The sequence below is a fragment of the Variovorax guangxiensis genome, from assembly GCF_003952165.1.
Classification (GTDB): domain Bacteria; phylum Pseudomonadota; class Gammaproteobacteria; order Burkholderiales; family Burkholderiaceae_C; genus Variovorax; species Variovorax guangxiensis.
On the sequence record NZ_RXFT01000011.1, the window covers coordinates 55,143 to 108,499 of the forward strand.

Annotated in this window: 57 protein-coding genes (2 of these 57 cut by a window edge); 19 read left to right on the plus strand and 38 right to left on the minus strand. The window is 68.1% G+C overall.

Annotation, left to right across the window (positions count from 1 at the left end; all coding sequences use genetic code 11):
- The 3 genes in view from EJP67_RS23400 to EJP67_RS23410 are tightly spaced (at most 43 nt apart) and all read left to right on the plus strand, a layout consistent with a single transcriptional unit that may run on beyond the window.
- A protein-coding gene (locus tag EJP67_RS23400; RefSeq protein ID WP_126024115.1) for an MFS transporter crosses the window boundary here: on the plus strand, positions 1 to 846 show its 3' portion. Its footprint begins 468 nt before the window's first position; only the last 846 of its 1,314 coding nucleotides appear in the window; the start codon falls outside the window, past its left edge; the stop codon is at positions 844 to 846.
- 19 nt (positions 847 to 865) lie between these two features.
- Positions 866 to 2,287 carry an MATE family efflux transporter gene (locus EJP67_RS23405; protein ID WP_126024116.1) on the plus strand — a complete coding sequence of 474 codons (1,422 nt, stop codon included), beginning with the start codon at positions 866 to 868 and terminating at the stop codon, positions 2,285 to 2,287.
- 43 nt (positions 2,288 to 2,330) lie between these two features.
- Positions 2,331 to 3,047: an SDR family oxidoreductase gene (locus EJP67_RS23410; protein ID WP_126024117.1), complete on the plus strand. Its 717-nt coding sequence runs from the start codon at positions 2,331 to 2,333 to the stop codon at positions 3,045 to 3,047.
- A 42-nt stretch (positions 3,048 to 3,089) separates the two neighbouring features.
- Here EJP67_RS23410 and EJP67_RS23415 read toward each other — a convergent pair whose 3' ends face one another.
- The 5 genes from EJP67_RS23415 to EJP67_RS23435 all read right to left on the minus strand — a co-directional run bounded on the left by EJP67_RS23415 (position 3,090) and on the right by EJP67_RS23435 (position 7,649).
- Positions 3,090 to 3,398 carry a hypothetical protein gene (locus EJP67_RS23415; protein WP_126024118.1) on the minus strand — a complete coding sequence of 103 codons (309 nt, stop codon included), beginning with the start codon at positions 3,396 to 3,398 and terminating at the stop codon, positions 3,090 to 3,092.
- A 194-nt stretch (positions 3,399 to 3,592) separates the two neighbouring features.
- Positions 3,593 to 4,330, minus strand: a complete 738-nt coding sequence (locus tag EJP67_RS23420; protein WP_126024119.1) for an aldolase — start codon at positions 4,328 to 4,330, stop codon at positions 3,593 to 3,595.
- 29 nt (positions 4,331 to 4,359) lie between these two features.
- Positions 4,360 to 5,007 carry a 2-dehydro-3-deoxy-6-phosphogalactonate aldolase gene (locus tag EJP67_RS23425; protein WP_126024120.1) on the minus strand — a complete coding sequence of 216 codons (648 nt, stop codon included), beginning with the start codon at positions 5,005 to 5,007 and terminating at the stop codon, positions 4,360 to 4,362.
- Entirely contained in the window at positions 5,004 to 5,912 is a 909-nt protein-coding gene (locus tag EJP67_RS23430) for a 2-dehydro-3-deoxygalactonokinase (protein ID WP_126024121.1), read from the minus strand. Before EJP67_RS23430 ends, EJP67_RS23425 begins: the two co-directional genes overlap by 4 nt.
- On the minus strand, positions 5,913 to 7,649 hold the full coding sequence (locus EJP67_RS23435; protein ID WP_126024122.1) for an IlvD/Edd family dehydratase: 1,737 nt from the start codon (positions 7,647 to 7,649) through the stop codon (positions 5,913 to 5,915).
- A 149-nt stretch (positions 7,650 to 7,798) separates the two neighbouring features.
- On the opposite strand from EJP67_RS23435, the gene EJP67_RS23440 reads away from it, so the two are divergent.
- The 5 genes from EJP67_RS23440 to EJP67_RS23460 all read left to right on the plus strand — a co-directional run bounded on the left by EJP67_RS23440 (position 7,799) and on the right by EJP67_RS23460 (position 12,907).
- The gene (locus EJP67_RS23440) at positions 7,799 to 8,542 is read left to right on the plus strand and encodes a FadR/GntR family transcriptional regulator (RefSeq protein WP_126024123.1); all 744 of its coding nucleotides are present in this window, start codon (positions 7,799 to 7,801) and stop codon (positions 8,540 to 8,542) included.
- A 104-nt stretch (positions 8,543 to 8,646) separates the two neighbouring features.
- Positions 8,647 to 10,029: an ABC transporter substrate-binding protein gene (locus EJP67_RS23445; RefSeq protein WP_126024124.1), complete on the plus strand. Its 1,383-nt coding sequence runs from the start codon at positions 8,647 to 8,649 to the stop codon at positions 10,027 to 10,029.
- Between the two features lie 49 nt (positions 10,030 to 10,078).
- Positions 10,079 to 10,963 carry a carbohydrate ABC transporter permease gene (locus EJP67_RS23450; protein ID WP_126024125.1) on the plus strand — a complete coding sequence of 295 codons (885 nt, stop codon included), beginning with the start codon at positions 10,079 to 10,081 and terminating at the stop codon, positions 10,961 to 10,963.
- Positions 10,960 to 11,811 carry a carbohydrate ABC transporter permease gene (locus EJP67_RS23455; protein WP_126024126.1) on the plus strand — a complete coding sequence of 284 codons (852 nt, stop codon included), beginning with the start codon at positions 10,960 to 10,962 and terminating at the stop codon, positions 11,809 to 11,811. The genes EJP67_RS23450 and EJP67_RS23455 overlap by 4 nt, the downstream gene beginning before the upstream one ends.
- 25 nt (positions 11,812 to 11,836) lie before the next feature.
- Positions 11,837 to 12,907, plus strand: coding sequence for an ABC transporter ATP-binding protein (locus tag EJP67_RS23460; protein WP_126024127.1), 1,071 nt, complete (start codon positions 11,837 to 11,839; stop codon positions 12,905 to 12,907).
- A gap of 12 nt (positions 12,908 to 12,919) precedes the next feature.
- Here the strand turns inward: EJP67_RS23460 and EJP67_RS23465 are convergent, their stop codons facing one another.
- Both EJP67_RS23465 and EJP67_RS23470 read right to left on the minus strand, forming a co-directional pair.
- Positions 12,920 to 13,957 (minus strand): endonuclease/exonuclease/phosphatase family protein, encoded by a 1,038-nt coding sequence (locus EJP67_RS23465; RefSeq protein ID WP_126024128.1) that lies wholly within the window; start codon positions 13,955 to 13,957, stop codon positions 12,920 to 12,922.
- A 143-nt stretch (positions 13,958 to 14,100) separates the two neighbouring features.
- Complete coding sequence (locus tag EJP67_RS23470; protein WP_126024129.1) at positions 14,101 to 15,879, minus strand: DEAD/DEAH box helicase; 1,779 nt, start codon at positions 15,877 to 15,879, stop codon at positions 14,101 to 14,103.
- A gap of 300 nt (positions 15,880 to 16,179) precedes the next feature.
- On the opposite strand from EJP67_RS23470, the gene ettA reads away from it, so the two are divergent.
- The gene (gene ettA / locus EJP67_RS23475) at positions 16,180 to 17,841 is read left to right on the plus strand and encodes an energy-dependent translational throttle protein EttA (RefSeq protein ID WP_126024130.1); all 1,662 of its coding nucleotides are present in this window, start codon (positions 16,180 to 16,182) and stop codon (positions 17,839 to 17,841) included.
- Between the two features lie 106 nt (positions 17,842 to 17,947).
- On the opposite strand, the gene EJP67_RS23480 is transcribed toward ettA, so the two are convergent.
- Genes EJP67_RS23480 through EJP67_RS23500 form a run of 5 tightly spaced genes read right to left on the minus strand, consistent with a single transcriptional unit; the run spans position 17,948 to position 23,075 of the window.
- Entirely contained in the window at positions 17,948 to 18,400 is a 453-nt protein-coding gene (locus EJP67_RS23480) for a carboxymuconolactone decarboxylase family protein (protein ID WP_126024131.1), read from the minus strand.
- Positions 18,318 to 18,815, minus strand: coding sequence for a MerR family transcriptional regulator (locus EJP67_RS23485; protein ID WP_126024132.1), 498 nt, complete (start codon positions 18,813 to 18,815; stop codon positions 18,318 to 18,320). The genes EJP67_RS23480 and EJP67_RS23485 overlap by 83 nt, the downstream gene beginning before the upstream one ends.
- 51 nt (positions 18,816 to 18,866) lie before the next feature.
- A complete protein-coding gene (pabB, locus tag EJP67_RS23490; protein WP_126024133.1) occupies positions 18,867 to 20,648 on the minus strand; it encodes an aminodeoxychorismate synthase component I in 1,782 nt (593 codons plus the stop codon).
- Complete coding sequence (locus EJP67_RS23495; RefSeq protein WP_126024134.1) at positions 20,638 to 22,026, minus strand: TAXI family TRAP transporter solute-binding subunit; 1,389 nt, start codon at positions 22,024 to 22,026, stop codon at positions 20,638 to 20,640. Before EJP67_RS23495 ends, pabB begins: the two co-directional genes overlap by 11 nt.
- Positions 22,027 to 22,043: 17 nt before the next feature.
- Complete coding sequence (locus EJP67_RS23500) at positions 22,044 to 23,075, minus strand: P1 family peptidase (RefSeq protein ID WP_126024135.1); 1,032 nt, start codon at positions 23,073 to 23,075, stop codon at positions 22,044 to 22,046.
- Between the two features lie 41 nt (positions 23,076 to 23,116).
- Here EJP67_RS23500 and EJP67_RS23505 point away from each other — a divergent pair, with 41 nt between their 5' ends.
- The gene (locus EJP67_RS23505) at positions 23,117 to 24,415 is read left to right on the plus strand and encodes an NAD(P)/FAD-dependent oxidoreductase (protein WP_126024136.1); all 1,299 of its coding nucleotides are present in this window, start codon (positions 23,117 to 23,119) and stop codon (positions 24,413 to 24,415) included.
- Here EJP67_RS23505 and EJP67_RS23510 read toward each other — a convergent pair.
- Positions 24,412 to 25,308: a LysR family transcriptional regulator gene (locus tag EJP67_RS23510; protein ID WP_126024137.1), complete on the minus strand. Its 897-nt coding sequence runs from the start codon at positions 25,306 to 25,308 to the stop codon at positions 24,412 to 24,414. The genes EJP67_RS23505 and EJP67_RS23510 overlap by 4 nt on opposite strands.
- 107 nt (positions 25,309 to 25,415) lie before the next feature.
- Here EJP67_RS23510 and EJP67_RS23515 point away from each other — a divergent pair, with 107 nt between their 5' ends.
- Entirely contained in the window at positions 25,416 to 26,309 is an 894-nt protein-coding gene (locus EJP67_RS23515) for an isocitrate lyase/PEP mutase family protein (protein WP_126024138.1), read from the plus strand.
- Here the strand turns inward: EJP67_RS23515 and EJP67_RS23520 are convergent.
- The 21 genes from EJP67_RS23520 to EJP67_RS23620 form a co-directional block, all read right to left on the minus strand.
- Positions 26,278 to 26,568 (minus strand): copper-binding protein, encoded by a 291-nt coding sequence (locus EJP67_RS23520; RefSeq protein ID WP_126024139.1) that lies wholly within the window; start codon positions 26,566 to 26,568, stop codon positions 26,278 to 26,280. The two genes, EJP67_RS23515 and EJP67_RS23520, sit on opposite strands and share 32 nt — an antisense overlap.
- 41 nt (positions 26,569 to 26,609) lie before the next feature.
- On the minus strand, positions 26,610 to 27,065 hold the full coding sequence (locus tag EJP67_RS23525) for a DUF411 domain-containing protein (RefSeq protein WP_126024140.1): 456 nt from the start codon (positions 27,063 to 27,065) through the stop codon (positions 26,610 to 26,612).
- A 10-nt stretch (positions 27,066 to 27,075) separates the two neighbouring features.
- The gene (locus EJP67_RS23530; protein ID WP_126024141.1) at positions 27,076 to 27,603 is read right to left on the minus strand and encodes a cupredoxin domain-containing protein; all 528 of its coding nucleotides are present in this window, start codon (positions 27,601 to 27,603) and stop codon (positions 27,076 to 27,078) included.
- Between the two features lie 40 nt (positions 27,604 to 27,643).
- The gene (locus EJP67_RS23535) at positions 27,644 to 29,032 is read right to left on the minus strand and encodes a multicopper oxidase family protein (RefSeq protein ID WP_126024142.1); all 1,389 of its coding nucleotides are present in this window, start codon (positions 29,030 to 29,032) and stop codon (positions 27,644 to 27,646) included.
- 1 nt (position 29,033) lies between these two features.
- Positions 29,034 to 30,542 (minus strand): TolC family protein, encoded by a 1,509-nt coding sequence (locus EJP67_RS23540; protein ID WP_126024143.1) that lies wholly within the window; start codon positions 30,540 to 30,542, stop codon positions 29,034 to 29,036.
- An 80-nt stretch (positions 30,543 to 30,622) separates the two neighbouring features.
- Positions 30,623 to 31,048, minus strand: coding sequence for a DUF2946 family protein (locus tag EJP67_RS23545; RefSeq protein ID WP_126024144.1), 426 nt, complete (start codon positions 31,046 to 31,048; stop codon positions 30,623 to 30,625).
- Positions 31,049 to 31,084: 36 nt separating this feature from the next.
- A complete protein-coding gene (locus EJP67_RS23550; protein ID WP_126024145.1) occupies positions 31,085 to 31,366 on the minus strand; it encodes a hypothetical protein in 282 nt (93 codons plus the stop codon).
- The gene (locus EJP67_RS23555; RefSeq protein ID WP_126024146.1) at positions 31,363 to 32,355 is read right to left on the minus strand and encodes a glycerophosphodiester phosphodiesterase; all 993 of its coding nucleotides are present in this window, start codon (positions 32,353 to 32,355) and stop codon (positions 31,363 to 31,365) included. The genes EJP67_RS23550 and EJP67_RS23555 overlap by 4 nt, the downstream gene beginning before the upstream one ends.
- On the minus strand, positions 32,352 to 32,933 hold the full coding sequence (locus EJP67_RS23560; RefSeq protein ID WP_126024147.1) for a DUF1439 domain-containing protein: 582 nt from the start codon (positions 32,931 to 32,933) through the stop codon (positions 32,352 to 32,354). Before EJP67_RS23560 ends, EJP67_RS23555 begins: the two co-directional genes overlap by 4 nt.
- Positions 32,930 to 33,475 (minus strand): GNAT family N-acetyltransferase, encoded by a 546-nt coding sequence (locus tag EJP67_RS23565; RefSeq protein ID WP_126024148.1) that lies wholly within the window; start codon positions 33,473 to 33,475, stop codon positions 32,930 to 32,932. The genes EJP67_RS23560 and EJP67_RS23565 overlap by 4 nt, the downstream gene beginning before the upstream one ends.
- A gap of 28 nt (positions 33,476 to 33,503) precedes the next feature.
- A complete protein-coding gene (locus tag EJP67_RS23570) occupies positions 33,504 to 33,995 on the minus strand; it encodes a P-loop nucleotide/nucleoside kinase family protein (RefSeq protein WP_126024149.1) in 492 nt (163 codons plus the stop codon).
- 192 nt (positions 33,996 to 34,187) lie between these two features.
- Complete coding sequence (locus tag EJP67_RS23575; RefSeq protein ID WP_126024150.1) at positions 34,188 to 34,970, minus strand: amino acid ABC transporter ATP-binding protein; 783 nt, start codon at positions 34,968 to 34,970, stop codon at positions 34,188 to 34,190.
- Positions 34,954 to 35,607, minus strand: a complete 654-nt coding sequence (locus tag EJP67_RS23580; RefSeq protein WP_019654918.1) for an amino acid ABC transporter permease — start codon at positions 35,605 to 35,607, stop codon at positions 34,954 to 34,956. The genes EJP67_RS23575 and EJP67_RS23580 overlap by 17 nt, the downstream gene beginning before the upstream one ends.
- A 24-nt stretch (positions 35,608 to 35,631) precedes the next feature.
- Positions 35,632 to 36,294 (minus strand): amino acid ABC transporter permease, encoded by a 663-nt coding sequence (locus EJP67_RS23585; protein WP_126024151.1) that lies wholly within the window; start codon positions 36,292 to 36,294, stop codon positions 35,632 to 35,634.
- 119 nt (positions 36,295 to 36,413) lie between these two features.
- The gene (locus tag EJP67_RS23590; RefSeq protein WP_126024152.1) at positions 36,414 to 37,214 is read right to left on the minus strand and encodes a transporter substrate-binding domain-containing protein; all 801 of its coding nucleotides are present in this window, start codon (positions 37,212 to 37,214) and stop codon (positions 36,414 to 36,416) included.
- Positions 37,211 to 37,975: a GntR family transcriptional regulator gene (locus EJP67_RS23595; RefSeq protein WP_126024153.1), complete on the minus strand. Its 765-nt coding sequence runs from the start codon at positions 37,973 to 37,975 to the stop codon at positions 37,211 to 37,213. The genes EJP67_RS23590 and EJP67_RS23595 overlap by 4 nt, the downstream gene beginning before the upstream one ends.
- 81 nt (positions 37,976 to 38,056) lie before the next feature.
- Positions 38,057 to 38,488, minus strand: a complete 432-nt coding sequence (locus tag EJP67_RS23600; protein WP_240650757.1) for a hypothetical protein — start codon at positions 38,486 to 38,488, stop codon at positions 38,057 to 38,059.
- A gap of 39 nt (positions 38,489 to 38,527) precedes the next feature.
- Positions 38,528 to 39,250: a tetratricopeptide repeat protein gene (locus EJP67_RS23605; protein WP_165909683.1), complete on the minus strand. Its 723-nt coding sequence runs from the start codon at positions 39,248 to 39,250 to the stop codon at positions 38,528 to 38,530.
- An 11-nt stretch (positions 39,251 to 39,261) separates the two neighbouring features.
- Complete coding sequence (locus EJP67_RS23610) at positions 39,262 to 39,966, minus strand: hypothetical protein (RefSeq protein ID WP_126024156.1); 705 nt, start codon at positions 39,964 to 39,966, stop codon at positions 39,262 to 39,264.
- Between the two features lie 137 nt (positions 39,967 to 40,103).
- Positions 40,104 to 41,072, minus strand: a complete 969-nt coding sequence (locus tag EJP67_RS23615; RefSeq protein WP_126024157.1) for a Bug family tripartite tricarboxylate transporter substrate binding protein — start codon at positions 41,070 to 41,072, stop codon at positions 40,104 to 40,106.
- A 45-nt stretch (positions 41,073 to 41,117) separates the two neighbouring features.
- On the minus strand, positions 41,118 to 41,558 hold the full coding sequence (locus tag EJP67_RS23620) for an OsmC family protein (protein ID WP_019654928.1): 441 nt from the start codon (positions 41,556 to 41,558) through the stop codon (positions 41,118 to 41,120).
- A gap of 238 nt (positions 41,559 to 41,796) precedes the next feature.
- Here EJP67_RS23620 and EJP67_RS23625 point away from each other — a divergent pair, with 238 nt between their 5' ends.
- A complete protein-coding gene (locus tag EJP67_RS23625; RefSeq protein WP_126024275.1) occupies positions 41,797 to 43,494 on the plus strand; it encodes a long-chain fatty acid--CoA ligase in 1,698 nt (565 codons plus the stop codon).
- An 18-nt stretch (positions 43,495 to 43,512) separates the two neighbouring features.
- On the opposite strand, the gene EJP67_RS23630 is transcribed toward EJP67_RS23625, so the two are convergent.
- Positions 43,513 to 43,995, minus strand: coding sequence for a tetratricopeptide repeat protein (locus EJP67_RS23630; RefSeq protein WP_126024158.1), 483 nt, complete (start codon positions 43,993 to 43,995; stop codon positions 43,513 to 43,515).
- A 141-nt stretch (positions 43,996 to 44,136) separates the two neighbouring features.
- On the opposite strand from EJP67_RS23630, the gene EJP67_RS23635 reads away from it, so the two are divergent.
- Positions 44,137 to 44,691 (plus strand): thermonuclease family protein, encoded by a 555-nt coding sequence (locus EJP67_RS23635; RefSeq protein WP_126024159.1) that lies wholly within the window; start codon positions 44,137 to 44,139, stop codon positions 44,689 to 44,691.
- Between the two features lie 96 nt (positions 44,692 to 44,787).
- Positions 44,788 to 46,722 carry a PhoX family protein gene (locus EJP67_RS23640; protein WP_126024160.1) on the plus strand — a complete coding sequence of 645 codons (1,935 nt, stop codon included), beginning with the start codon at positions 44,788 to 44,790 and terminating at the stop codon, positions 46,720 to 46,722.
- A 21-nt stretch (positions 46,723 to 46,743) separates the two neighbouring features.
- On the opposite strand, the gene EJP67_RS23645 is transcribed toward EJP67_RS23640, so the two are convergent.
- Positions 46,744 to 46,992 (minus strand): hypothetical protein, encoded by a 249-nt coding sequence (locus tag EJP67_RS23645; protein ID WP_126024161.1) that lies wholly within the window; start codon positions 46,990 to 46,992, stop codon positions 46,744 to 46,746.
- Between the two features lie 11 nt (positions 46,993 to 47,003).
- Positions 47,004 to 48,350: an NAD(P)/FAD-dependent oxidoreductase gene (locus EJP67_RS23650; protein WP_126024162.1), complete on the minus strand. Its 1,347-nt coding sequence runs from the start codon at positions 48,348 to 48,350 to the stop codon at positions 47,004 to 47,006.
- 167 nt (positions 48,351 to 48,517) lie between these two features.
- Between EJP67_RS23650 and egtB the strand changes: the two genes are divergently transcribed.
- The 5 genes from egtB (at position 48,518) to EJP67_RS23680 (ending at position 53,193) form a co-directional block, all read left to right on the plus strand.
- Positions 48,518 to 49,777 (plus strand): ergothioneine biosynthesis protein EgtB, encoded by a 1,260-nt coding sequence (gene egtB, locus EJP67_RS23655; RefSeq protein ID WP_126024163.1) that lies wholly within the window; start codon positions 48,518 to 48,520, stop codon positions 49,775 to 49,777.
- 131 nt (positions 49,778 to 49,908) lie between these two features.
- On the plus strand, positions 49,909 to 50,805 hold the full coding sequence (gene egtD / locus EJP67_RS23660; RefSeq protein WP_240650767.1) for an L-histidine N(alpha)-methyltransferase: 897 nt from the start codon (positions 49,909 to 49,911) through the stop codon (positions 50,803 to 50,805).
- Positions 50,806 to 51,585: 780 nt separating this feature from the next.
- Positions 51,586 to 51,870 (plus strand): DUF427 domain-containing protein, encoded by a 285-nt coding sequence (locus EJP67_RS23670; RefSeq protein WP_126024165.1) that lies wholly within the window; start codon positions 51,586 to 51,588, stop codon positions 51,868 to 51,870.
- Positions 51,867 to 52,622: a 2OG-Fe dioxygenase family protein gene (locus EJP67_RS23675; protein ID WP_126024166.1), complete on the plus strand. Its 756-nt coding sequence runs from the start codon at positions 51,867 to 51,869 to the stop codon at positions 52,620 to 52,622. Before EJP67_RS23670 ends, EJP67_RS23675 begins: the two co-directional genes overlap by 4 nt.
- Positions 52,623 to 52,752: 130 nt before the next feature.
- Positions 52,753 to 53,193 carry a universal stress protein gene (locus EJP67_RS23680; protein ID WP_007833935.1) on the plus strand — a complete coding sequence of 147 codons (441 nt, stop codon included), beginning with the start codon at positions 52,753 to 52,755 and terminating at the stop codon, positions 53,191 to 53,193.
- 20 nt (positions 53,194 to 53,213) lie between these two features.
- On the opposite strand, the gene EJP67_RS23685 is transcribed toward EJP67_RS23680, so the two are convergent.
- On the minus strand, positions 53,214 to 53,357 hold the 3' portion of the coding sequence (locus EJP67_RS23685; RefSeq protein ID WP_126024167.1) for an RluA family pseudouridine synthase. Its footprint extends 507 nt past the window's final position; the window shows 144 of its 651 coding nt (coding positions 508-651); its start codon lies off the right edge, out of view; it ends in the stop codon at positions 53,214 to 53,216.

Here is a 53,357-nt window from a genome sequence, read left to right on the forward strand (position 1 = left end):
GGGCAGCTGGCCTTCCTGCCGCTGGCGGCCTGGATGATCGAGCACTGGGGCTGGCGCTCGGCCATCGTGCCGATCGTGATCGGCACCATCCTCATCGGCCTGCTGGCGCTGCTGCTGATGCGCAACCGGCCCTCCGACGTGGGCCTGCTGCCCTACGGCGAGAAGCCGGGCACGCAGCCCGCGGCGCCCGCCGTGGCCGCGCCCGCGATGAACTTCGCAACGCCCTTCCGCGTGCTGAAGGAAGTCTCGACCAACCGCACCTTCTGGGTGCTGGCCGGCACCTTCTTCATCTGCGGCCTGAGCACCAACGGCCTGGTGCAGACGCACTTCATCTCGCTGTGCGGCGACTACGGCATGAGCGCCGTGCCGGCAGCATCGGTGCTCGCGATGATGGGTGCCTTCGACTTCGTCGGCACGATCCTGTCGGGCTGGCTCTCGGACCGCTACGACAACCGCAAGCTGCTCTTCTGGTACTACGGCCTGCGCGGGCTGTCGCTCTTCTGGCTGCCGCATTCGGAGTTCACCATCTACGGCCTGGGCATTTTCGCGATGTTCTACGGCCTCGACTGGATCGCCACCGTGCCGCCGACCGTCAAGCTCGCCGGTGCAGCCTTCGGCCCGGCAAAGGTCGGCCTGGTGTTCGGCTGGGTTTTCGCCGCGCACCAGCTGGGAGCCGCCACGGCTGCGTACGGCGCCGGCTTCGCACGCACGCTGCTGCTGACCTACACCCCGGCGCTCTACACCGCCGGCGCGGCCTGCCTGGTGGCGGCGCTGATCGTGATGACCATCCGCCGCCCGGCTGCGAAGTCCGGCTCCCCGGCCACGCCGGCTGCGGCCCGTGCCTGAACCCGCCAAGGCTCCAGCCATGACCACACCCCACGGCACCACCGAACTCGATCCGCGCACGCGCCGCCTGCTCGAGGCTCCCATCGTCCCCACGCTGCTGCGCCTGGCTGCGCCCAATGTGCTGGTGATGGTGGCGCAGGCCTGCGTCGGCCTCATCGAGACCTACTTCGTCGGCAAGCTGGGCACCGATGCGCTCGCCGGCATGGCGCTGGTATTCCCCATCGTGATGCTGATGCAGATGACCTCCAGCGGCGCCATGGGCGGCGGCATCGCCTCGTCCATTGCCCGTGCGCTCGGCGCGCGCCGCCGCGACGATGCGAATGCGCTGGTGTGGCACGCCGTCGTCATCGCGCTGGGCTTCGGCCTTTGCTTCACTCTGGCGCTGCTTTTGGGCGGGCGCTGGCTCTACGGTGTGATGGGCGGCACGGGGGCCGCGCTGGAAGCGGCGCTCACGTATTCCAACTGGGTCTTCGCGGGCGCGACGCTGGTGTGGCTCTTCAACTCGCTCGGCGCCATCATCCGCGGCACCGGCAACATGTCTGTGCCGGCCAACGTGACGGTGGTGGGCGTGGTGTTCCTCATTCCGGCGTCGCCGCTCTTGATCTTCGGCGTCGGGCCGCTGCCGGGCATGGGCATCGCGGGCGGTGCGATCGCGCTGCTGCTGTACTACCTGCTGGGCTCGATCGCGCTCATCGCCTACCTGCGCTCGCCGCGCAGCCTGCTCAAGCCCACGCTCGACGCGCTGAAGCTGCGCTGGCCGCTGTTCCGCGACATCCTGCGCATCGGCCTGGTGGGCGCGGTGTCGACGGTGGCGACCAATCTTTCCATCGGCATCGCCACCGCGCTGACCGGCCATTTCGGCTCGGGCGCGCTGGCTGGCTACGGCACGGCATCGCGGCTCGAATACCTGCTGGTGCCGCTGGTGTTCGGCCTGGGCGCGCCGCTGGTGGCGATGGTCGGCACCTGCATGGGGGCCGGGCTGCGCGAGCGGGCATTGCGCGCCACCTGGGCCGGCGCGGCGCTGGCCTTCACGCTCACGGAGACCATCGGCCTCGCGGCGGCGCTGTTCCCGCGCCCTTGGCTGCTGCTGTTCGGCAACGACCCGGCGATGCTGGAGACCGGCTCGCACTACCTTCGCGTGGTCGGACCGATGTACGGCCTCTTCGGCGTCGGGCTGGTGCTGTACTTCGCCTCGCAGGGCGCGGGCCGGCTGCTGTGGCCGATGCTCGGCAACATCGCGCGCCTGGCAGTGGCTGGCGCCGGCGGCCTGCTTGCGTTGCAATGGGGCGCCGGGCTCACCGGCGTGTTCACGGCACAGGGCGTGGCGCTGGCGGTGTACGGCATCGTGACCGCATCCGCCATCGCGGGAGGCGCCTGGTTCGGCCGCGTGGGCTGGCCGCGAACCACCAGCGGGCTGCTGCGGCGCATGGCCCAAGCCTGAAATCCAGCCATCGATTCATCTACCAACCAACGAAAGACTCGTCATGAAAATCAAGGACTCCGTGGTCTTCATCACCGGCGCCAATCGCGGCCTCGGTCTCGCCTTCGCGAAGGCTGCGCTCGCCGCGGGTGCGCGCAAAGTCTATGGGGCCGCGCGCGACCCCGGGAGCATCGACCTGCCCGGCGTGACGCCGGTGGCGCTCGACGTGACGCAGCCCGCGCAGATCGAGGCGGCCGTGCGTGCCTGCGGCGACGTGACGGTGCTGGTCAACAACGCGGGCATCTCGCGCGGCTCCAGCTTCCTGGGTTCGCCCGATGCGGTGGCCAACGCGCGCGCCGAATTCGAAACCAACTTCTTCGGCCTGTGGGCGGTGACGCAGGCCTTCGCTCCGGTGCTCGCGGCCAACGGCGGCGGCGGGGTGATCAACGTGCTGTCGGCGCTGGCCTGGACCACCTTCCCGAGCGTGGCGACCTACAGCGCGACCAAGTCGGCCGCGTGGTCGCTGAGCAACGGGCTGCGCAACGAACTGGCCGGGCAGGGCACGCAGGTCACGAGCCTGCACGTGGGCTACATGGACACCGACATGACGGCACACATCCAGGGCCTGCCCAAGGCATCTCCGGACGATGTGGCGCGCCAGGCGCTGGCCGGCCTCGAAGCAGGCCAGGCCGAGGTGCTTGCCGACGAGACTTCACGGCAGCTCAAGCAGGGCCTGTCGAGCGCGACACCCCCTTACGCCAGCGTGCCCCAGGCAGCCTGAACGGGAAACCCGGGCGCGGGGCCCGGGTCTCGTTCATCCTGATCAGTAGCGGTAAGGGTTGTTGGGGCGGCGGTCGTAGCGGTTGGGCACACCGTCGCCATCGTTGTCGCGGCGGCCGTAGCGGCGGCGATCGTCCCAGCGGCGGTCGTAGTGGTGAGGGCGGTAGCCCGGGCCGTAATAGTGGCGCGGCGGAGGCGGCGGCGCGTAGTAGCGGCGCGGCGGCGGCGGTGCCGGAACGACGTACACCTGCGCCTGGATGAACGAGCCGCCAGTCTGTGCCTGGGCGGGTGCGCTGATGGCGGCCAGCGAGAGCAGGGCCGCGGCGCCGAATGCGAAAGTGAGCTTTTTCATCTGATCCCCCGGTTGTGAGTTGGAAGCCTCATCCTCGCTGCCCTTTGTTAAGTTGGTGTAAGGCTCGAGCGAAATCGGATGAAGAGCTGTAACCCGTGCGCACGACGTGCGGCACGGGCAAGACACAATTGTGAATGGACTTTTCACCGCGGAAAACCTCCGCGGGTAGGCCATCGGCTCTATCGGCCGAAGGTTCAGCCGCGCGGCGCTGGCAGGAGGCGGCGCAGCGCCTCGAAGAACAGGTCGGACTGCTCGCGCTCGCCCTGTATCTGCGCCGCCACGTGGGCGGCCAGTTTCGGGTCCACGGGCGCCAGCGGGCGTCCGGTCGACTGCGCGATCACCTGGTGCAGGCAGGCGCGCTCCAGGTAGTAGAGGTCGTCGTAGGCATGGGCGATGGTGCCCCCGGCCACGATCACGCCGTGGTTCGCGAGAAAGGCCACGTCCTTGCCGGCCATCGCGCGGGCGATGCGCTCGCCCTCGGCGTCGTCAAGCGCGAGGCCGTTGTATTCCGCGTCGATGGCGATGCGGTTCATGTAGCGCATCGCGTTCTGGCTCGCGGTCGGGTCGAGCGCGCGGTCGACCGTGATCGTGAGCGCCGTGGCGTAGGGCATGTGGCAGTGCAGCACCACCGCATGCCCGGTGAGCCGGTGCACCGCGCCGTGGATGAACAGGGCGGTGGGCTCCACGCGATGGCGGCCCGCCAGCACCTCGCCGTGCACGTCGATGAGCACGATGTCGTCGGGTCCGATCTCGCTCCAGTGCAGGCCGCGGGGGTTGATGAGATAGCGGTTCTGCGTGCCCGGCAGCATCACGCTGAAGTGGTTGCAGACGCCTTCCGACAGTCCGTGATGGTCGGCGGCGCGCAGGGCGAGGGCGAGGTCTTCGCGCAGCTTCCGGACGGCGGGGCTGGCGTAGAGGGCATCGGCGGACATCGGTGGGGGTCTCCTGTTTCTTCTTGGGGTCAGGCGAGCGTGAGGCCTTTCCAGGCCGCTACGAATTTCCGGGCGTCCTCGCGCACCGCCGCGGCCTGCTTGCCCGGCTTGTAGAGCGAGGAACCGATGCCGAAGCCGGCGGCCCCGGCCGCGCGCCACTCGGCCATGTTCGTGGGGGAGATGCCGCCCACGGGCATCACTGGCGTGCCGGCCGGCAGCACGGCCAGCAACGCCTTCACCACGGCGGGCGAGGCCAGTTCGGCCGGGAACAGCTTGAGTCCCGTGGCACCGGCCTCGAGCGCGCCGAAGGCCTCGGTCGGTGTCATCACGCCGGGCAGGCACACCATGCCCAGCCGCACAGCCTCGACGACGACTTCGGCATTGAAGTTGGGCGAGACGATCAGCTCGCCGCCCGCCGCATGCACCTCGCGCACCTGCTGCGCGCCGAGCACCGTGCCGGCGCCGACCAGCGCCTGGGGAAAGCGCTTGCGCATGAGCGCGATGCTTTCGAGCGGCTGGGGCGAATTCAGCGGTACTTCGAGCAGCCGGAAGCCGGGCTCGACGATGGCGTCACCGACGTCGGCCGCTTCGGCCGGCGTGAGGCCGCGCAGGATGGCCACCAGCGGCAGCTCGCGCATCGCGGCGTCGAATTTTTCGAGGGGAGTGGGGGCGGTCATGCGGGAGTCCTGTCGGAATCGAGAAAGCCGGACAGCGCGTGCAGTCCGGCCCATGTGGCCTCGGCGCCGAGCGTGCGCGTGGCGACGCCGGTGGCGCGCAGGGCCAGCGTGTAGCGCTCGGTGAGGTTGGACGAGCCGATCAGGATCACTTCGCCCGACGCCTGCAGCGCCTGCGTGCGCAGCTCCTCGCCGATCAGCAGGCCCGAGAGGTAGCTCGACAGCTCCTCCTTCGGCATGCGCTCGAACAGCGCGAGGGTGCGCGTGCCGAAGGCGTTGTGCAGCAGGCCGTGTCCGTTCTCGGAGCGGGTCACGCCTTCGAGGAAGGCCGCCTCGTCGAGCGGCGCCGATGCATCGAGCGTGCGCGCGAGGATCGAGTGCTGGCTCAGCAGCGCATAGAACTCGCCCGTCATGTAGGTGCGGAAGCCAGCGACGCGGCCCTTCTTCACCGATGCCCACTTGTTGTGCGTGCCGGGCAGCACGAAGACGCCTTCGCTCAGGCCGGTGAGCTCCATCGCGCCGAAGATCTGCACTTCCTCGCCGCGCATCACGTCGGGCACGCCGGCGTGCTCGTCGCTCAGGCCCGGCACGATCGCGATGCGCGCGCCCGCAACGGCGTCGATGTCGATGATCTTGCGGCCCACTTCGACGCGGCCGGCGGGGCAGGCGCAGTAGGGTGCCTCCACCCAGCCCTGCTTGCTGCCGGCCATGCCGGAGATCAGGCAGCGCGCGCCTTCGAGGCGCATCCAGTCGCCGAAGAGCTTGTCGAAGACGGCCGGAAAGCCGCCTTCGGGCACCGTGAGAATGCCGCGCGCATCGCTGCGCTCTTCAAGCACCTTGCCGCTGGCGTCAAGCAGCGCGCCGCGCAGTGAACTCGTGCCCCAGTCGATTGCAACCAGTCTTGTCATCTAGTGATTGTCGCGCGGCACGAAGGCACCGCGGCGACCGCGCAGGAAGGCCAGGTCTGCTCCCTGGTCGGCCTGCAGCACCGTATCGACATACAACTTCCAGTAACCGGATTCGAGCGGCGCCTTGGGCGCGACCCATTTCTCGCGGCGCTTCGCGAGCTCTTCGTCGCTCACGTGCAGGTGCAGCCTGCGGTTGGGCACGTCGAGCTCGACGATGTCGCCGTCCTGCACCAGCGCCAGAGGGCCGCCCGCTGCCGCCTCGGGCGCAGTGTGCAGCACCACGGTGCCGTAAGCCGTGCCGCTCATGCGCGCGTCGCTGATGCGGACCATGTCGGTGATGCCCTTGCGCAGCACCTTCGGCGGCAGCGGCATGTTGCCTGCCTCGGCCATGCCGGGGTAACCCTTGGGCCCGCAGTTCTTGAGCACCATGATGCAGTTCTCGTCGATGTCGAGGTTTTCGTCGTCGATGCGCCTGTGCAGGTCGTCGGCGCTCTCGAACACCACCGCGCGGCCCTTGTGCACCAGCAGCTCCGGCGTGGCCGCACTGGGCTTGATGATGGCGCCGTTGGGCGCGAGGTTGCCGCGCAGCACGCAGATGCCGGCCTTGTCCTTGAAGGGCTCGGCCAGGGGGCGGATGACCTGCGGGTTGAAATTCTCGGCGTCCTTCACGTTCTCCCACAGGCTCTGGCCGGTGGCGGTGATCACGTCCTTGTGCAGGTGCTCGGCGATCTCCTTGATGACCACCGGCAGGCCGCCCGCATAGCAGAAGTCTTCCATGAGGAACTGGCCCGAGGGCTGCAGGTTCACCAGGCAGGGCAGCTCGGAGGCGAGGCGGTCGAAATCTTCCAGCGTGAGTTCGACGCCCATGCGTCCCGCGATGGCCAGCAGGTGGATCACGAAGTTGGTCGAGCCGCCGATGGCCGCGTTGACCTTGATCGCGTTCTCGATGGCCTGGCGCGTGAGGATCTTCGACATGTTCATGTCTTCATGCACCATGCCGACGATGCGCCGGCCCGCCTGCCGCGCCAGCACGTTGCGGCGGCCGTCCACAGCAGGGTAGGCGGCGTTGCCCGGCAGGCCGATGCCGAGCGACTCGACCATGCTCGCCATGGTGCTCGCGGTGCCCATCGTCATGCAGTGGCCGTGGCTGCGGTGCATGCAGCTCTCGGCCTCGAAGAATTCCTGCAGCTTGAGCGTGCCGGCGCGCACCTGCTCGCTCATCTGCCACACGCCGGTGCCCGAGCCGAGCTCCTGCCCGCGCCACTTGCCCGAGAGCATCGGGCCGCCCGACACGCCGATGGTCGGCAGGTCGACGCTGGCCGCGCCCATCATGAGCGCGGGGGTGGTCTTGTCGCAGCCCATGAGCAGCACCACGCCGTCGAGCGGGTTGCCGCGGATGCTTTCCTCCACGTCCATGCTCGCGAGGTTGCGATACAGCATCGCGGTGGGACGCAGCAGCGTCTCGCCGAGCGACATCACCGGGAATTCGAGCGGGAAGCCGCCGGCTTCGTACACGCCGATCTTCACCTGCTCCGCGAGCGTGCGGAAGTGCGAGTTGCAGGGCGTGAGTTCGCTGAAGGTGTTGCAGATGCCGATGACCGGGCGGCCGTCGAACTGGTCGTGCGGAACGCCCTTGCCCTTCATCCAGCTTCGGTAGATGAAGCCGTCGCGATCGTGCCGGCCGAACCATTGCTGGCTGCGGAGTTCTTCTGGTTTCTTCCTGGGGGCGGTGCTCATTGGATGTCTCTCTTTGTTGTCGAAACCTGCGCCCGATCCTCAGGGTTTGTCCTGCCGATAGAGCGTTTCAATCATCATATGATAAGCGCGAACAACGCGCCGGACCCTTAGTGTTTTCGAGCGACGGGATACCAGTTTTCACATCACGCATGATCAAGAACATCCACGGTCGCACGCTCGAACTCCTCGGTGAAGCCGTGGTGTCGGGCCGCTATGCGATCGGTGCATCCATCCCGTCCGAGCCCGTGCTCGGCGAGGAGCTGGGCGTGAGCCGTACCGTGGTGCGGGAGGCCATCAAGTCGCTGGTGGCCAAGGGCCTGATCGTGACCGGCCCGAAGGTCGGCACGCGCGTGCTGCCCAAGGACAAGTGGAACTGGTTCGACCCCGACGTCATCACCTGGCAGGCGCGCGCCGGCCTCACGCCCGAGTTCCTGCGCGACCTGCAGGACCTGCGCCGCGCGGTGGAGCCGGCGGCGGTGCGGCTGGCCGCGGAGAGGGCCACCGCGGAAGACATCGACGAGATCGAGCGTGCCTACGCCGGCATGAAGGAAGCCGTGGAGAACGGCGGCGACTACGTCACGTTCGACCTGCGCTTTCACAACGGCCTGCTGGGGGCCGCGCGCAACAGGATGATTGCGCAGATGAGCAAGGTGCTCAACGCATTGCTGCGCACCAGCTTCGAGATATCGACCACCAAACCCGACGGCCCCACGCTCTCGCTGCCGCTGCACCGTGCTGTGCTCGACGCGGTGATCGCGCACGACCCCGACGTCGCGGAACGCGCGATCCTCCGGCTCATCGACGGCGCCCGCCAGGACATCGAGGACGTGCTCGGCTCGCGCCGCCGGCTGCCGCGGCTGAGCAGGCCGCCACCCAGGCTCAGGGCCAGTTAGCCAGCCAGGCGCACTGGCTGCGCTCACGGTCCACTTCCGGTTCTTTCACCCCCACGCTCGCGCGCCGAGCAGATTCCACCCCAGAAGAGAAGGAGACAACGTCCATGAAATTCGTCAAGTCGCTGATCGCGCCGACGCTGGTCGCGATGGGCCTGCTGTCGGCAGGCCACGTCGCCGCGCAGGAAAAACTCACCGTCTGGTGGGTCAAGGGCTTCTACAAGGCGGAGGACGACGCACTGTTCGCCGCCATCAAGAAGTTCGAAGAGAAGAACAAGAACGTCAAGATCGAACTCTCGCAGTACCCGATCCAGGACATGATCCCCAAGACCGTGTCCGCGCTCGACTCGGGCAGCCCACCTGACGTGGCTTACGCCGACGTCTACGACTTCCAGGTCACGGGCAAGTGGGCCTACGACGGCAAGCTCGAGGACATCAGCAGCGTGCTCACGCCCATGAAGGACCGCTTCGCGCCGAACACGCTGGAGACCACCTACCTCTACAACGACCAGACCAAGAGCAAGGCGTACTACGCCTTCCCGATCAAGCAGCAGACCATGCACATCGAGTACTGGCTCGACATGCTGGCCGAAGCCGGGTTCAAGGAGTCCGACATTCCCACCGGCTGGAAGGACTACTGGTCGTTCTGGTGCGAGAAAGTGCAGCCAGCCAGCCGCCAGAAGAGCGGCAAGCGCAACTTCGGCATCGGCATGCCGATGGGCGTGGACTCGAGCGACGCGTTCTATTCGTTCCTGACCTTCATGGACGCCTACAACGTCAAGCTGGTGGACGACAACGGCAAGCTGCTGGTCGACGACCCGAAGGTGCGCACCGGCCTCATCGGCGCCATGACCGACTACACCACGCCTTACGTCAAGGGCTGCACGCCGCCTTCTTCCACCAGCTGGAAGGACCCGGACAACAACGTCGCGTTCCACAACAAGACGACCGTGATGACGCACAACGCGACCATCTCCATCGCCGCCAAGTGGCTCGACGACTCGAACAACGCATCGCTCACGCCCGAGCAGCGTGAAGAGGCGCGCAAGAACTACACCGAGCGTATCCGCACGGCCGGCTTCCCGAACAAGCCCGACGGCAGCAAGATGGTCTACCGCACGGCCGTGAAGACCGGCGTGGTGTTCAAGGACGCGAAGAACAAGGCCCGCGCCAAGGAGTTCGTCTCGTTCCTGATGCAGGAAGAGAACCTGACGCCGTACGTCGAAGGCTCGCTGGGCCGCTGGTTCCCGGTGACCAAGGCCGCGCAGCAGCGTGACTTCTGGAAGGCAGACCCGCACCGCCTCTCGGTCTACAACCAGTACGCCGCCGGCACCGTGACCTTCGAATTCACGAAGAACTACAAGTTCACCGTGCTGAACAACGAGAACGTCTGGGCCAAGGCCATGAGCCGCATCGTCACCGACAAGGTGCCGGTGGACAAGGCGGTGGACGAGATGATCGCCCGCATCAAGACGGTGGCGGGTCAGTAAGCCGCGCACGCACGGTACCCGTCTGCACGTTCACCATCAGCAGCACGCCATGAGCAGCGCAACTGCCTCCGCCGCCGCGCCGAGTACTTCGGCGCCTGTCGTCAATCCCGGAGCGCGGCATGCGCGCTGGCAGTTCTGGGGCGCGGTCATGGTCGTGCCCTACCTGCTGGTGTTCGTGGTGTTCGTGCTGTACCCGGTGGGCTACGGCCTCTGGCTCGCCCGCCATCCGCAAAGCTACGTGAAGCTGGTCGAAGACCCGATCTTCTTCCGCTCCGTGATCAACACGGCCATCTTCCTGGTCGTGGCGATCAACCTCAAGATGCTTGTGGCACTCGTGCTCTCGGGCTTCTTCGTGACATCGCGCTGGTGGATCAAGATCGTCTCGGCGATCTTCATCCTCCCGTGGGCGATGCCCTCCATTCCCACGATCCTGTCGATCCGCTTCATGCTGAACCCGGAGTGGGGCGTGATCAACAGCACCATCTTCCGCCTGACCGGCGCCGACGGCCCCAACTGGCTCAACGATCCCTCGCTGGCGCTGGCCTTCGCGATGATCGTGCACATCTGGAAGTCGCTGCCGTTCTGGACGCTCATCCTCGTGGCGGGCCGCCTGGCCATTCCCACCGAGCAGTACGAGGCTGCTTCCGTCGACGGCGCCTCGTCGTGGCAGAAGTTCCGCTTCGTGAGCTGGCCGGCGTTGAAGACGCTCTACATCACCTCGCTCATCCTCTCGATGATCTGGACGCTGGGCGACTTCAACAGCGTCTACCTGCTGACCGGCGGCGGCCCCGCCGACCTCACGCACGTGCTCGCCACGCTGGGCATCCGCTACCTGCGCCTCGACCAGGTCGACCTGTCGATGGCTTCCATCGTGGTGGCGATGCCGCTCGTTCTGCCGCTGGTTTACTTCATGATGAAGAGGCTCTCGAAATGAAGCGCTGGACACCAAGAGCCGTGCTCACCGAGGCCCGGCTGCTGCTCATCGGCATCCCCGTGCTGCTGTGGACCCTGATCCCGGTCTACCACATGGTGCTGTTCGCGATCTCGTCGAAGGACTCCGCGACATCGGGCCACTTGTGGCCCAAGAGTCCGACGCTGGACAACTTCCGCATCGTGTTCCAGCAGAAGCACTTCTACCTCGACCACTTCTGGCTGCAGCTGTGGAACTCGCTGCTGATCGCGCTGTCGGTGGGCGCGCTCACGCTCTTCGTGGCGACCACGGCGGCGTTCGCCATCAGCCGGCTGCGCGTGCGCGGCGGGCGCACGGTGATGAACATGGCGCTGTTCACCTACTTCATCCCGGCGGCCTTCCTCGCGGTGCCCATGTACAAGACCATGGGCAACTACGGCCTGCTCAACAGCCAGTGGGCGCTGATCCTCGCGATGGTGACCATCGCTTCGCCGTACTGCATCTGGGTGCTGAAGCAGGCCTCCGACAAGCTGCCCTACGAGCTCGACGAGGCCGCGCGCATGGACGGCGCCTCGCCGCTGCAGCTGTTCCGCCTCGTGTACCTGCCGCTGATGGTGCCTTCGCTGGTGGCCGTGGGCACGTATTCGCTGCTGCTGGCCTGGAACGAGTACCTCTACGCCTTCCTGCTGCTGTCCAACGACAAGAGCGTGACGCTGGCCGTGGCGCTGGGCAACTTCCTCTCGGCCGACGATTCGCCGTGGGAGCTGCTGATGGCCACCGGCCTGATCTACGCGCTGCCCCCGGCGGCGATCTATTACGCATTCAAGCGCTACATGGTCGGCGGAATAACCGCCGGCGCAGTCAAGAGCTGAAAAAGCCCACGCAGGAAACGAAAAAATGGCATCCGTATCCTTTCGCAATATCCAGAAATCCTTCGGCAAGGTCCAGATCATCAAGGGCCTGGGCTTCGACATCACCGACGGCGAGTTCGTCGTGCTGGTCGGCCCCTCGGGCTGCGGCAAGTCGACGCTGCTGCGCATGCTCGCGGGCCTGGAGGACATCAGCGGCGGCGAGATCGTCATCGACGGCCGCGTGGTCAACGACCTCGAGTCCAAGGACCGCGACATCGCGATGGTGTTCCAGAGCTACGCGCTCTATCCGCACATGACGGTCGGCGAGAACATGGGCTTCAGCCTGCGGCTGCGCAACGCCGACAAGTCGGTGACCGACGAGCGCGTGGCCAAGGCCGCGAAGATCCTCAACCTCGACGCGCTGCTGGGCCGCTATCCGCGCGAACTCTCGGGCGGCCAGCGCCAGCGCGTGGCCATGGGCCGCGCCATCGTGCGCGACCCGAAGGTGTTTCTCTTCGACGAGCCGCTGTCGAACCTCGACGCCAAGCTGCGCGTGGCGATGCGCGCCGAGATCAAGGCGCTGCACCAGAGGCTGAAGACCACCACCGTCTACGTGACGCACGACCAGATCGAGGCCATGACCATGGCCGACCGCATCGTCGTGATGCACGACGGCATCATCGAGCAGATCGGCACGCCGCTGGAGCTGTACGACCGTCCCGACAACCTCTTCGTCGCGCAGTTCATCGGTTCGCCGTCGATGAACGTCATCGAGGGCACGGTGCGGCGCTCGGGCGGGGAATGCTGGGTCGAGTCGCAGGGTGCGCGCTGGCCGGTTCCGGCCGCGACCGCGGTGCCCGACGGCCAGCCGGTGCACTACGGCATCCGCCCCGGCGACATGACGCTGGGCGGCGGCTCGCACGGCGTGGAAGCCAGGGTCGTCGTCGTGGAGCCTACCGGCGCCGAGACCGAACTGCTGGTGCAGGTCGGCGAGGCCAGGCTGGTGCTCGCAGTGCACGGCCGGGTCGATGCCGGGCCCGACGACATCGTGCGGCTCGCCATCGAGTCGGAGAACGTGCACCTGTTCGATCGGCAAACCGGCCGCCGCATGGGCTGAGCCCGATCGTGGCTACGTGCGCAGCCGCAGCAGGGCGCGCACGAAGCCGTGGTCCGAGCGCGAGCGGTCGCGCCCTTCGTGCAGGTGGTCGTTGAAGTAGTCGACGCGCCGCACGTCGCCCAGGCTGTGCCGGCTGGTGGCGACGAATTCCTCGCTCACGAAGATCTGGTCGAGCACGTCCGGGTAGCCCTGGTGGATGTGCGAATAGGCCACGTCCTTCTTGAGTGCCGACTCGCCCTGCATCTCGTAGGCGTTGAAGAGCGCCACGTCGCGCGCGCCCTTGTCGTAGGCCACCTCCGAAGTGGCCGCTACCAGCTGCGTGGTCACGCTGTGCGGGTTGTCGTTGAAGTCGCCCATCACCACCAGCGGCACGTTGGTGCCCTGCAGCAGGTCGATCACGATGCAGCGCAGGGCGGCGGCCTCGGCGCCGCGCATCAGCAGCGAGCGCAGCGAAGCCATCACGCCCACCTTGCGGTCGTCGCGGTCTTCCAGCGGGTTGCCCTGCGCGTCCTGCAGGAACTTGGGGCGCTTGGACTTCAGGTGCACCGTAAGTACGTGCACCTGCTGGCCGTGCTTCATGCGCACCGTGGCGAGCAGGGGAGGCCGCTCGAAGCGCGTGTGCGGACCGAGCCCAGGCACATCGACGCCGAAGCCGGGCGGAAAGTCGACGAAGGAGCGGACCTCGTCCACCTTCAGCCGCGTCGCGATGCCCACGCGCGGCGTGCCCTGCGCGCCCGGTCGCGCGGGCGTACCCTCGGGGCTGCCGGGCGGCGGCGTGTTCTCCGCGCCGGGCACCGAGATGAAGTCGTAGCGCAGGCCGCTGCGCGCGATGCAGGCCTTCAGCGCCGATTCGTCCCACACCTCCTGCACCGCCAGCACGTCGGCATTGAGCGCATGGAAACGCTCACCGGTCCAATCGATCTTCCGCTCGTACTCGCGCTCGGTGTAGGCGTCCTGGTTCTCGTAATACACGCGGTTGGGCGCCGCGAGGTTGAGGAGGTTGCAGGTGGCTACGAAGAGGGTGGCGTAGTTGGGCGGGATGTATTGCATGGCGTGACGATTGTGTCTTGAGTCGTCGTCCGCCCGCCCTGTGCCGCGGCGCAGGAAAACCCCATGAAAAAAGGGCACCCGGCGGTGTGCCGGATGCCCTTTTCCGATTCCTGGCGGTAGCAGGCTGGCGCTACCGGCGGATCTCAGCGGCCGAACGAACGGCCACCGCCGCCGCCGGAGCGGTTGCCACCGCCGTAGCCGCCACCGCCACCCGAGCGACGGCCACCACCGCCGCCACCGTAGCCACCGCCGCCCGAGCGGCCGCCGCGACCGCGGCCGCCCATGTGGTCGACGCTGGTGCGCAGCGGATCGGGCTGGCCGGCGCCGCCTCCGACCGATTCGGCGCGCAGGTGCGCGACCTGGTTGGCCTGCGTCGGGCTGTGGCTGTTGCCGTGATGGCGCGGCTGGCGCTCCTCGTGCGGAGCGTGATGGTGATGCTGCGGAGCGCGTGCCGGGCCCTGCGGGTTGCGCGGCTGCTGTTGCGGACGCGCACCCTGGCCGCGCGGGCCTTGGCCTTGGCCTTGTCCTTGTCCTTGACCCTGGCCGCCGCCATTGGCATTGCGGCCCTGGCCGTTGCCACCCTGGCCGCCGCCACGGCGCTGGCCACCGCCACCGCCGTTGCCGCCGCCCTGGCCAGCCTTGTTCTCGCGGATGCGCTGCAGCATCTCGGTGCGCGCAGCCTTGGCGGCCGCCTGCATGACTTCGCGGCTCGGCGGACGGCCGGCGCCGCCCCAGATGGTCTGGCGGCCCATGGCGATGGGCTCGGCGCGCTCTCCTTCCTCGGGGCCGAAGCCCTCGATGACCTGCACGGGAATCGTCTGCTTGGTGAAACGCTCGATCTCCTGCATGAAGCCTTCCTCGTCCAGGCACACGAAGCTCACGGCCTCGCCGCTGGAGCCGGCGCGGCCCGTGCGGCCGATGCGGTGCACGTAGTCTTCGCTGACGTTGGGGATCTCGTAGTTCACGACGTGCGGCAGCTCGTCGATGTCGATGCCTCGCGCGGCGATGTCGGTGGCCACCAGCGCGCGCAGCTCGCCGCTCTTGAAGCCGGCCAGAGCCTGGGTGCGGGCGCTCTGGCTCTTGTTGCCGTGCAGCGCCATCGCCTCGATGCCGTTCTTGGTGAGGAATTCGGCCACGCTGTTGGCGCCGAACTTGGTGCGCGTGAAGACCAGCACCTGGCTCCACTTGTTCTCGTTGATGATGTGCGCGAGCAGCGCCTTCTTCTTGCCGCGGCCCACGGGGTGGATCACCTGGGTGATGCGCTGCACCGTGGTGTTGCGCGGCGTGACCTGGATGCTCTGCGGGTTGCGCAGCAGGGTGGCGGCCAGGTCGCGGATCTCGTCGCTGAAGGTGGCCGAGAACAGCAGGCTCTGCTTTTCCTTGGGCACCAGCGCCAGAACCTTCTTCACGTCGTGGATGAAGCCCATGTCGAGCATGCGGTCGGCTTCGTCGAGGATCAGCATCTGGACCTGGCCCAGGTCGAGCATGCCCTGCTGCTGCAGGTCGAGCAGGCGGCCGGGGGTGGCCACGAGGATGTCGACGCCGCTCTTGAGCTTGCTGATCTGCGGGTTCATGCCGACGCCGCCGAAGATCACGGTGGAGCTCAGCTGCAGGTACTTGCCGTAGGTGCGCACAGATTCCTCGACCTGCGCGGCGAGTTCGCGGGTGGGTGTCAGCACCAGGGCGCGGATGCCGGTGCCGCCGAACTTGTTGGTGGCGCTGCGGCTCATGGTGAGCTTGTGCAGCATCGGCAGCGTGAAGGCGGCAGTCTTGCCGGTGCCGGTCTGGGCGCCGCCGAGCAGGTCGTGGCCCTCGAGGACGGCGGGGATGGCTTGCGCCTGGATGGGGGTGGGGGTGTCGTAACCGTGCTCGTGCACAGCCTTCAAGATGGCGGGAGCCAGCTTCAGTTCGTCAAAAGTCATTGAAAACAATAAGCGCCATACACGGCGCAGTGGCATCGGCCCGCTTGGCGTCTTGTTGACGCCGAGCCAGTCAAGGCAGATGAGGGTCAGGGGTGGGAGCCGGAAAGTCCGCCCTCGCAAAAGGGTGAAATGGACCTTTCTTCGTCCCCGGCAGAGAGCCGGTGTTGCGGGCAACTGGACCCGGCAACGGGGACTATTGTCGCATGAGTCGATAATCGGTGGTTTGCCGCGCCCGAATGGCTGCATTCCGGCGGCCGCGCATTCCCTCGAATCCCGCTACCCAAGGTAACAAAACCACACATGGCTCAATACGTCTATTCGATGAACCGTGTCAGCAAGACCGTGCCGCCCAAACGGCAGATCTTGAAAGACATTTCGCTGTCCTTCTTCCCCGGCGCCAAGATCGGCGTGCTCGGCCTGAACGGCTCGGGCAAGTCCACGCTGCTCAAGATCATGGCGGGCGTCGACAAGGAAATCGAGGGCGAGGCGCTGCCCATGCCCGGCCTGACCATCGGGTACCTGGAGCAGGAGCCCAAGCTCAACCCCGAGCACACGGTGCGCGAATCGGTCGAGGAATCGATGGGCGCCGTCAACGCCGCCAAGAAGCGCCTGGAAGAGGTCTACGAGCTGTACGCAGCCGAAGACGCCGACTTCGACGCGCTTGCGGCCGAGCAGGCCGAGCTCGAAGCCATCATCGCCACCGCCGGCACCGACTCCGAGCACCAGCTCGAGATCGCCGCCGACGCGCTGCGCCTGCCGGCCTGGGACGCCAAGATCGGCGTGCTCTCGGGCGGCGAGAAGCGCCGCGTGGCGCTGTGCCGCCTGCTGCTGAGCAAGCCCGACATGCTGCTGCTCGACGAACCGACCAACCACCTGGACGCCGAATCGGTCGAGTGGCTCGAAGTGTTCCTGCAGCGCTTCCCCGGCACCGTGGTGGCCATCACCCACGACCGCTACTTCCTCGACAACGCCGCCGAGTGGATCCTCGAACTGGACCGCGGCCGCGGCATTCCATGGAAGGGCAACTACAGCACCTGGCTCGAGCAGAAGGGCGAGCGCCTGGCACAGGAGCAAAAGAGCGAGGAAGCCCATGCCAAGGCCCTGAAGAAGGAACTCGAGTGGTCGCGCCAGAACCCGAAGGCACGCCAGGCCAAGAGCAAATCGCGCCTGGCCCGCTTCGAGGAGCTGAGCGACGTCGAATACCAGAAGCGCAACGAAACGCAGGAAATCTTCATTCCCGTGGCCGACCGCCTGGGCAGCCAGGTGTTCGAGTTCAAGAACGTCAGCAAGTCCTTCGGCGACCGCATGCTGATCGACAACCTGAGCTTCAACGTGCCGGCCGGCGCCATCGTCGGCATCATCGGCCCGAACGGCGCCGGCAAGTCGACGCTGTTCAAGCTGCTGGCGGGCAAGGAGAAGCCGGATTCGGGCGAGGTCACCATCGGCCAGACCGTGAAGATGGCCTTCGTCGACCAGGCGCGCGACGCTCTGGCCGACCAGAAGACCGTGTGGGAAGACATCTCGGGCGGCCTCGACATCATCAACGTCGGCAAGTTCCAGATGGCCAGCCGCGCCTACGCGGGCCGCTTCAACTTCAACGGCGCCGACCAGCAGAAGAAGGTCGGCACGCTGTCGGGCGGTGAACGCGGCCGCCTGCACCTGGCCAAGACGCTGATCGCGGGCGGCAACGTGCTGCTGCTGGACGAACCGTCGAACGACCTCGACGTGGAAACCCTGCGCGCCCTGGAAGACGCGCTGCTCGAGTTCGCCGGCACGGTCATGGTGATCAGCCACGACCGCTGGTTCCTCGACCGCATCGCCACGCACATCCTCGCGGCCGAAGGCGACAGCCAGTGGACCTTCTTCGATGGCAACTACCAGGAGTACGAAGCCGACAAGAAGAAGCGCCTGGGCGAAGAGGGCGCCAAGCCCAAGCGCATGCGCTACAAAGCCCTGAAATAAGGCTCGCCCCCAGGCTGCGCGCACTTCGTGTCGCTACGCCAACCCCCTTCCGGGGGCAACACCTGCGGCCCGGCAAAGCCGGTTCCGCGGTGTTCCTCGAATGGGCTCAGATCGCTTCGGCAAGAGCGCGCGGTTCCGCAAGGGGCCGCGCGCTTTTTTCATCCTCCGCCGCGAACACGTCGCGCGCCGCGAAGAGGCCGTTGAGCGCCGCCGGAAAGCCCGCGTACACCGCCATCTGCATCATGATCTCGACCACCTCGTCGCGCGTCACGCCGACGTTCAGCGCGGCCTGGACGTGCACCTTCAGCTGCGGTGTGGCATTGCCCATGGCGGCGAGCGCGGCCACCGTCGCGATCTCGCGGGAGCGCAGGTCGAGACCGGGGCGCGAGTAGATGTCGCCGAATGGGAACTCGATCAGCAGGCGGCCGAAGTCCGGCGCGATGCCGGCCAGGCTCTCGACGACCTTGACGCCGCCTTCACCGTCGATCTCCTGGAGCTTGGCCAGGCCACGCGTGTAGCGCAGGTTGTCGTTTTGGCCCTGGTTCTGTGTGTTCGTCATCGCTCGTCTTTCCTTTCCGGGCTTTGCCCGACTTGGGAGGACGCTTCTGCGTGTTCTCGACCTCGCGGTAGTGGTCGATCTTGAGCGACAGCGCCTGCATGGATTGCTGCAGCGCCGCCACCTTGGCCTGAACCTCGGCGAGATGCCGTTCGAGCATCTCGCGCCGTTCGCCGACGCTGGCGTCCCCCTGGCTTCGAAGCCTGACGAAGGCCTGCATGCCCTGGATGGACATGCCGGTCTCGCGCAGGCGCAACAGGAAATCCAGCAAGTCCATGTCGGCGCTCGCATAGCGCCGCTGACCGCCCGGTGCACGGGGCACCGCCGCGATGAGCCCGATGCGCTCGTAATACCGCAGCGTGTAGGCCGTGAGGCCGGTTCGTTCAGCGACTTCCGCGATGGTCAGGCTGGTTTCCATGGCGTCGATTCTCGAAATTGGAGCGCGCTCTAAGTCAAGCGCTTTGTCGAACTATTTTTGAAAAGGGGCAAAGTCGGCATCGATCCAGCCGCGCAGGCTGTTGACGAAGGCGAGGGCCTGCACGCGGGGCAGATCGTCCACGCGCACGACCGCTTCGGCAAGCTGGCCGCTGCGCAGGCGATTGGCGCGGCCGATGCCGCCGAGCAGCCCGCAGCGCAGCGGCGGCGTGACCCAGCGGCTGTCCAGCAGCAGGGCGATGTTGCCACGCGTGCATTCGGTGATCTCGCCGTCGCGGTTCCACAGCAGCGTGTCGAACGCGCCGGGTTCCGTGGGCGCGAGGGCTTCGTAGTGGGCGCGGCGGGTGGTCTTGAAGCGGGTGAACTCGCTGTGGGCCTCGCCGAAAGGGCGCGTGGCGAGCTGCAGGCGCACGCGCGCGGGCGGGGCTTCCATCGCGAAGGCTTCGGCGCGCGGCGTGCCTTGTGCGTCGAGCAGCAGGCGCACACGCCACATGCCCGTGGCGTGCCGGGCCTTCAGATCGTCGAGGCAGAAGGCAGCCGACGCCTGGTTCCACGGGCGCTCGAAATGCGCGGCTGCGATCGCCATGCGCGCCAGATGGGCCGGTGCGTCGCGGATTTCGCCATCCACCAGCGCGAGGGTTTCGAGCAGGTCGAACGGTGGCCCGGATGCCCGGCCCGCCCGGTCCAGAAAGGCCCGCTTGTGCCGCCATTCCTCCCACTCCGCATCGGCCCGGGCATCGGCCGTGATGCCGCTGCCGATGCCGCAGCGCGCCTGCGCGCCGCGCAATGTCACGGTGCGGATCGGCACGTTGAAGATCGCATGGCCGCCGGGCTGCACGACGCCCACCGCGCCGCAGTAAACGCCGCGCGCCTCGGGCTCCAGCTCGCGGATCATGCGCATCGCGCTCACCTTGGGCGCGCCGGTGATGGAGCCGCACGGGAACAGCGCCGCGAACGCGTCGGCCAGCGTCGTGCCTTCGCGCACGAGGGCTTCCACGTCCGACGTCATCTGCCACACGGTAGGCAGCGCCTCGGTGTGGAAGAGGCGTGGCACGCGCACCGAGAAGGGCTTGGCCACGCGCGAGAGGTCGTTGCGGATCAGGTCCACGATCATCACGTTCTCGGCCCGCTCCTTGGGCACGGTGCGAAGCCGTCGGGCCAGAGCCTCGTCCTCGGCGGGCGTGGCGCCGCGCGGGGCCGTGCCCTTCATCGGGCGCGTCAGGATGCGTTCGCCCTGCCAGTCGAAGAAAAGCTCGGGCGACACCGACAGAAGCTGCTCCTCGCCGGTGTCGATGAAGGCGGCATAGCCGTCAGGCTGCGCCTGCCGCAGCGCCATGAACAGGGCCAGCGGCTCGCCGGGGAAGTCGGCGTGCAGCGCGGCGGTGTAGTTGAGCTGGTAGAGCTCGCCGTTGGAGATCGCGCGGTGGATGGCCTGCATGCGGCTGTCGAAGTCCGCCCGAGAGAGACCGAGCTGCCAGTCGAGCGACGCAGGAGCTTCGTTGTCCGTGGCTTCGGGCCAGGGCAGGGCTTCGTCGTGCACGCCGAACCATGCCAGCGGTCCATCCGCCGCATGCACCGCGAACGCGCGGTCGAACGCTGCCGCCGCTTCGTAGCGCAGATAGCCCACGCACCAACGCCCCTCGCGCGCCAGCGCTTCGACGGCGTCGAGCACAGGCCGCACCTCGTCGGCGGTGCGCGCCACCAGCACGCGTGAAGGCTCGCCGAAACCCAGCCGCAGCCGGCCGCCGGTGCCGAGCGGCTGTGCGAAGTCGATCAGCGTGCGCAATGTCCCGGGCCGGGCCTCGTCAGGTGGCATCGTTCGCGGCGGTTTCAGGGGCCACTTCGGTCGCGGCGCCCTGCGGTGTCCTGGCCAGCACCCGCTTGCGCACCGCGTAGATGTTGTTGCGCAGCGCATAGAGCTCGTCGGCGTACGACAGCGGCACCGCCACCTTGTTGACCACGCGGTCGAGCTGGTCGAGGTCTTCGAGCAGTTCCTTCTGCTCGCCCTTCTGTGCGTCGACCTTCGCCTCGATGTCGCGCAGCCGCGCATACCAGCGGAACACGCGCCGGCGCACGCGGAACTGGTACAGCGGCGGCACCACGCGGCTCAGCGGCAGCATCAGCACCAGCAGGCCGCCGAGCACCAGCCACATGCGCTCCACGAGGTTGCTGGCCCAGAAGGGCAGGTAGCGCTGCCACACCGGCGGCGTGCCGTTGATGGCGCGGTCGCCCTCGGGGCTCACCGGCAGTTCGCTGGTGCGGGTGTTGGGGAAGTCGCGCGCGCGGTTGAACCAGCCGGCGCCGCTGTGCACCGACTGCGCCGCCTGCGCGAAGAGCTGGCGCAGCGCGGGGTGGGTCTCGTCGCGCGACAGCAGCGAGGTGGTGGCCGCGAGCAGCGACATGTCGTGCGGCGGCATGTCCTTCGACAGGTCGATCATCCCGCGCGGCAGCGTCACGGCCGAGAGGAAGGGAAAGCGCCGCGAGTAGGCGTCGGCCTGACCGAAGTCCATGAGCTTGATCGAGTCGGAGCGCAGCAGCCTCTGCACCTGCGGCGACTGCGGCGCGGAAGACAGCACGATGGCGTCGAGGATGCCGGCTTCCAGCGCCTCGGCGGCCGAGGCCTGTTCCAGGTTAGACAGCAGCAGGTCGTCGGGCCCGAGCCTGTTGGCCTTGAGCATGCGCTCCATGATGTCCGGCAGCCCGCTGCCGGGCAGGTCGACGTTCACGCGCAGGCCGCGCAACTGGGCGAGCGAGGTCAGCGTGGCGGTCTTGCGGTCGATCTTCTGGGCCGAGTCGGTGCGGTAGAAGAGCCAGATCGGCTCGTAGAAGAGGCTGCCCAGCGAGGTGAGGCCGGCTTCCTCGTCGGCCTTCGGGTCGGCGCTGCCCCCGCGCACGAAGCCCACGTCGGCGCCGCCGGTGCGCAGCAGCTGCAGGTTCTCGGTCGAGCCCGAGGTGGCCTTGAGCTCCACCTCGATGCCGTTGTGCCTGAGCGCCTCGGCATAGCGCTTGCCGAACTGGGCGTAGGCGCTGCCCGTTGGGCCGGTGGCCAGCGTCACGTGCTTGGGCGGCTGCGGCTGCAGCCACCAGTAGGCCGCGACCAGCAGCCCGATGACGATGAACACGATCGGCCCCGCCGAAGCGATCAGGTCGCGGATCGACAGCAGTATCAGCTTCAGGGTTCTGGGGAACGCCATGGTGATGCCTCCCGTTGTCAGCCGCGCGCCTTGCCGAGATCCGCCGCGCAGGGAATGTGCAGCTCGCCCACCGTCACCGTGCGAGCCGCGTGCACCGCGCGCAGCGTGGCGATGGCGACGGCCTCGGCGGCCATGGTGCTCAGCACCGTCATGCCGGGGGCGTCGCCCTCCAGCGGCACGCGGCCGGTAGCCAGCGCGAACAGCGTGTCGCCGTCGCTCATGGTGTGCACCGGGTTGATGGCGCGTGCCAGGCCGTCGTGCGCCACCGTGGCGAGCCGGTTGGCCTGCACCTTGGTCAGCACCGCGTCGGTGGCGATCACGCCGATGGTGGTGTTGGTGCCCGCGAGCAGCGGCTTGGGGCTCAGGCCGCGCAGCAGCGCGCGGCGGGTGTCGAGCAGCGCATTGCCGTCCTCGGTGCGCGCGCCGGCCACGGGCTGGCCGGTGTCGTGGTCGATCACGTCGCCCAGCGAGTTCACGGCAATCAGCGCACCCACCGTGACGCCGCCCACCTTGACCGATGCGGTGCCGACGCCGCCTTTCATCGCGCGGTGCACGCCGAAGAGCTTGCCCACCAGCGCGCCGGTGCCGGCGCCCACGTTGCCCTCGGCGGGCGCTGCGGTGCTGGCGGCTTCGCAGGCCGCATAGCCGGCGGCCGCGTCGGGACGGATGCGCGCGTCGCCCAAGGGCAGGTCGAACAGCACGGCGGCCGGCACGATGGGCAGGGTGCCGAAGCGCACGTCCATGCCGATGCCGCGTTCCTCCATCCAGCGCATCGCGCCTTCGGCGGACGCCAGGCCCCAGGCGCTGCCGCCCGCGAGCATCACCGCGTGCACCTGCTGCACGAGGTTGCCGGGCGAGAGCAGGTCGGTCTCGCGCGTGCCGGGCGCGGCGCCGCGAACGTCCACGCCGGCCACCGCGCCTTCGCGCGCCATGATCACGGTGCAGCCGGTGGGACGGCGGGTTTCGGTGAAATGGCCGACCTCGATGCCGGCGACGTCGGTGATGGCACCGGCGGAATGGGAGAGGAGGGAGGAAGACGGTGCTGACATGGCGGCCGATTATGAGACCGCACCCTCTACCATCGCCGGCCATGACGGTTGCAAGAAGTTTCTCTTCCCCCGGCGGGGTTCGCCACGTGGTGGTGATCGGCGCGGGCGCGGTCGGCAGCGCCACCGCCATCGAGGCGCTGCGCGCGGGCCTGCGCGTGCCGGTGCTGGAGCCCGGCGAGCCGGGCGGCCAGCACGCCACCAGCTACGGCAATGCCGGCTGGCTTTCGTCGCACTCGGTGGTGCCGCCCGCGCTGCCGGGCGCATGGCGCAAGGTGCCGGGCTGGCTGGCCGATCCGCTCGGCCCGCTGGCCCTGCGCTGGCGCTACCTGCCGCGCGCCTTGCCGTGGCTGCTGCGCTACCTGGCTTCAGGCTGGACCGAGGCGCGCGTGCAGCGCACGGCCGACGCGCTTCGCACGCTGCTGGCCGATGCGCCTGCGCTGCATGCGCGGCTGGCAGCCGAAGCCGGCGTGCCCCAGCTCATCGAGCAGCGCGGGCTGCTGCATGCCTACCGCTCGCGCGCCGAGTTCGACGGCGACGCGCTGGGCTGGCGCGTGCGCCGGCGCACCGGCGTGCAGTGGGAGGAATGGCCGCAGGACGAACTCCGCCGCCGCGAGCCCGACCTGGATGCGCGCTACACGCTCGGCATCTTCGTGCCCGAGGCCGGCCACTGCCGCGACCCGGGCCGCTACGTGGCTGAGCTGGCACGGCATGCGCTCGACGCGGGCGCCGAGCGCATTGCGGCTCGCGCGTCTGGTTTCCGCATCGAGGGCGGCCGCCTGCGAGCCGTGCTCACCGATACCGGCGAGATCGCCTGCGACGCCGCCGCCATCTGCGCCGGTGCCCGCTCGGGCCCGCTGGCGGCGGCGGCCGGCTCGGCGGTGCCTCTGGAATCGGAGCGCGGCTACCACGTGGTCGTCGAAGACGCCAAGGCCGGCCCGCGCACGCCGACCATGGTGGCCGACGGCAAGCTCATCGCGCACTGGATGGACGGCGGCCTGCGCGCGGCCGGGCAGGTGGAGATCGCGGGCCTCGAAGCCGCGCCGGACTGGCGCCGCGCCGAGATCCTGCACGCGCATCTGCAATCGATGTTTCCCTCGCTTGTACGGCCCGCATCGGGGGCGGTCACCGTGAAGCACTGGCTGGGGCATCGCCCGAGCCTGCCCGATGGCTTGCCCTGCATCGGGCCGGCTGCCGCGACGCCCGACATCGTGCTGGCCTTCGGCCATGGCCATGTCGGCCTGTGCGGCTCGGCGCGCACGGGGCGGCTAGCGGCGCAGTTGCTCGCGGGCACCGATCCGGAGACTCCGCTGGCGCCATTCGACCCGGCGCGCTTCTACTAGAACGCGGCGCGTTCCAGCTCGGCGAGCAGGGCGCGCGTCGCACGGCTGAGAAACGCCGAGCGGCGCACCACGCACGCCACGGGCACGCGCACGTCGAGATCGTCGATGCGGATCAGCGCGAGGCTGCCCCGCGCGACTTCTTCCGCGATGCCGCTTGCCTGCAGGAAGGCGAGGCCGAATCCCGCCTCCACCAGCCGCTTCTGCGCCGTGAGGCTGTCGACCGCACTCCAGTCGATGCGCTCCACGCCCCGCACGAGGAACTGCGAAAAGATCGCCTCCGCATGCGGCTCGGTGCGCCGGGGCGGCTGCGGAAAGGCCAGCCACCGCTCCTTCGAGAGCCGCACCAGCGACTTCAGACGCCTGCCCGCCAGCGGATGCGACGGCGCGCAGGCCACCACCAGCTGCTCGTTGTGGATGACCTTGCACAGCAGGTCCGGCGACGGGTCTTCGTAGTAGCGCAGCCCCACTGCCACGTCGCTCGCGCGCACCTTCTCGCTGACCTCGGCGCTGGTGGCCGTCTGCAGGCGGATGTCGAGGCCGGGCAGCGAGGTCCGCAGCTTCGCGAGCACCGCCGCGAGGCCCGAGCTTGCCAGCGTGCCGACGGCGGCGATGTGCACCGTTCCCGCCGCGTCGGATTTCGCGGCCTGCACGGCGGCCACCGCGTCGCCCAGCGCTGCAGCGACCTTCTCCGCATGCGGCAGCAGCGCCTCGCCCGCCTGGCTCAGCCGCAGCCCCCGGCCCACGCGCTCGAAGAGCGGGGCGTCGAGCTCCTCTTCAAGCAGCGCCAGGCGGCGGCTGATGGCCGACTGCGTGCGCGAGAGGGCGGTCGCGGCGGCCGACACGCCGCCTTGCCGGTGGACCGTCAGGAATGTGGCGAGGGCTTCCGAGTCCATGTGGCGAATCCATGCAAAGAATCGATGGGTTGAAGAAATATTATGCGTTTGACGCGTGCCACAGCGGCCGCGACGATCGGGCCTTCATCGATCAAGCCGGAGCTGGAATGGACCCGAAGACACGCCTGGCGCGCGGCCGCGCCTTTCTCGAACTGCACCGCGCGAATCGCGGATTCGTCATGCCCAACGCCTGGGACCCGGGCAGCGCGGTGCTGCTCGCGGCGGAGGGCTTCGAGGCGATAGGCACCACCAGCGCGGGCATCGCGTTCTCGCTGGGCAGGCCCGACTACAACGTGAGGGACTCGCGGCTCGCGGTAGGGCGCGAGGAGATGCTGGAAGTGGTCGGGAAGATCGCCGCAGCGGTCTCCATCCCCGTCAATGCCGATCTGGAAGCGGGCTACGGCGACGCGCCCGAAGATGTGGCCGACACGGTCCGCGTGGCGATGGATGCAGGCGCGGCTGGCGGCAATATCGAGGACACCGATGCCGCGCACGGACGCCTGTTCGACGAGCAACTGGCCGTGGCCCGCATCGCGGCCGCCCGCGCCGCCATCGATGCGGCCGGCGGCAGCTTCGTGCTGAATGCGCGCACCGACGCGTTCCAGTTTCCAGGCAACGGCGCGCTGCGCATCGCGATCCAGCGCGCCAACCGCTTCATCGAGGCTGGCGCGGACTGCGTGTTCGTGCCCGGCGTCACCGATCCGTCGCTGGTGTCGACGCTGGCGCGCGAGATCGCGGGCCCGCTCAACATCGTGATGGGGCTGAACGAGGCGGGCGCCAGCGCCTTCAGCCTGATCGAGGCCGGCGCCAGGCGCATCAGCGTGGGTGGTTCGATCGCGCGCTCGGCCATGGCGCTCGTGCGGCGCAGCGCGCAGGAACTGCGCACGCTGGGAACGGTTTCCTACGCGAGCAGCCAGATCCCGCAGCGCGAGCTGAACGCGGTGTTCGAAGCCGCGCTGCGGGCCGGGCTCAGTTCGCCGGAGCTATCGACAGCACGGTGAGCGCGCCGTCGACCTTGTCGGCGGTGAACTGCACCTTGTCGCCGGGCTTCACCTTGCCGAGCAGCGCGGGGTCGCTCACGCGGAACACCATCGTCATGCCCGTCATTTCGAGGTTGGGAATGTCGCCGTGCTTCAGCGTGATCTTCTTCGCGTCGAGGTCGATCTTGCGCACCTCGCCCTCCACGGAGGGCAGGGCAGCCTGGGCGAAAGCCGCGGCGGCGAGCAGGGTGGCGGAGAGGGCAGTGAACAGTTTCTTCATGATGAGTTTGCTTTCCTTGTCTGGGTGGTTCGAGGATCGATTCAGCGATAGCTCTGGAAGACGCGCGTGCTGCCATCGGCCAGCACCAGCAGCACGTCGTAGGGATCGCGCTGGTCGCCGTAGGCCGGGCCGTCCATGCCCGGCGAGCCGACCGGCATGCCGGGCACCGCAAGGCCGACGGCCTTGGGCTTTTCCTTCAGCAGCCGCTGCATTTCGCGCGCGGGCACATGGCCTTCGATGGCGTAGCCGCCGACGAGGCCCGTGTGGCAGGAGCCTAGCTTGGCCGGAATGCCCAGCCGGTTGCGCGCGGCCGTGTTGCCTTCGTCGTGCACACGGGTGGCGAAGCCGTTCCTGTTGAGATGCTTCACCCAGTCCTGGCAGCAGCCGCAGTTCGGGTCCTTCCAGATCTCGACCATCGGCGCGGCGGCCAGCGCTTTGGTCGCGGCGAAAGGCATGGCGGTGGAAGCCAACGCCAGCAACACGCGTCTTCTCTTCATGGGGTCTCCTTCAGGATTTGTGGCCGCCCATGGCGGCAGGCAGCACGCGGACGCGGCCCGCCATGCCGAGCTCGTAGTGGTCCTTCACGAGGCAGGCGAAGTCGAAGTCGCCGGCGCGGTTGAAGGTCCAGACCATGCTGCCGGTCTTGCCGGCGGGCACGTGGACCATCCATGGATCGTCGTGCTCCATGTCCGGAAACTTCTTCATCATGGCCGCGTGGGCCTCGATCTCGGCGGTGGTGCCGAGCACCAGCTCGTGCAGCTCCTTGCCGCGGTTCTTCAAGCGCAGGCGGACGGTGTCGCCCTCGCGCACCTCGATGACCGAGGGCTTGAAGCTCATGTCGTCGGCCATCGCGATGTCGATGGTGCGCTTCACCGCGCTGCTCTTGCCGGCGATGCCCCAGGGCTTCTGCTCGGGCGCGAGTTCGGCGGCGCCCTTCGGCCTGGGTTTGTTGTGGGCCTCGTGCGCGAACGAGGCGCTGGCGAGTGCCGCGAGCGCAAGGCCCGCGACGATGGACTTGAGTTGTGTCTTTTTCATGAGGTGAGCTCCGTGAGAAAGGAGGACGAAAGAGCAGAGGTCAGTGGTTGTGCGCGTCATGCCCCGAGGGCTTGCGCACGGTCGCGTCGGGCTTGGCGCCCGTCGGCGAGGCCGGGGCTTCCTTGCGGGTCGCCGGCGGCACGTTCGCGCCCTTCACCTCGCGCGCGACGGTGCCCGGCGGGTGCCTGAACCAGCCCGGGTCGCGGTAGTCGCCGGGTTTCTGGTCGCGCCGCACCTTCAGCAGCGTGAACATGCCGCCCATCTCGGCCGAGCCGAAGGGGCCGGTGCCGGTCATCATCGGCACGGTGTTGTCGGGAATGGGCATCTCCATCTCGCCCATGTCGGCCATGCCTTTGTCGCCCATCACCATGTAGTCGGGGACGAGCTTTTTTATCTTCTCGGCCACGCCCTTGTGGTCGACACCGATCATGGTGGGCACGTCGTGGCCCATCGGGCCCATGGCGTGGTGCGACTTGTGGCAGTGCATGGCCCAGTCGCCTTCCTCGTCGGCGATGAACTCCAGCTGCCGCATCTGGCCCACCGCCACGTCCACCGACACCTCGGGCCAGCGCGCGGTGCGCGGCACGGGGCCGCCGTCGGTGCCGGTCACCTCGAACTCGTGGCCGTGGATGTGGATCGGGTGGTTGGTCATCGTCAGGTTGCCCACGCGGATGCGCACGCGGTCGCCCTTGCGCACGTTGAGCGTGTCGATGCCCGGGAACACGCGGCTGTTGAAGCTCCAGATGTTGAAGTCGGTCATGGTGTTGACCTTGGGCGTGGCGCTGCCGGGCTCCACGTCGAAGCTGCCGAGCAGGAAGCAGAAGTCGCGCTGCACCGGCTCGATCAGCGGATGGCTTTCCTTCGGGTGCGTCACCCAGAAGCCCATCATCCCCATCGCCATCTGCACCATCTCGTCGGCGTGCGGGTGGTACATGAAGGTGCCGGGCCGGCGCGCGGTGAACTCGTAGACGAAGGTCCTGCCCGGCGGAATGTGCGGCTGCGTGATGCCGCCCACGCCGTCCATGCCGTTGGGCAGGCGCTGGCCGTGCCAGTGCACGGTGGTGTGCTCGGGCAGCCTGTTGGTGACGAAGATGCGCACGCGGTCGCCCTCGACCACCTCGATGGTCGGGCCGGGCGACTGGCCGTTGTAGCCCCACATGTTGACCTTGAAGCCCGGCGCCATCTCGCGCACCACCGGCTCGGCGACGAGGTGGAATTCCTTGACCCCGGCGTTCATGCGCCAGGGCAGCGTCCAGCCGTTGAGCGTGACGACAGGGTTGTAGGGGCGGCCGTTGGGCGGCAAGAGCGGCGGTGCGGTGGCGGTGGAGCCCTGCGACACCGGCTCGGGCAGCGCGGCCATCGACACGCGGCTCACGCTCGTGGCGGCGACGGCCGTGGCCGCGCCCGCGAAGAAGTTGCGGCGGTTCATGTCAGTGCCCTCCCGTTGCCGGCGCTTCGGTGGCCGAAGCGGTCTGCAGCGCGGACATTCCACCGGGCGAGCTGCCCGTGAGCACCAGCTGCAGGTCGGTGTCGGCGATCCAGAAATCGCGCTGCGCCTCGATGCCCGCGTTCACCGCGAGCATGCTGGCGCGCGTCTCGCCCAGCAGTTCCCACACGCTGGCGAGCATGCCGTTGTAGCGCAGCACCATTTCCTCGTTGACCTTCCTGCGCAGCGGCAGCACCTCGTCGCGGTAGCGGCGGGCGAGCGCGTACGCCGTGTTCCAGCCCTGCCATGCCTCGCGCGCCTCGCTCGCGGCGAGCACGCCCACGTCGCGCACGCGGGCCGCCGACTGCAGGTACTGCGCCTCGGCGCGGCCGTTGCGGGACTGGCCCCAGTCGAAGATGGGAATCGGCAGCTCCAGGTCGAAGCCGCGCTGGGTCTTCTTCGTGCGGTCGGCGTCGTTGTCGAAGGTGGTGTTGCGCACCACGCCGATCTCCAGCGCGTTGATGACGCTGGTGGCGTGCGTGAGGCCGAGCGAGCCGGCCACAGCGTTGTTCTGCGCCTGTGCCGAGCGCACGTCCAGGCGGTCGCGCAGCGCCCGCGCCTGCACGTCGCCGAGCTCCGGCGCGGCCTTCGGCAGCGGCGGCAGACGGTCGGGCAGGGTGTAGCTCGCGGCGCGTTCGCCACCCAGGCCCATCAGGCGCGTGAGCTGCTCGCGCGAGGCGACTGCGGACTGCTCGGCGCGCGCAAGCTGTGCAGCGGCGTCGGCCAGCAGCAGCTGTTCGCGCGTGCGCTGCAGCGCGCTCCAGTTGCCGGCCTGGGCCATGCGGTGCGCGAGCTCGGCACCGGCTTCGGCGGTTTCCTTCGCGTCACGCAGATAGGCCACGCCCTGTTGTGCGGCCACTGCGCGAACCCAGGCGCGGCGCGTGTCGGCCGCGAGCATCAGCACGCTCTGCGCGGCCTGCAGCTTGGCGGCCTCGTGCCGCTGGCCGGCCCACCGGGCCTGCCATGGCAGCGTGACGAGGCCCAGCACGTTGAAGCTGAGCATCCGCTCGAACTCGCGCTCGCTGCCCTGCGCCAGGCGACTGAAGGAGAGCACCGGGTTCGGCAGGCTCGCGGCCTGCACGCGGTCGGCATCGCTGAGCTGCAGGGTCGCGAAGGCGTCCTGCACGCGCGGGCCGTTGATGAGCGCGATGCGCACCGCGGACTCGACGTCCAGCGGTTTGGCCAGCAGCGCATCGACGCTCTTCTGCGAAGCCTCGTCGGGCGTGCGCTGGGCGGTGGCGCCCGCCATGAGCGGGTTGCCCGACACCAGCGCCTGCACGTCGGCGCTGCCGCCGTCGGGCGAGAGGCTGGCGCAGCCGGCGAGCACCAGCGCGGCGGCCAGCGCTGCGCCGGTCCTGATGGTTCCGATGGATGGGAGCCGCGGCGGGCGCGCTTCGCTACGCCTGCGATGGCCACGGGTGCCGGCAGCCTGCCGGCGAATGAGGGAATTCACTTTCGATCTCCATGAGCAATACGACGGACGCCGCGAGCCGGAACAACGGGCTCACTGCGGACGGACTACGGGCAGGGAGATCAGGAAATGGGCGGCTTCAGGCCCTGGACGGGCTCCGCGCTGGCGAAGCGTGCCGCGTGGGCCGCGGGCGACGCCTGGGGCGCGCCGTGAACGATGGCGACAACAGGCATGCCGCCGAGCGCCACGGTGTGGCAGACCTGGCAGGCGACGCAGGTGCCGCAGCCTTGGTGGTCGTTGTGGCTGGTGTTGCTGCTGCCGTCGTCATGGCTGCTGCCGTGGGCAGACGACATGGCCATCGCCATGTCGCCGCCTGCATCGGCATCCATCGCCTCGTGGCAATGGGCTTCGGTTGCTGCTGAGGCCACGGTAGCGGCCTCCATGGCCGCCGGCAGCGAATGCCGCACCATCTCGACCGCCATGGCATCGCCCAGCCAGCCGCGGATGGGCAGCAGGACGATCATGATGGCGAGCAGCAGGGTGCGCATGGGGCGGGATGATAAACCGGCGGATCGGCACGCAGGTCAAGACACCAGTTGGCCGCGGGCCTTGTCGACCCACACCTGCAGGTTGTCGAGCAGGTCCTTCTGGCTGAAGGAGCAGCTTTCCTCGCTGAAGAGCGCGCTCGACTCCAGCCGGTCGAGCAGGCCGAGCAGCACCTCGCCGTAGCGCGGGGGGAGGGCGCCCAGCAGTTCGGTACTGGCGCGGGCCTCGTCCGACAGCGTGGTGACGGAGCCGCCTTCGTTGTTGCGCAAGGCCGCGACGCGCGCGGCGATTGCGTCGAGCTGCTGCAGCGCGGCGCTCACGATGCGTTCTTTCCGGGAGGCGGCAGCGAGAGGCCGCGTTCGCGCATCAGGTCGCGCAGGATGTCGGGGTAGTCGGTGATGATGCCGTCGGCGCCCCAGTCCATCAGCCGCTGCATGTCGGCGCGCTGGTTCACCGTCCAGGGCAGCACCTTCAGGCCGAGCTTGTGGGCCTCGCGAATGACCTCGGGCGTGAGGTCGGCGAAGGCCGGCGACCAGATCACCGGCCCCGGCGCATTGGCCGACGCGGCCCTGACCATCTGCGGCACCGAGGCGAAGCTGGCCGCGTCGAGGCCGTCGGTCCAGCGCTTGTCCTTCAGCGTGCGGGCCGTGGTGAGATAGGCGCGCGGCAGCTGCGGCGCGAGCTTGCCCACCAGCGTGAGCGTGCGCCAGTCGAAGCTCTGGATGGTCACGCGGCCGGCCATGTTCGCCTTGTCGATCTCGGCGAGCAGCGCGCGCACCATCGGCTCGGGCGCGGCGGTTTCGTCGGGCTTCGACGGGTCGATCTTGGTCTCGATGTTGAAGCGCACCGTGGCGGCATCCGCGCCGCGAGCCTGCACTTGCGCGAAGAGCGAGGCCAGCGTGGGAATGCGCTCGCCGTCGCGCGGAGCCTGCAGCGCGAACAGCTTGCCGTAGTTGCTCGCCGGGTTGATGCGCCCCACGTCGTAGGTCTGCAGCTGTGCCAGCGTGAGCGTGCGGATGGGCGCGCCGCTCTTCGGCGCGAGCCATGCGCCGCTCGCGTCGCGCGTGTGGTCGGGGTTGAGCGAGGTGTCGTGCGAGATCACGACCACGCCATCGGCCGTGAGCCCGATGTCCAGCTCCAGCGTGGTCACGCCCATGTCGACTGCGTTGGAGAACGCGGCCAGCGTGTTCTCGGGCGCCAGTCCGCGTCCGCCGCGATGGGCTTCGAGGTCGAAATGCTGCTTGGCCGTGGGCATGATGGCCGAGCAGCCGGCCAGGAGCAGCGCCGAGGCCAGGAGGGTGTATTTCATTTGAGCTGTACCTTGATGCCGTTGTCCTGCACGGTGATGTCGCCGATCTCGTAGGTCTTGCGCCCCACGGTGAGCTCGTCGGCCGTGAAGCTGCGCAGCACCTGCCCCTGCAGCAGCTCCTGCGCGACCACCGCGCCCACCTTCTGCAGCCGCTCCGCGTCGCGGCCCTCGATGCCCTGCAGCTCCAGGCGCTCGGCCTTGGGCTGGTCAAGCCGCAGCGCGCGCGCCGTGGCGTCGTACCGCAGGGCGCTGCTGACCGACACCACGCCCTGCACCGGCGAAGCCGCCAGCAGCGGGCTCGCGATGGTCAGCGTGGCGGTGATGGCGGCGCGATTGGCCTTCGAATCCAGGCCCAGCTGCGGATCGCGCAGGCCGACCATGAAGATCTCGGCATAGCGCTCTGCCACCGGAAAGCGCTTGGCGATCTGCGTTTGCAGCTCGTCGCGGCTGGCGGTGTATTCGCTGGTGAAGAAGTTGAAACCGGCCAGCGCCGCGAAGGGCGCCTGCAGCGCCGTGGCGCCCAGCAGCGCGCGCAGCACCCGGCGGCGGGAGGTGGGGGGCGGGTTGCGGTGGTTCATAGGGCTCCGAGCTTGCCACAGGCGGGAAGTTTCCCGGTGCCGGGCGGCGCGCCGATGGCCTGTACCTGCATCTCGTAGCGGGCGAAGGCCCGCTCGCCCTTGTGGATTTCGCTGTGCAGCGAAAAACCGAAGCGCTCGTACAGCGAGCGCAGCGGCGTCCGGTCGGCCACGCAGTCGAGCCGCAGCCAAGGTCGGCCCAGTTGCGCCGCGCGTTCGCGCGCGAACTCCAGCAGCCGCACCGAAACGCCATGCCCCGCCCAGGCCCGGCTCACCGCGAGCTTGTGCACGTAGAGCGCGCTGCCGCTTTCCATCTCGGGCCAGAAGCCCGGGTCCTCGAGGTCGATCCGCACCACGCCGGCCACGTCAGTGCCTGCGCGGGCGATGAAGTAGCCGCCGGCATCGGTGTCGCGCTGCACGCGCTCCAGGCCGACGTCGGCAGCCGACCACAGCGGCCGGCCCTCGGCGGCAATCCATCGGGCGGCTTCGTTCAGCACGGCGGCGACTGTGGCGGCCTCGTCGGGCCTGGCTTGTTCGATCTGCATCGAGGGCAGAGCATAGCGGTGCGAGACCTCAGCCATGCCGGACGACGTCGAAGCCTTCCTCCGGCGACGGCGCGGCGAAGTGGCTGCCGATCAGGTCGAACTGCGCGTCCGTCGTCTCGAAGGGATGCGTGCCGCTCGCGTTGCGCGCGCGCAGGCGGGCCTTGCAGACCTCGTCGGGCACGTCGAGAAAGTGCAGCGCGTGCGCCGCGCCGGCGCCCTCGAAGATGCCGCGCATCCACTGGCGGCTGGCCACCGTGTTGGCGGGAAAGTCGAGCACCACCGAAACGCCCGCGCCGAGCAGCGCCACCACATGCTCCGCCATCGCCTTCTTCAGCCGGCCCGCACGGCGCACGTAGTCGGGCAGTTCGTGGATCTCGCCGGGGTACAGCGCGGCCAGCCATGTGTCCTCGCTGATCAGCACCGTGGTGGGCGCTTCGGCGAGCTGCCGCGTGAGCGTGGACTTGCCGGCGCCGATCTTGCCGCAGACCATGTGGAGCACGGCGCGGGGGAGTGGTGTCATATCGATCTCCTGGAGGGGTGGAAGAAAGATGCCCCAGGAAACGAAAAACCCGCCTCGTGGAGCGGGTTGCATGGCGTGTACCTGTTGTCGTTCGAAGTGCCGCGCGCTAACCCACCGTCTTCAGGATGGGTCGAATAATGGACGCGGTACGCAGGCAGGCCATGGGCCGAGGATAACCCGGCCGGTTTCGATTCAGTCGTGCAGCGAAGACAGGAACTGCTTCAGCTCCGCCGTCCGCGGATTGCCGAACAGCTCCGCCGGAGGCCCCATCTCGTGCACGCGGCCCTGGTGCATGAAGATCACGCGGTCGCTGACCTTGCGCGCGAAGCTCATCTCGTGCGTGACCATCAGCAGCGTCATGCCCTCGTCGGCCAGCGATTCCACCACGCGCAGCACCTCGCCCACCAGCTCGGGGTCGAGCGCGGACGTGATCTCGTCGCACAGCAGCACGGCCGGCTCCATCGCCAGCGCGCGGGCGATGGCCACGCGCTGCTGCTGGCCGCCGGAGAGTTGGTCGGGCATGGCATCGAATTTCTCGGCCAGGCCCACGCGAGCGAGCAGCTTGCGCGCCTGCGAGGCGGCTTCGAGGCTGGTGCGCTTCTTCACCAGCGTGGGCGCGAGCATCACGTTCTTGCCGACCGTGAGGTGCGGAAACAGGTTGAAGCCCTGGAAGATCATGCCCACGCGCTGGCGCAGCTCGCGCATGGCCATGGCGCTCTCGTGCAGCAACGGTTTGCCGTCCACCGTGAGCGAGCCTTCCTGGAACACCTCCAGCCCATTGATGCAGCGAAGCAGCGTGCTCTTGCCCGAGCCGCTCTTGCCGATGATGGCGATCACCTCGCCGCGCTTCACTTCGAGGTCGATGCCCTTGAGCACCTCGTTGGTGCCGTACGACTTGCGCAGCGCCGTGATGCGCACGATGGGCGAGCCTGCCACGGTGGCGGGCTGTTGTTGGGGTTCAAGCACGGCGGCCATGGGATTTCCTCTCGAGGTTCTTGGCGTACAGGCTCACCGGGAAGCACAGCACGAAATAAAGCAGGGCCACGCAGCTGAACACCACGAAGGGCTTGAAGGTGGCGTTCGAAATCATGCTGCCGGCCTTGGTGAGTTCGACGAAGCCGATCACCGAGGCCAGCGCGGTGCCCTTGATGACCTGTACCAGGAAGCCCACCGTGGGCGCGATGGCGATCTTCACCGCCTGCGGCAGGATCACGTGGCGCAGCTGCTCGCCGAAGCTCAGCGCGAGGCTGCCCGAGGCCTCCCACTGGCCCTTCGGTATCGAGGCCACGCAGCCGCGCCAGATCTCGGTGAGAAAGGCGCTGGTGTAGAGCGTGAGCGCCACGCTGGCGGCGGTCCACGCCGACACATCCACGCCGAAGAGCGCGATGCCGAAGTAGGCCAGGAAGAGCTGCATCAGCAGCGGCGTGCCCTGGAAGAGCTGCACGTAAAGGCCCACGGCCCGGCCGATCGCCTTGCCGCCGCGCAGCCGCAAAAAGAGCAGCAGCGCACCCACGATGCCGCCGCCTATGAAGGCGATGAGCGAGAGCACGACAGTCCAGCGCAGTGCCAGCAGCAGGTTGCGCAGGATGTCCCAAAGTGAAAAGTCAGCCATGATGGTGAAAGTGCCCGTGTTCGCTCAGCGTCCGAAGAAGAACTTCGGCCCTGCCCAGTCGAGCAGCCGCCGCAGCGCCACCGACAGCGCCAGGTAGATCAGCGTGGCGACGATGAAGGCCTCGAAGGCGCGGAAGTTGCGGCTCTGGATGAGGTTGGCCGCGTAGCTCAGCTCCTCGGTGGAGATCTGCCCGCACACGGCAGAGCCCAGCATCACGATGACGATCTGGCTCACCATCGCGGGCCACACCTTCTTGAGCGCCGGCGGCAGCACCACGCGCAGGAACACCTGCGACTTGCTGAGCGCCAGGCTCACGGCCGCCTCGATCTGCCCCTTGGGCGTGGCCTCGATGCCGGCGCGGATGATCTCGGTGGAGTAGGCGCCCAGGTTCAGCACCATCGCGATCACCGAGGCCACCTCCGGCGTGAGCTTGACGCCCGCGGCCGGCAGCCCGAAGAAGATGAAGAACAGCTGCACGATGAAGGGCGTGTTGCGGATCAGCTCCACGTACGTGCCCACGATGGCGCGCAGCCACTTCGGGCCGTCGGCGCGCGCCCAGGCGCAGAAGGTGCCCACGATCATGCCCAGCACGGTGCCGACGGCGGTCAGGCCGATGGTCCACGCCACGCCGCGCAGCAGCAGCGGCCACTCGGAGAGCACCGCAGCAAAGTCAAACTCGATGTTCATAAGTCAGCCTTCTCTTCGTGGAACGCCGCGGAACCGGCTTTGCCGGGCCGCAGGCGTTGCCCCCAGCGAGGGGGTGTGCGCAGCGACACGAAGTGCGCGAAGCATGGGGGAGTGCTTGTTCAGACGGGGAGGTCGCCAGCGGCCTTGCCGAGCCACTTCTTCGACATGGCGTCGAGCGTGCCGTCCTTCTTGGCGGCCGCGATGATCTCGTTGACCTTGGTCTTCAGCGCGGTCTCGCCCTTGGCCACGCCGACGAAGCAGGGGCTGTCCTTCAGCAGCAGCTTGAACTCGGCGCTGACCTTCGGGTTCTTGGCGAGCATGTCGCCGGCCACGGCGGCGCTGGTCGCGATGGTCTGCGTCTGGCCGGCCACGAAGGCGGCGATGGTCGCGTTGTTGTCCTCGAAGCGGCGGTAGTCGACGTTCGGCGGCGCCACCTTGTTCAGCTCCTGGTCTTCCATCGCGCCGCGCGTCACGGCCACGGTCTTGCCGGCCATGTCGGCGAAGCTGGTGAGCTTCATGCTCTTGGCGGCGTACACGGCCTGGAAGAAGGGCGCGTAGGCCGACGAGAAGTCGATCACCTTCTCGCGCTCGGGGTTCTTGCCCAGCGTGGAGATCACCAGGTCGGCCTTCCTGGTCTGCAGGTACGGGATGCGGTTGGCGCTGGTCACGGGCACCAGCTCGACCTTCACGCCGAGCTTGGCGGCGATCAGCTCTGCCATCTCCACGTCGAGGCCTTGCGGCTTCATGTTCTTGTCGACCGAGCCGTAGGGCGGGTAGTCGGTGGGCACGGCGATCTTGATGGTCTTGGCCTTGAGCACGTTGTCGAGCGCGTTCTGGGCATAGGCGCCGCCGGCCGAGGCCAGCATGGCGGCGGAAGCGAGCGCGAGGGCGATGCGGCGCTTGGAAGCAGAGAAAGTCATAGCAGGGCTCCTAGGTAAGTCGAAGAATCGGAATCGGGTGGTGCGCCGGGCTTGCGGCCCTTGCCTTTGGGCGTGGCCGTGTTCTGAAGCGGCGCCAGCGCGTCGCGCAGCTGCGCCAGCGGATCGGTGGGCGCCTGCACGCGCAGCGCCGACTGCACCGTGCCGATGTGCTCGGCCATCAGCGCCTCGGCGGCGGCGTGGTCGCCGCGCTCCAGCGCCGCGACGATCTGCACGTGGTCTTCGCAGGACTGCACCGCGTCGTGCGTGGACTGGTAGAGCATCGCGATCAGCGTGGTGCGCGCCGTGTAGTCGCGCAGCGTGTCGGCCAGCAGCGTGTTGCCCAGGCACTCGGCCAGGCAGACATGGAAATCGCCCAGCAGGAAGCTGCGGTTGCCGACGTCGCTCTCTTTCAGTGCGGCCTTTTCACGCTGCAGGTGCGCTTTCAGTTGGCGCAGGGCGGTCTTCTCGATCTTGCCGGCGGTGCCCGCGCTGCGGATGAGGCCCAGCTCGATCACCCGCCGCGCCTCGAAGGCCTCGCGCGCCTCGTCCTGCGAAGGCTCGATGACGAACCAGCCGCGCCGCGCGCTCACCGTGACGATGCCGCGCGCCGCCAGCCGCGTGAGCGCCTCGCGCACGATGGTGCGGCTGCAGTCGAACAGCATCGCCAACTGCTGCTCGCCCAGGCGCGAACCCGGCGCGAGCTTCTGCGCCATCACCGCCTCGACGATGCGTGCACTGATTTCGGATGCGGAGATGGCCATAGGCCTGCATACCAGCAGCTTCTGTGCCAACTGGTATGCAAGACGTGTGCACCAAAAAGATGCTTGGCGGTCTCCAGGCTTTCAGAACCTGCTTGGAAAATCACCTTTCTCGAATGCGGGAATCATGGCCTTGAGTTCCTCGACCCGCTCTGGCGTGCAGAACTTGGGGTTGGCCTTGCTCTGCGCCGCATGGAAATCGATGCCGTTCATGCCGTGCGTCAGTGCGTCCTGCTGGTACTTGCCGACAAGTGCCGCGATGACGCCCGCGCGGTCGTACGGAATGCCGCAGGTCATCGCCGCGCCCAGGCGCGACCAGGCGAATTGCAGGTTCGGGTCCCACCCTGCGGCGTCGGGCCCGGTGAAGCCCTTGTCGTAGTGGTACTCGTAGACGTTCGGCTCGATCTTGTAGGCGCCCATCCCGCCTTTGCCCCGGTAGCCGCCATAGTCGGCGGCCAAGGCTGCCTGCCCTGCCACCGCGGCAAGCAGGAGGATGGCGATGCGTGCCGTGCTCATGTTCATATTCATATGGAATCTAGGAAGGGTTGCTGGCGGCTATCTCGCGACGAAGGTCGCGCTGTCGTAGCCGTACCGAGCAAGTAGCGCATCGAAGGGCGATTGCCCCAGCGAGGCGAGCAGCTGCGCACGATCGTCCGGTTTGAGTTCGGTGCCCAGCAATTCCTTGCCGCGTTCGAGGTCCTTCCTGGCCAATTCGCGCTTGCCCTGAGCGTCGTATGTGAGGGCGCGGTATAGGTAGGCCCACGCATAGGTCGGTTGATAGCTCAGGCCCTCGGTGAAGGCTTCGGTCGCTTCGGGCCATTGCTTGAGCTCGCTCAAGGTCCTGCCCAGGTGGTAGTACGGCGCCATGCCCGCAAGGCCGAGCCGCTGGTCCTGCATCTTGCGCAGCAGCTCGAGTGCCTTTTCGGGTTGCCCTGCATCTCGGTACAGCGACGCAAGATTCATGAAGTCCCAGCTCTCGCGGGGTGGCACCAGGCGCTGGGACGCCTCCAGGTCCTGAATGGCCTCACTGTATTGTTTGAGCTGCCCTCTCACTTGGCTGCGTATCTTCAGCGCCAGGCCTTTCAGGATGGCGGTCTGCGGTCCGCTGTCTACACAACGGGTCCAGAGCTCCAAGGCCTTGTCCGGTTGGACATACGCGGTTTTGTTGTCGGTCAGTGGCAGGTTGCTTGCGACCCTGCATGCGCCTTGGCCGGAGAGGGGCACAGACGCGCAGCCCGCGACGGCCACTCCCAGCGCGGCGGCCAGGACGATTCTCATGACGGCTTGGCTCATTGCTGCAGCGAGGCGGGAAGGTCAGGACGCACGCGCTCCAGCAAGGGTGGCGTGACGGAGCCTTGCAAGGCGCAGGAGACCTTGGTTCGGCCGGGGGCCTCGTCGGCTTCGATGAGCAGAACGCGCTCGACAGAGCCCTTCTGCGTCACGGATCCGGATTGTCCGCCCCGGCGCCATGCGTCGATGGGATCGCCGATCCGCCGGTTCTCCGCGCGAGCCCATTCGGCGCCTGTCTTCACGACGCGCTGGGCTGGCTGCAGAAGACGGTTGAGGGCGTCCGCGGCGTTGTCGGGTGTGCCTTCGACGTCGAATCCCCACCAGATGAATGCGCCCATTGTCGCGTCGTAGCTCACCTCGTTGCGCCAGGCGAGCAGGCGCAGGCCTGCCACGTCGATCGGCCGTGCGAAGGACTGTCGCTGTCCTTTCGGCGACCGCGGGTCAGCCACCGTCGGGGCGGCTGCCGTGCCGTTCGCGGCGACTTCGACGCCTGATCCAAAGAGCTGCGGCTTCTGGCCCAGCAAGGTGAAAAACGACGCATCGCATTGCGCGAACGCCGTGAGCGCCGTCTTCGCTACGTCGAGGTCGGGCGCGAGGTTGGCGGATGCCTTGTCGGCGGCACCGGCCGAGAATGACATGGCCGTGAGGCAGGCCAGGGCTGCCATGCGGCGGCCGAAACCGGTGTGGTCTTGATGTGTGAGCATTGCGCGATTCCTCCCGTTAGATTGCGTTGGCCTTGTCGCCGACGATCAAGCCTACCTCCGTGCGACAAGGTGCGGCACTATATCCAAGAGGGTTGGCGGAGCGCGTCGGAGCAGGCGCGCGACCGGCCCATCGGCGCTCAGTCCATCCGCGCGCCGGAGGCCTTCACCGCCTTCTCCCAGCGCGGGGTTTCCGTGGCGAGGAAGCGCGCGAAGTCGTCGCTGCCCAGGAAGGCCGGGTCGGCGCCCTGGCTCACCATTCGTTCGCGCACCTCGGGGTTGTTGAGCACCTGCTTGAAGGCGTCGCTGAGCTTGGCGACCACGTCCTTGGGCGTGTCCTTCGGCGCGAGGAAGCCGTAGAAGCCCACCACCTCGAAGCCCTTGACGCCCGATTCGATGACGGTCGGGATGTCGGGCAGGGCGGGGTTGCGCTCGCGGCTGGTCACGGCCAGGGCGCGCACCTTGCCCTGCTTGTGGTAGCTGGCGGCCTGCGGGATCGATTCGGCCATGAACTGCACCTGCCCGCCCATCAGGTCGGTGAAGGCCGGCGCGCTGCCGCGGTAGGGGATGTGCACCATGAAGATGCCGGTGGCGGTCTTGAACATCTCCGGCACCAGGTGGCTGATGCCGCCGTTGCCGGCCGAGCCGTAGTTGACCTGGCCGGGCCGCGCCTTGGCGTAGTCGATGAACTGCTTCAGGTTCTGCACCGGCAGCCTGGGCGTGACCAGCAGCGCCAGCGGCTGCATGGCGGTGCGCGCGATGGGCACGAAGTCGCGCTGCGTGTTGTAGGGCAGCTTGCTGTAGAGCGCGCCGTTGATCACCGCCACGCCGGTGTTGGCCAGCATCAGCGTGTAGCCGTCGGCCGGGCTCTTGGCGACCGCGTCGGCACCCACCGAGCCGCCCGCGCCGGGCTTGTAGTCGACGATCAGCGGCTGGCCCAGCACGGCCTGCAGCTTGTCAGTCAGCAGGCGCGCATGCTGGTCGAGCGGGCCGCCGGCCGGAAAGCCGATGACGATCTTGATCGGCTTGTCGGGGAAGGCGGCCATCGCCGCGGTGGCGCCAAGGCCGAGGGAAAGGACTGCGAGCGCGGTCCGCAGGGGCTTGTTCATGATCCGTCTCCTGTTTTTGTGAGGAGACGATCATAGGCAGCCCGCTCAGCCGGCCAGCGTGGCCTTCAGCGTGATCTCGGGCACGCTTGCCAGCGCCTTCGACAGCGGACAGCCGGCCTTGGCGGCGGCCGCGATCTGCTGGAACTTCGCCTCGTCGAGGTTGGGCACGCTGGCGTCGAGTTCGAGCGCGATGCGGTCGATCTTGAAGCCGTCGCCGTCCTTGGCCAGCCGTACGGCCGCGCGGGTGTCGATCTTGGTGGCGGCCAGGCCTTCCCGCTCCAGCGCGAAGGCGAAGGCCATCGTGAAGCAGGCGGCGTGCGCGGCGCCGACGATCTCCTCGGGGTTGGTGCCGCGCTTGTCGTCCTCGAAGCGGCTGGCGAAGCCGTAGGGGTAGTCCTTGAGGGCGCCGGTCTCGGTGCTGACCAGGCCCTTGCCGGTCTTGCCGGCGCCTTCCCAGTGAACGCTCGCGTGCTTTTCTGCTGCCATGGAAGCTCCTTCGTTTGGGTGGTGGATGGGAGGGGAAAGGAGAAGAGCCTGCAGGTATCGCGCGGAAGGCGGCGCCTGTCTGTAGTCGCAGAGCGCATCCGGCAGGGCCGGGGCATGTGAGAAAAAATGGCGTCACCTAGGCGACGCCCCCGGGGGCTTCCCCGATGCGAGCGGTGGACGTGGCGGCTTAGGCTGGCGGACAACCATCTTCCCCCTCCTGCTCCCGCCCGTGACCACCATGGAACAACGCCCGCATTACAAGTTCTGGCCCAAGCGCCTTCCGCACTCGATCACCGTTCCCGCCACCTCGCTCTGGCACAACCTGGCCACCTCCGCCGCGCGCTACCCCGACAAGCCCGCGCTGGTGTTCTTCGGCCGGGTGACCAGCTACCGCGAGTTCGCCGCCCAGGTCGACCGGCTGGCCGGCACGCTGCATGCGCTGGGCGTGAAGCGCGGCGACCGCGTGATCCTGGACATGCAGAACTGCCCGCAGCTGGTGATCGCGCATTTCGCGATCCTGCGCGCCAATGCGGTGGTGGTGCCGGTCAACCCGATGAACCGGGCCGAGGAGCTCAAGCACTACATCACCGACCCCGACGCCAAGGTGGCGATCATCACCGGCGACCTGGCGCCCGAACTGGCGAAGGCCAGCAACGCGCTGCCGCCGGAGCAGCGGCTGGACCACATGATCGTGACCCAGTTCACCGACGCCTTCGACGCCGACGCCTCGGGCGACGACGCCCCGGCACCCGCATGGAAGGAGTGGCTCACCACCCGCCATCCGCTGCCCGCTCTGGAAGGCGGCAAGGTCATTGCCTGGACTGACGCGCTCGAGGCCGGCCACCCGCCGCCCGAGCACGTGGTGGGCGCCAACGACATGGCGCTGCTGCCCTACACCAGCGGCACCACCGGCCTGCCCAAGGGCTGCATCCACAACCATTCCAGCCTGATGCACAACGCCGTCGCGGGCCAGATGTGGGGCGGCTCGACCTCCGAGACGGTGGTGCTGGCCGTGGTGCCGATGTTCCACATCACCGGCGTGGTGAGCATGATGCACACCGCCATCCTCGCGGCGGCCACGCTGATCATCATGCCGCGCTGGGACCGCGACGTGGCCGGCCGGCTCATCTCGCGCTGGAAGGTCACGGCCTGGACCAACATCCCGACCATGGTCATCGACCTGATGGCCAGCCCCAACTTCAAGGACTACGACCTGTCGAGCATGACCTACATCGGCGGTGGCGGCGCCGCGATGCCGCAGGCCGTGGCGCAGCGCCTCTTCGAGCAGTACGGCCTGAAGTACCAGGAGGGCTACGGCCTCACCGAGACTGCCGCGCCCTCGCACACCAACCCGCTGGACAACCCTAAGCAGCAGTGCCTGGGCATCCCGTTCATGAGCACCGACGCCCGCGTGGTCGACCCCGACACGCTCAAGGAAATGCCCATCGGCGAATCGGGCGAAATCATCATCCACGGGCCAGAGGTGTTCCAGGGCTACTGGAAGCGCCCCGATGCCACTGCGGCAGCTTTCGTCGAATTCGAGGGCAAGCGTTTCTTCCGCTCGGGCGACATGGGCCGCATGGACGAGGATGGCTACTTCTTCATCACCGACCGCCTGAAACGCATGATCAACGCGAGCGGCTTCAAGGTGTGGCCGGCCGAGGTCGAGCTGCTGATGTTCCGCCACCCGGCCATCCAGGAAGCCTGCGTGATCTCGACCAGGGACGACTACCGCGGCGAATCCGTCAAGGCCGTGGTGGTGCTGCGCCCCACCCACAAGGACACCACCGAGCAGCAGATCATCGACTGGTGCCGCGAGAACATGGCCGTCTACAAGATCCCGCGCAAGGTGCAGTTCGTCGACGCGCTGCCCAAGAGCGGTAGCGGGAAGGTGATGTGGCGGCTGCTGCAGGAGGATGAGAACGCGGGGAAGTGAGCTGCAGCCGGGGGCGCGCTACTCCTTGCGCCCCATCGACTTCAACAATCTCCCGGCTTCTTTCTTCCCATCGGGCGTAACCGAAGCCGCCAGCGTCGCCTTCGTCAGGTAGTCGACGACCTTGCGGTGGTTCTTGTGCGGGCCTTCCCAGAGGAAGAGGCGGCCCAGCTCCAGCGCTGCGTCGCCGTCGCCCTGTGCGTAGGCGCGCTCGAACCAGTAGCGGGCCCAGCGGAAATTGCCTTCGTCGCGGTAGCAGATGGCCAGGTTGGCGCAGCCCGCAATGTCGCCTGCCTTGGCCGCCTTGCGATACCAGAGTCGGGCGGCGGCGCTGTCCTGCTTCACGCCGATGCCGTGGTCGAGGAAGTAGCCGACGCTGTTGAGCGCGTGCGTCTCGCCGGCGGCAGCGGCCTTGAGGAACAGCGACAGCGCCTTCTTGTGCGCGCCGGCGTCCCATGCGTCGTTGGCCGCGAAAAACCAGTCGTCCCGGGTGGGTTCCTGCATGTGCGGGTCTCCTTCGAAGCGCCGTTCAGGGAAGAACGCAAGAAAGAAAAAAACTGTGTCCCGATCTTTTCCGGCGTGCGCATCACTTAGCCTCGACCGGACCGGCCATTCTGCCAATCTCCTGGTCCTTCCGGCTTTTTCATGCACTTTCGCGCGCTGCCTTCCAGTCTTCTTGCTCTCGCTCTTCTTGCCTTTCCCCTTCTCTCCCAGGCCGCGCCGCGCAACTGCCTCGTCGTCGGCATCAGCGACGGCGACACGCTCACCGCCCGCTGCGGGCGCATCGGCGCCTACGAGCGCGTGAAGGTGCGCATCGCAGCCATCGACGCGCCCGAGAAGGCCCAGCCCTACGGCCAGCGCAGCAGGCAGGCGCTCGGCGGCATCTGCTTCGGCGAGCAGGCGCTCATCACCGAGGTCGATACCGACCGCTACGGCCGCACCGTGGCCGACGTGAGCTGCAACGGCGAGGACGCCGGCAGCCGCATGGTCTCCGAGGGCTGGGCCTGGGTGTACGACTACAAACGCCTCGCCACCAAGCGCGGCGGCGGCTTGTTCAAGCTCCAGGAGCGCGCTCAGGCGCGCCGCGCCGGCCTCTGGGCCGACCCGAAGCCGACGCCGCCATGGGAATGGCGCAAGCACCAGCGCGACGAACAGGCACGGCCGCACTGGGGCGGCGGCCATTGGGGAAACCTTTTCTGAGCCTGCCGGTGCCTGGAGCCCAGGTTACCAATGTCACGGCAAATTCACGGGATCTCCGGAGCATGGCGGGTTCCCACAATCCCCCGCGACAACAACATGGCCAAAGACTTCGCCCGCATGGAGGACTCCAATCCCTCCACCAACCCCACGATCCATGAAGTTTCCGACCCGGCCCGGCGCGTGTTCGTGCGCGGCGGCATGGCGGCGGCGGTGGCCGGGCTCTTCGGCCCGCTGGCGGCCGGCACGCTGGCCGGATGCGCCACCACTGGCGGCAGCGGCAATGTGAGCGGCCTGGGCCGCGCCATCGGCTTCAAGAGCGTGCCCATGGCAGCCGTCGACACCGTGGTCGTGCCCGAGGGCTACAGCACCCAGGTTCTCTACCGCTGGGGCGACCCGACCGGCATCGCGGGCGCCATGCCCGCCTTCAAGACCGACGGTTCCAACACCGCCGAAGAGCAGGCGCTGCAGGCCGGCATGCATCACGACGGCATGGCCTTCTTCCCGATCGAAGGCTCCAACCGCGGACTGCTGGTGCTGAACCACGAATACGTCGACGATGGCCTGCTTCACCCCGACGGCATGAAGACCTGGACGCCCGAGAAGGTGCGCAAGTCGATGAACGCGCACGGCGTGTCGGTCATCGAGCTGCAGCGCGACGGCGCCGGCAAGTGGACCCAGCTCGCGCCATCGCGCTTCGCGCGCCGCATCACCGCGCTCACCCCGATGACGCTCACCGGCCCCGCCGCCGGCCACGCGATGCTGCGCACCGCCGCCGACCCCTCGGGCACGCAGGTGCTGGGCACCTTCAACAATTGCTCCAACGGCCACACGCCGTGGGGTACCTACCTCACCTGCGAAGAGAACTTCGCCGACTACTTCGAGGGCACTGATACGCCCGACGCCCACCAGAAGCGCTGGGGCATCAAGAAAGGCAACGGCGCCAAGTACCGCTGGCACGAACACGAGGCGCGCTTCGACGTGTCGAAGCACCCGAACGAGTCGAACCGCTACGGCTGGGTGGTCGAGATCGACCCGCAGGACCCCGCCTCCACGCCGCGCAAGCGCACCGCCATGGGCCGCGCCGCGCACGAGGGCGCAGCCACCGCGCTCACCAACGACGGCCGCGCCGTCGTCTACATGGGCGAGGACTCGCGCTTCGAATACATCTACAAGTTCGTGAGCCGCGACGCGGTCAAGCCCGGCGGCGCGGCCGCCAACCGCGACCTGCTCGACCACGGCACGCTGTACGTGGCGCGCTTCGACGTGGACGGCACCGGCGAATGGCTGCCGCTCACGCAAGGCAAGGGTGGCCTCGTGGCCGAGAAGGGCTTCACGACCCAGGGCGACGTGCTCATCAAGGCGCGCCAGGCCAGCGACCTGCTGGGCGCCACGAAAATGGACCGCCCCGAGTGGACCACGGTGGATCCGCTGACCAAGGAGGTCTACTGCACGCTCACCAACAACAGCAGCCGCGGCGCCTCCGGCCAGCCCTTCATGGACGCGGCCAACCCGCGCTCCAACAACACGATGGGGCAGATCATCCGCTGGAAGGAAAGCGGCGACCTCGACGCCACCAAGTTCACGTGGAACCACCTCGTGCTCGCGGGCGATCCGAAGCAGACGCGCTACGAGGCGCAAGGCAACATCAGGGGCGACACCTTCGGCAGCCCCGACGGCCTGATGGTCGACGCGCGCGGCGTGCTGTGGATCGAGACCGACGTGTCGACCTCCACGCTGGGCAAGGGCGAATACGCCAACCTGCCCAACAACCAGATGCTGGCCTGCGACCCGACCAAGGGCGAGATCCGCCGCTTCCTGCTCGGCCCGGCGGGCTGCGAGATCACCGGCCTCACTGCCACGCCAGACCTGCGCACGCTGTTCATCAACATCCAGCACCCGGGCGAACCGGCCAACGAGCGCAGCGATCCCGACCGCCCGCTCGCCGTGTCGAAGTGGCCCGACGGCGCGGGCCGGCCGCGCTCGGCGACCATCGCCATCACCAAGAACGACGGCGGCGTGATCGGGACTTGAGGCTTGGGGGGCAGGGCGCTACTAGCAGCTGCCCCAGCAACGCAGCCCCGGCACGAACAGGCCCGCGGCGAAGCTGACGGCGCAGAACACCAGCAGGATCAGCGCCGCCATCTTCAGCCCCTCGGCGCTCCAGCGCGGCGCGAAGTTGCTGATGAGGAAGCCCGAGGCGAAGGTGCCTTCGAGCCGCTCGGCGCCGCCCCAGCGCAGCACCCAGAGGCAGAACAGCGCTTCGGCCGCATGCGCCGCGATCCAGATGAAGAGCGAGAGCATGTGGCTGGTTTTCAGGATTCGCTTTTGCCTTGAACGTCGGCCACCACGCGCGCGTTGCGCTGGAAGCTCCAGTAGGCGCTGGCCCAATCCATCATCACGACCACGCGGTTGCGAAAGCCGATCAGGAAGTAGGCGTGCGCGAACAGCCAGAACAGCCATGCGAGCCGGCCGCTGAAGCGCAGCGGGCCGAAAGGCGTGCCCAGGTCGACCACCGCCGAGTTGCGGCCGATGGTCGCAAGGTTGCCGTAGTCGGCATAACGGAACGGCACCGTCGGCTGGCCCGCGATGCGGCGCAGGATGTTGGCGGCCGCCGCGCGCCCCGCCTGCTTGGCGCCGGGCGACACGCCGGGCACCGGCCTGGGCGGCTTGCCGGGCGCGTGGCTCATGGCGGCGGCGAGGTCGCCGACCACGCTGATCTCGGGGTGGCCCGCGAGGCTCAGGTCGGGCTCGACCTTGATGCGGCCTGCGCGGTCGCATTCGACGCCCGTGGCCGCGCCGAGCATGCGGCCCAGCGGCGAAGCCGCCACGCCGGCCGCCCACACCACGCAGCTGCTATCGATTCGGTAGCTGTCGACCGGAGCACCGTCCGCGCCGCCGCCAGTCTGCACTTCGAGCCCGGCGGTGTCGATGGCGGTCACCCGCGCGTTCAGCCGCACTTCGACGCCCAGCTTCTGCAACTGCTCCAGCGCCTTCTGGCTCAGCGACTCGGGCATGGCCTGCAGCACGCGCGGGCCGCCTTCGACCAGCAGCACCTGCGCGCTGGCCGGATCGATGTGGCGGAACTCGCCCGAGAGCGTGTGCTTGGCGATCTCGGCCAGCGTGCCCGCCATCTCGACGCCCGTGGGGCCGGCACCGATCACCACGAAGGTGAGCAGGGCGCGGCGGCGTTCCAGGTCGGCGGTGATCTCGGCGGTCTCGAAGGACAGCAGCACGCGGCGGCGGATCTCGAAGGCATCGGCCAGCGTCTTCAGCCCGGGCGCCACGGTGGACCACTCGTCGTGCCCGAAGTAGCTGTGCGTGGCGCCGGCGGCGACGATCAGGTGGTCGTACGGCACGCGGTCGCCGTTGGCCAGCTGCACCGAGCGCGAGGCCGGATCGATGCCGCTCACCTCGCCCAGCAGCGTCGTGATGTTCTGCTGCTTGCGGAACAGCCCGCGCACCGGCGCCGCGATGGACGGCGCGGCCAGCCCGGCGGTCGCCACCTGGTACAGCAGCGGCTGGAACAGGTGGTGGTTGGTCTTGTCGATCACCGTCACGTCGACATTGGCGTTCTGCAGCTTGCGCGCCGCTTCGAGTCCGCCGAATCCGCAGCCGACGATGACGACTTTGGGCCTGCCCGATGGGTTGGTCGTTTGCATGCGTCGGATGATACGCAGCCCTCCTGCACGCCCCGGCGTCTTGTGCCACAGTGGCTCCCCCTTGTGCTCTTTGCCGAAGTCGCGGCGGCAGGCCTGCGGCGTTTTGTCCTACGTGCTGCCGCGACCCGGATGGGCTACAACTTGCGGCTGACCCGACTGGAGACTCCATGACGCTTTCCCGGCCGACCACTCAGGCGGCGGGCGCCCTGCGCGACAGGTTTCGCGAAGTGCGCGCAGCCAGCCTGACGCTTGCCGCCCCGCTGTCCGCCGAAGACCAGTGCATCCAGTCGATGCCCGATGCCAGCCCCACCAAGTGGCACCTGGCGCACACCACCTGGTTCTTCGAAAGCGTGCTGCTGCAGCCGCACGCCAGCGGCTACCAGCCCTTCGACGCGCGCTTTCTCTATCTCTTCAACTCGTACTACGAGGCGCTCGGCCCGCGCCATCCGCGCCCGCAGCGCGGCCTGCTCACGCGGCCGTCGCTGGACGAGGTGCACGAGTACCGCCGCCATGTCGACGAGGCCGTGGTCGCGCTGCTGGAAGAGGGCGGGCCCGACTGGAGCGTGATCGAGCCCATCGTCACGCTGGGCCTGCACCACGAGCAGCAGCACCAGGAGCTGCTTCTCACCGACATCCTGCATGCGTTCTCCTGCAACCCGATGCTGCCCGCCTACAGGCCCGCCGGCGGCCCCGCGCTTCGCCTTGCCGCGGTGCCGCCCGCGATGCGCTGGATCGAGCAGCACGGTGGCGTGGCCGAGGTGGGGCACGCCGGCACCGGCTTCTCCTTCGACAACGAGACGCCGCGCCACTGTGCGCTGCTGCAGCCTTATGCCATTGCCGACCGACTGGTGAGCTGCGGCGACTTCGCCCAGTTCATCGCCGACGGCGGCTACCAGCGGCCCGACCTGTGGCTGTCCGACGGCTGGGCCGCGGTGCAGGCCAATGGCTGGCGGCATCCGGCCTACTGGCTGGCGCAGGACGATCCGAGGCTGCGTTTTGCCGGTGCCGCCACGGCCCAGGCCGGAGGTGGCTGGCATGTGTTCGGCCTGCACGGCGTGCGGCCGATGGAGGCCGACGCGCCGGTGTCGCAGCTCAGCTTTTATGAAGCCGCCGCCTACGCCGAATGGGCCGGCGCGCGGCTGCCGACCGAGTTCGAATGGGAGGCGGCGCACGATGCGCCCGGCATCTCGCAGATGACCGGACATGTCTGGCAATGGACGCGGTCGTCGTACGACCCGTATCCCGGCTTCAGGCCACTGCCGGGCATCGCCGCCGAATACAACGGCAAGTTCATGGTGGGGCAACTGGTGCTGCGCGGCGGCAGCGTCGCCACGCCGGCCGGGCATGCGCGGCCCAGCTATCGCAACTTCTTCCCGCCGGCGGCGCGCTGGCAGTTCACGGGGCTGCGGCTCGCGAAAGACCTTTGATCATGCGCAATCCAACTTCCTCGTCCTCGCTGTCATCCTTCGTGCCCGCGAAGGCGCGGCAGAAGCCGGCAGCTTCGTCTTCGTCGCGGGCCGATGCAACTGCAGCGCCCCTGTCGGAGTTCGGCCGCGAGATGCAGGCGGGACTGGCGCGTTCGCCGCGCAGCATCTCTCCGAAGTTCTTCTACGACGCGGCAGGCTCGCAGCTGTTCGACCGCATCTGCGAACTGCCCGAGTACTACCCGACGCGTACGGAGCTGCGCATTCTTGGTGAATGCGCTGGCGAGATTGCGGGGCAGATCGGGCCGAATGCGGAGATCGTCGAGTTCGGGGCGGGGTCGCTGACCAAGGTTCGGCTGCTGCTCGATGCGCTGGAGACGCCCAAGCGGTATCTGCCTATCGACATCTCGGGGGAGTATCTGGAGGCGGCCGCGCAGCGGCTGAAGGCGGACTATCCGGAGCTGGTGGTACAGCCTATCGCGGCCGACTACACGATGCCGCTGGTGCTGCCTGCGCCCATGGCTGGTTCAGGTCGACGGGTTGGATTCTTTCCCGGGTCGACGATCGGGAACTTCGAGCCCGATGAGGCGCTGGCTTTTCTGCAGCTGGCTGCGCGAATGTTGCGCGGAGGCGGGCTGCTGATCGGGGTGGATCTGGTGAAAGATCCGGGGCGGTTGCATGCGGCTTACAACGATGCGCAGGGGGTTACGGGGGAGTTCAACCTGAATCTGTTGCGTCGGGCCAATGCTGAGTTGGATGCTGACTTCGACCTCGATGGGTTCTCGCATGCGGCGTTCTACAACGCGCCTCGGCAGCGGATCGAGATGCATCTTGTGAGTCGGCGGGCTCAGAGTGTTTCTTTGAATGGGCAGGTGTTCGGGTTTGAGGAAGGCGAGACTATTCATACGGAGTACTCGCATAAGTTCACTGTTGAGGGGCTTCGGGCGTTGGCTGTGAGGGCTGGGTTTCGGCCTGGGGCGGTTTGGACTGATCCTGAGAGGCTGTTCAGCGTGCACTGGTTGGCTGCTTGAGTCCTTTGGGTTGTTTGCTTCCCGAGGCCGGGACTCGCCCCGGCGGCCGACCTACTTTCTTTTGCTTCGCCAAAAGAAAGTAGGCAAAGAAAAGGCGACCCCACTGTCTGCGACCCCTTCGCTTTGCGAAGGGGCAACCTGCGGTGCTCGCGTTTCGCGGGGTCTCGCAGAACTCGCTTCGCTCAGACAGCTGCGAGCCCTTATCCGCGAAACGCTGCGCTCCTCGGCGCAGCCAGAGGGGAGATGCCCGGGCCATCGCGTTGCTCGGCCCCCAAGGCACAGCAGGCGCTTCGCGCCTGCTGTGCTTGGTATAGGGCGGTCGGCTTGCATGCACTTAGTGCTGCAGAGATCGGTTCCTTAACGTGCATCCCCGGCCGAGCGAAGCAAAGGCCAGTCCAAGGCTGTTCAAAAGCCGAGCGCAGCGATGGCGCGTGTCGATCCCTTCTGGCTGCGCCGAGGAGCGCAGACGTAGGAGGGATCAGGGCCGCAGCTGTTTGAGCGCAACGCAGTGGAGCGAGTTCTGCGGACCCCCTCCGGAGTCGAGCACCGCAGGTTGCCCGTAGCGAAGCGAAGGGACGCAGACAGTAGGGTCGCCTTTCTTTTGCCTACGTTTCTTTGGCGAAGCAAAGAAAAGTAGGTCGGCCGCCGGGCCGAGACCCGGCCCCGGAAAACAAACCCCCAGCAGGGTAGATAACAACCACCAAAAAAGCCAAACCACCAGCAGCGGCACAATAACCCCCGAAAAGCGGCACCCGGCCGCCCCCGGAGACCCCGAAAACCATGAAAGCAACCTGGAACGGCGTAACCATCGCCGAAAGCGACGACACAGTCCTCGTCGAAGGCAACCACTATTTCCCGATGAGTTCGCTCAACCGCGACTTCGTCACCTTCAGCAATCACAAGACCACCTGCCCCTGGAAGGGCACAGCGAACTACTACTCGCTGCTGGTCAACGGCGAACTCAACACCGACGCCGCCTGGTACTACGCCGATCCGAAGCCCGAAGCCGAAGAGATCCGCGACCGCGTCGCGTTCTGGAAGGACGTGAAGGTCAGCGCGCAGTGACCACCGCCGCCTTCACTCCTCCGTTCATTTCGCCGGCCGAGCTGCCCGCCGCGCTGCGCGATCAAGGCTATGCCGTGCTGAGTCCCCAAGGCGTAGCCGAATGGCTCGGTCTCCCGGTCGCGCAGCTCGAAGCGCTGCATGCCGACTGGAACGATCTTCCGCCCGACGACTACCTGAAGGACGGCGGCCGCTATCGCACGCGACGCCATGCCTGCTTCACCGTCGAAGCCGACGAGCAGGCCACGCTCGCCCAGGTGCCGCATCGCGCGCACTGGCAGCCGGTGGAATACAACGCGCTGCATGGCGGCATGCAGCGCTGGTTCGCGCCGATGCTCGACGCCACCATCGCGCAGCCGGTGTGGAAGCGGCTGCTGCAGCAGCTCGGGAAGGCCAGCAGCGAGATGCGCGGTGCGGCGCAGCGCTGGTACGTGGAGGCGCACCAGTTCCGCATCGACACCGCGGGCGGCATCGGTCGCCCCACGCCCGAGGGCGCGCACCGCGATGGCGTGGATCTGGTGGCTGTCGCGCTCGTGGGGCGGCACGGCATCAAGGGCGGAGAGACGCGCGTGTTCGAGGCCAACGGAAGGCGCGGCGAGCGCTTCACGATGACCGAGCCGTGGACGCTTCTGCTGCTCGACGATGCGCGCGTGATCCACGAGTCGACGCCGATCCAGCCGCTCGAAGAGGGCGGCGAGGGCTGGCGCGACACGCTGGTGATCACCTGCCGGGCCGAGGGTTTCCAGGGGGACTGAAGCTGGGCGATCTCGGGGCTTGCCCTTGCTGGCACGAGTCCTACAGCCTGCTCCGCGCAACAACGGTTAAATTCGGGTCCCCGGTCCGGTATGGGCCGAGTCTGTCTGCGAACGAAAGCGAGGTCCCGCCATGTTCAATCACATCCTGGTTCCGATCGACGGCTCCGAAACTTCCATGCTCGCCGTCAGCAAGGCCAGCGGCCTCGCGCTGGCCTTCGGTAGCCGCATCACGCTGATCCACGTGATCGACAACTACCCTTTCATCGGCGTGGGCGCGGACTACGCGCTCGGCCAGAACGAATACCTCGCGGCGGCCACTGCCAGTGCCAATGCCGCCCTCGCACGCGGTGTGGCGGCGCTCGCGGCGGAAGGCCTTCACAGCGACCAACGCGTGATCGATGGCCACGTGGTGCACGAAGGCATCGTCGACACGGCCATCGCCATCGCGGCAGACCTGATCGTGATGGGCTCGCACGGCCGCAGCGGTATCGAGAAACTGCTGCTGGGCAGCGTGACGCAGCGTGTGCTCCAGGACGCGAACATGCCCGTGCTGGTGGTGAAGGGCGGCTGAGCAGCCAGGGGCCCAGCCCGTCACGTCCAATCAGGCGGCCGGTTGAAGAAAAGGCTCTGCTGCGTCACCGGGTGCACGAATCCCAGTTCGCTCGCATGCAGCAGCAGGCGCGCCGCACGCGCCTGCAGTGCGGCGTCGCCGTACAGCGCATCTCCCAGGATCGG

Bases quoted from the DNA above. Each gene is read 5' to 3' on its own strand.
- EJP67_RS23545 (WP_126024144.1), bottom strand. From the start codon at position 31,048: ATGCGCACCCTGCTGCTCGCCATCATGATCGTCCTGCTGCCCATCCGC.
- EJP67_RS23505 (WP_126024136.1), top strand. From the start codon at position 23,117: ATGACGGTTGCAAGAAGTTTCTCTTCCCCCGGCGGGGTTCGCCACGTG.
- EJP67_RS23535 (WP_126024142.1), bottom strand. From the start codon at position 29,032: ATGAACCGCCGCAACTTCTTCGCGGGCGCGGCCACGGCCGTCGCCGCC.
- EJP67_RS23560 (WP_126024147.1), bottom strand. From the start codon at position 32,933: ATGAACCACCGCAACCCGCCCCCCACCTCCCGCCGCCGGGTGCTGCGC.
- EJP67_RS23465 (WP_126024128.1), bottom strand. From the start codon at position 13,957: ATGCAATACATCCCGCCCAACTACGCCACCCTCTTCGTAGCCACCTGC.
- EJP67_RS23585 (WP_126024151.1), bottom strand. From the start codon at position 36,294: ATGAACATCGAGTTTGACTTTGCTGCGGTGCTCTCCGAGTGGCCGCTG.
- EJP67_RS23525 (WP_126024140.1), bottom strand. From the start codon at position 27,065: ATGAAGAGAAGACGCGTGTTGCTGGCGTTGGCTTCCACCGCCATGCCT.
- EJP67_RS23680 (WP_007833935.1), top strand. From the start codon at position 52,753: ATGTTCAATCACATCCTGGTTCCGATCGACGGCTCCGAAACTTCCATG.
- EJP67_RS23650 (WP_126024162.1), bottom strand. From the start codon at position 48,350: ATGCAAACGACCAACCCATCGGGCAGGCCCAAAGTCGTCATCGTCGGC.
- EJP67_RS23580 (WP_019654918.1), bottom strand. From the start codon at position 35,607: ATGGCTGACTTTTCACTTTGGGACATCCTGCGCAACCTGCTGCTGGCA.
- EJP67_RS23610 (WP_126024156.1), bottom strand. From the start codon at position 39,966: ATGCTCACACATCAAGACCACACCGGTTTCGGCCGCCGCATGGCAGCC.
- EJP67_RS23575 (WP_126024150.1), bottom strand. From the start codon at position 34,970: ATGGCCGCCGTGCTTGAACCCCAACAACAGCCCGCCACCGTGGCAGGC.
- EJP67_RS23600 (WP_240650757.1), bottom strand. From the start codon at position 38,488: ATGAGCACGGCACGCATCGCCATCCTCCTGCTTGCCGCGGTGGCAGGG.
- pabB (WP_126024133.1), bottom strand. From the start codon at position 20,648: ATGCCACCTGACGAGGCCCGGCCCGGGACATTGCGCACGCTGATCGAC.
- EJP67_RS23480 (WP_126024131.1), bottom strand. From the start codon at position 18,400: ATGACGAACACACAGAACCAGGGCCAAAACGACAACCTGCGCTACACG.
- EJP67_RS23405 (WP_126024116.1), top strand. From the start codon at position 866: ATGACCACACCCCACGGCACCACCGAACTCGATCCGCGCACGCGCCGC.
- EJP67_RS23515 (WP_126024138.1), top strand. From the start codon at position 25,416: ATGGACCCGAAGACACGCCTGGCGCGCGGCCGCGCCTTTCTCGAACTG.
- egtB (WP_126024163.1), top strand. From the start codon at position 48,518: ATGACGCTTTCCCGGCCGACCACTCAGGCGGCGGGCGCCCTGCGCGAC.
- EJP67_RS23485 (WP_126024132.1), bottom strand. From the start codon at position 18,815: ATGGAAACCAGCCTGACCATCGCGGAAGTCGCTGAACGAACCGGCCTC.
- EJP67_RS23615 (WP_126024157.1), bottom strand. From the start codon at position 41,072: ATGAACAAGCCCCTGCGGACCGCGCTCGCAGTCCTTTCCCTCGGCCTT.
- EJP67_RS23435 (WP_126024122.1), bottom strand. From the start codon at position 7,649: ATGAGCACCGCCCCCAGGAAGAAACCAGAAGAACTCCGCAGCCAGCAA.
- EJP67_RS23420 (WP_126024119.1), bottom strand. From the start codon at position 4,330: ATGTCCGCCGATGCCCTCTACGCCAGCCCCGCCGTCCGGAAGCTGCGC.
- EJP67_RS23450 (WP_126024125.1), top strand. From the start codon at position 10,079: ATGAGCAGCGCAACTGCCTCCGCCGCCGCGCCGAGTACTTCGGCGCCT.
- EJP67_RS23595 (WP_126024153.1), bottom strand. From the start codon at position 37,975: ATGGCCATCTCCGCATCCGAAATCAGTGCACGCATCGTCGAGGCGGTG.
- EJP67_RS23455 (WP_126024126.1), top strand. From the start codon at position 10,960: ATGAAGCGCTGGACACCAAGAGCCGTGCTCACCGAGGCCCGGCTGCTG.
- EJP67_RS23645 (WP_126024161.1), bottom strand. From the start codon at position 46,992: ATGCTCTCGCTCTTCATCTGGATCGCGGCGCATGCGGCCGAAGCGCTG.
- EJP67_RS23640 (WP_126024160.1), top strand. From the start codon at position 44,788: ATGGCCAAAGACTTCGCCCGCATGGAGGACTCCAATCCCTCCACCAAC.
- EJP67_RS23590 (WP_126024152.1), bottom strand. From the start codon at position 37,214: ATGACTTTCTCTGCTTCCAAGCGCCGCATCGCCCTCGCGCTCGCTTCC.
- EJP67_RS23495 (WP_126024134.1), bottom strand. From the start codon at position 22,026: ATGGCGTTCCCCAGAACCCTGAAGCTGATACTGCTGTCGATCCGCGAC.
- EJP67_RS23470 (WP_126024129.1), bottom strand. From the start codon at position 15,879: ATGACTTTTGACGAACTGAAGCTGGCTCCCGCCATCTTGAAGGCTGTG.
- EJP67_RS23530 (WP_126024141.1), bottom strand. From the start codon at position 27,603: ATGAAAAAGACACAACTCAAGTCCATCGTCGCGGGCCTTGCGCTCGCG.
- ettA (WP_126024130.1), top strand. From the start codon at position 16,180: ATGGCTCAATACGTCTATTCGATGAACCGTGTCAGCAAGACCGTGCCG.
- EJP67_RS23410 (WP_126024117.1), top strand. From the start codon at position 2,331: ATGAAAATCAAGGACTCCGTGGTCTTCATCACCGGCGCCAATCGCGGC.
- EJP67_RS23415 (WP_126024118.1), bottom strand. From the start codon at position 3,398: ATGAAAAAGCTCACTTTCGCATTCGGCGCCGCGGCCCTGCTCTCGCTG.
- EJP67_RS23635 (WP_126024159.1), top strand. From the start codon at position 44,137: ATGCACTTTCGCGCGCTGCCTTCCAGTCTTCTTGCTCTCGCTCTTCTT.
- EJP67_RS23500 (WP_126024135.1), bottom strand. From the start codon at position 23,075: ATGTCAGCACCGTCTTCCTCCCTCCTCTCCCATTCCGCCGGTGCCATC.
- EJP67_RS23425 (WP_126024120.1), bottom strand. From the start codon at position 5,007: ATGACCGCCCCCACTCCCCTCGAAAAATTCGACGCCGCGATGCGCGAG.
- EJP67_RS23445 (WP_126024124.1), top strand. From the start codon at position 8,647: ATGAAATTCGTCAAGTCGCTGATCGCGCCGACGCTGGTCGCGATGGGC.
- egtD (WP_240650767.1), top strand. From the start codon at position 49,909: ATGCAGGCGGGACTGGCGCGTTCGCCGCGCAGCATCTCTCCGAAGTTC.
- EJP67_RS23565 (WP_126024148.1), bottom strand. From the start codon at position 33,475: ATGCAGATCGAACAAGCCAGGCCCGACGAGGCCGCCACAGTCGCCGCC.
- EJP67_RS23460 (WP_126024127.1), top strand. From the start codon at position 11,837: ATGGCATCCGTATCCTTTCGCAATATCCAGAAATCCTTCGGCAAGGTC.
- EJP67_RS23555 (WP_126024146.1), bottom strand. From the start codon at position 32,355: ATGAAATACACCCTCCTGGCCTCGGCGCTGCTCCTGGCCGGCTGCTCG.
- EJP67_RS23630 (WP_126024158.1), bottom strand. From the start codon at position 43,995: ATGCAGGAACCCACCCGGGACGACTGGTTTTTCGCGGCCAACGACGCA.
- EJP67_RS23620 (WP_019654928.1), bottom strand. From the start codon at position 41,558: ATGGCAGCAGAAAAGCACGCGAGCGTTCACTGGGAAGGCGCCGGCAAG.
- EJP67_RS23430 (WP_126024121.1), bottom strand. From the start codon at position 5,912: ATGACAAGACTGGTTGCAATCGACTGGGGCACGAGTTCACTGCGCGGC.
- EJP67_RS23605 (WP_165909683.1), bottom strand. From the start codon at position 39,250: ATGAGAATCGTCCTGGCCGCCGCGCTGGGAGTGGCCGTCGCGGGCTGC.
- EJP67_RS23625 (WP_126024275.1), top strand. From the start codon at position 41,797: ATGGAACAACGCCCGCATTACAAGTTCTGGCCCAAGCGCCTTCCGCAC.
- EJP67_RS23510 (WP_126024137.1), bottom strand. From the start codon at position 25,308: ATGGACTCGGAAGCCCTCGCCACATTCCTGACGGTCCACCGGCAAGGC.
- EJP67_RS23520 (WP_126024139.1), bottom strand. From the start codon at position 26,568: ATGAAGAAACTGTTCACTGCCCTCTCCGCCACCCTGCTCGCCGCCGCG.
- EJP67_RS23440 (WP_126024123.1), top strand. From the start codon at position 7,799: ATGATCAAGAACATCCACGGTCGCACGCTCGAACTCCTCGGTGAAGCC.
- EJP67_RS23570 (WP_126024149.1), bottom strand. From the start codon at position 33,995: ATGACACCACTCCCCCGCGCCGTGCTCCACATGGTCTGCGGCAAGATC.
- EJP67_RS23670 (WP_126024165.1), top strand. From the start codon at position 51,586: ATGAAAGCAACCTGGAACGGCGTAACCATCGCCGAAAGCGACGACACA.